This window comes from Massilia aurea, assembly GCF_024753205.1.
In the GTDB taxonomy this organism is placed as follows: domain Bacteria; phylum Pseudomonadota; class Gammaproteobacteria; order Burkholderiales; family Burkholderiaceae_D; genus Telluria; species Telluria aurea.
Window position 1 is genome coordinate 919,598 of the sequence record NZ_JANUGZ010000002.1, and the last position, 57,671, is coordinate 977,268.

The 57,671-nt window shown below is 62.1% G+C and carries 49 protein-coding genes (1 of these 49 cut by a window edge); 26 read left to right on the top strand and 23 right to left on the bottom strand.

Annotated features, from left to right (window positions below; translation table 11 throughout):
* Positions 1-12: 12 nt before the first annotated feature.
* Positions 13-891, bottom strand: coding sequence for a LysR family transcriptional regulator (locus NX775_RS09590; RefSeq protein ID WP_307732151.1), 879 nt, complete (start codon positions 889-891; stop codon positions 13-15).
* 111 nt (positions 892-1,002) lie between these two features.
* Between NX775_RS09590 and NX775_RS09595 the strand changes: the two genes are divergently transcribed.
* The 4 genes from NX775_RS09595 to NX775_RS09610 all read left to right on the top strand — a co-directional run bounded on the left by NX775_RS09595 (position 1,003) and on the right by NX775_RS09610 (position 5,730).
* Positions 1,003-1,962 (top strand): 3-hydroxyacyl-CoA dehydrogenase family protein, encoded by a 960-nt coding sequence (locus NX775_RS09595; RefSeq protein WP_258835793.1) that lies wholly within the window; start codon positions 1,003-1,005, stop codon positions 1,960-1,962.
* A gap of 2 nt (positions 1,963-1,964) precedes the next feature.
* Complete coding sequence (locus NX775_RS09600; RefSeq protein WP_258835794.1) at positions 1,965-2,657, top strand: aspartate/glutamate racemase family protein; 693 nt, start codon at positions 1,965-1,967, stop codon at positions 2,655-2,657.
* Positions 2,658-2,709: 52 nt separating this feature from the next.
* A complete protein-coding gene (locus NX775_RS09605; protein WP_258835795.1) occupies positions 2,710-3,675 on the top strand; it encodes a Bug family tripartite tricarboxylate transporter substrate binding protein in 966 nt (321 codons plus the stop codon).
* A 90-nt stretch (positions 3,676-3,765) separates the two neighbouring features.
* Entirely contained in the window at positions 3,766-5,730 is a 1,965-nt protein-coding gene (locus NX775_RS09610; protein WP_258835796.1) for a phosphatase PAP2 family protein, read from the top strand.
* 81 nt (positions 5,731-5,811) lie between these two features.
* On the opposite strand, the gene NX775_RS09615 is transcribed toward NX775_RS09610, so the two are convergent.
* Positions 5,812-6,159 (bottom strand): hypothetical protein, encoded by a 348-nt coding sequence (locus NX775_RS09615; protein WP_258835797.1) that lies wholly within the window; start codon positions 6,157-6,159, stop codon positions 5,812-5,814.
* A 245-nt stretch (positions 6,160-6,404) separates the two neighbouring features.
* Positions 6,405-8,681, bottom strand: coding sequence for a DOMON domain-containing protein (locus NX775_RS09620; RefSeq protein WP_258835798.1), 2,277 nt, complete (start codon positions 8,679-8,681; stop codon positions 6,405-6,407).
* Positions 8,682-8,954: 273 nt separating this feature from the next.
* Between NX775_RS09620 and NX775_RS09625 the strand changes: the two genes are divergently transcribed.
* The gene (locus NX775_RS09625; protein ID WP_258835799.1) at positions 8,955-11,054 is read left to right on the top strand and encodes a putative bifunctional diguanylate cyclase/phosphodiesterase; all 2,100 of its coding nucleotides are present in this window, start codon (positions 8,955-8,957) and stop codon (positions 11,052-11,054) included.
* A 46-nt stretch (positions 11,055-11,100) separates the two neighbouring features.
* On the opposite strand, the gene NX775_RS09630 is transcribed toward NX775_RS09625, so the two are convergent.
* From NX775_RS09630 to NX775_RS09680, 11 genes are all read right to left on the bottom strand, one after another.
* A complete protein-coding gene (locus tag NX775_RS09630; RefSeq protein WP_258835800.1) occupies positions 11,101-11,784 on the bottom strand; it encodes an OmpW/AlkL family protein in 684 nt (227 codons plus the stop codon).
* 69 nt (positions 11,785-11,853) lie between these two features.
* Positions 11,854-13,215: an SGNH/GDSL hydrolase family protein gene (locus NX775_RS09635; RefSeq protein WP_258835801.1), complete on the bottom strand. Its 1,362-nt coding sequence runs from the start codon at positions 13,213-13,215 to the stop codon at positions 11,854-11,856.
* Between the two features lie 260 nt (positions 13,216-13,475).
* Positions 13,476-14,507, bottom strand: coding sequence for an L-threonylcarbamoyladenylate synthase (locus tag NX775_RS09640; RefSeq protein WP_258835802.1), 1,032 nt, complete (start codon positions 14,505-14,507; stop codon positions 13,476-13,478).
* Positions 14,508-14,509: 2 nt separating this feature from the next.
* Positions 14,510-15,709: a 5-(carboxyamino)imidazole ribonucleotide synthase gene (locus NX775_RS09645; protein WP_258835803.1), complete on the bottom strand. Its 1,200-nt coding sequence runs from the start codon at positions 15,707-15,709 to the stop codon at positions 14,510-14,512.
* 4 nt (positions 15,710-15,713) lie between these two features.
* Positions 15,714-16,211 carry a 5-(carboxyamino)imidazole ribonucleotide mutase gene (gene purE / locus NX775_RS09650; RefSeq protein WP_258835804.1) on the bottom strand — a complete coding sequence of 166 codons (498 nt, stop codon included), beginning with the start codon at positions 16,209-16,211 and terminating at the stop codon, positions 15,714-15,716.
* A gap of 3 nt (positions 16,212-16,214) precedes the next feature.
* A complete protein-coding gene (locus tag NX775_RS09655) occupies positions 16,215-17,111 on the bottom strand; it encodes a phosphoribosylaminoimidazolesuccinocarboxamide synthase (protein ID WP_258835805.1) in 897 nt (298 codons plus the stop codon).
* Positions 17,112-17,260: 149 nt separating this feature from the next.
* On the bottom strand, positions 17,261-18,325 hold the full coding sequence (gene fba, locus NX775_RS09660) for a class II fructose-bisphosphate aldolase (RefSeq protein ID WP_183556144.1): 1,065 nt from the start codon (positions 18,323-18,325) through the stop codon (positions 17,261-17,263).
* A 109-nt stretch (positions 18,326-18,434) separates the two neighbouring features.
* Positions 18,435-19,883 carry a pyruvate kinase gene (gene pyk / locus NX775_RS09665; RefSeq protein ID WP_258835806.1) on the bottom strand — a complete coding sequence of 483 codons (1,449 nt, stop codon included), beginning with the start codon at positions 19,881-19,883 and terminating at the stop codon, positions 18,435-18,437.
* 52 nt (positions 19,884-19,935) lie between these two features.
* Positions 19,936-21,150, bottom strand: coding sequence for a phosphoglycerate kinase (locus NX775_RS09670; protein WP_183556142.1), 1,215 nt, complete (start codon positions 21,148-21,150; stop codon positions 19,936-19,938).
* A gap of 160 nt (positions 21,151-21,310) precedes the next feature.
* A complete protein-coding gene (locus tag NX775_RS09675; RefSeq protein ID WP_258835807.1) occupies positions 21,311-21,655 on the bottom strand; it encodes an AzlD domain-containing protein in 345 nt (114 codons plus the stop codon).
* Positions 21,648-22,406 carry an AzlC family ABC transporter permease gene (locus NX775_RS09680; protein WP_307732153.1) on the bottom strand — a complete coding sequence of 253 codons (759 nt, stop codon included), beginning with the start codon at positions 22,404-22,406 and terminating at the stop codon, positions 21,648-21,650. The genes NX775_RS09675 and NX775_RS09680 overlap by 8 nt, the downstream gene beginning before the upstream one ends.
* A 222-nt stretch (positions 22,407-22,628) precedes the next feature.
* On the opposite strand from NX775_RS09680, the gene NX775_RS09685 reads away from it, so the two are divergent.
* Genes NX775_RS09685 through NX775_RS09695 form a run of 3 tightly spaced genes read left to right on the top strand, consistent with a single transcriptional unit; the run spans position 22,629 to position 24,446 of the window.
* A complete protein-coding gene (locus NX775_RS09685; protein ID WP_183556139.1) occupies positions 22,629-22,823 on the top strand; it encodes a zinc-finger domain-containing protein in 195 nt (64 codons plus the stop codon).
* Between the two features lie 47 nt (positions 22,824-22,870).
* Positions 22,871-23,854 carry a YheT family hydrolase gene (locus NX775_RS09690; RefSeq protein ID WP_258835808.1) on the top strand — a complete coding sequence of 328 codons (984 nt, stop codon included), beginning with the start codon at positions 22,871-22,873 and terminating at the stop codon, positions 23,852-23,854.
* 4 nt (positions 23,855-23,858) lie between these two features.
* The gene (locus tag NX775_RS09695; protein WP_258835998.1) at positions 23,859-24,446 is read left to right on the top strand and encodes a DUF2946 family protein; all 588 of its coding nucleotides are present in this window, start codon (positions 23,859-23,861) and stop codon (positions 24,444-24,446) included.
* A gap of 9 nt (positions 24,447-24,455) precedes the next feature.
* Here NX775_RS09695 and NX775_RS09700 read toward each other — a convergent pair whose 3' ends face one another.
* Positions 24,456-26,042, bottom strand: coding sequence for a M48 family metalloprotease (locus NX775_RS09700; RefSeq protein WP_258835809.1), 1,587 nt, complete (start codon positions 26,040-26,042; stop codon positions 24,456-24,458).
* A gap of 75 nt (positions 26,043-26,117) precedes the next feature.
* On the opposite strand from NX775_RS09700, the gene moaC reads away from it, so the two are divergent.
* Positions 26,118-26,624 carry a cyclic pyranopterin monophosphate synthase MoaC gene (gene moaC, locus NX775_RS09705; protein WP_258835810.1) on the top strand — a complete coding sequence of 169 codons (507 nt, stop codon included), beginning with the start codon at positions 26,118-26,120 and terminating at the stop codon, positions 26,622-26,624.
* Between the two features lies 1 nt (position 26,625).
* Here moaC and NX775_RS09710 read toward each other — a convergent pair whose 3' ends face one another.
* Complete coding sequence (locus NX775_RS09710; protein ID WP_258835811.1) at positions 26,626-27,558, bottom strand: MerR family transcriptional regulator; 933 nt, start codon at positions 27,556-27,558, stop codon at positions 26,626-26,628.
* A gap of 167 nt (positions 27,559-27,725) precedes the next feature.
* On the opposite strand from NX775_RS09710, the gene NX775_RS09715 reads away from it, so the two are divergent.
* Together NX775_RS09715 and NX775_RS09720 are read left to right on the top strand one after the other, a co-directional pair.
* Complete coding sequence (locus NX775_RS09715; protein WP_183556134.1) at positions 27,726-28,181, top strand: fasciclin domain-containing protein; 456 nt, start codon at positions 27,726-27,728, stop codon at positions 28,179-28,181.
* Positions 28,182-28,337: 156 nt separating this feature from the next.
* A complete protein-coding gene (locus NX775_RS09720; protein ID WP_258835812.1) occupies positions 28,338-30,404 on the top strand; it encodes a S9 family peptidase in 2,067 nt (688 codons plus the stop codon).
* A 54-nt stretch (positions 30,405-30,458) separates the two neighbouring features.
* On the opposite strand, the gene NX775_RS09725 is transcribed toward NX775_RS09720, so the two are convergent.
* From NX775_RS09725 to recA, 6 genes are all read right to left on the bottom strand, one after another.
* The gene (locus NX775_RS09725; protein WP_307732154.1) at positions 30,459-30,929 is read right to left on the bottom strand and encodes a pilin; all 471 of its coding nucleotides are present in this window, start codon (positions 30,927-30,929) and stop codon (positions 30,459-30,461) included.
* Positions 30,930-31,235: 306 nt separating this feature from the next.
* Positions 31,236-32,117: a succinate--CoA ligase subunit alpha gene (gene sucD / locus NX775_RS09730; RefSeq protein WP_258835813.1), complete on the bottom strand. Its 882-nt coding sequence runs from the start codon at positions 32,115-32,117 to the stop codon at positions 31,236-31,238.
* Between the two features lie 18 nt (positions 32,118-32,135).
* Positions 32,136-33,305 carry an ADP-forming succinate--CoA ligase subunit beta gene (gene sucC, locus NX775_RS09735; RefSeq protein ID WP_258835814.1) on the bottom strand — a complete coding sequence of 390 codons (1,170 nt, stop codon included), beginning with the start codon at positions 33,303-33,305 and terminating at the stop codon, positions 32,136-32,138.
* Between the two features lie 66 nt (positions 33,306-33,371).
* Positions 33,372-33,935 carry a DUF2889 domain-containing protein gene (locus NX775_RS09740; RefSeq protein ID WP_258835815.1) on the bottom strand — a complete coding sequence of 188 codons (564 nt, stop codon included), beginning with the start codon at positions 33,933-33,935 and terminating at the stop codon, positions 33,372-33,374.
* A gap of 439 nt (positions 33,936-34,374) precedes the next feature.
* Positions 34,375-34,839 (bottom strand): recombination regulator RecX, encoded by a 465-nt coding sequence (recX, locus tag NX775_RS09745; protein ID WP_258835816.1) that lies wholly within the window; start codon positions 34,837-34,839, stop codon positions 34,375-34,377.
* Between the two features lie 75 nt (positions 34,840-34,914).
* A complete protein-coding gene (gene recA / locus NX775_RS09750; RefSeq protein ID WP_183556129.1) occupies positions 34,915-35,988 on the bottom strand; it encodes a recombinase RecA in 1,074 nt (357 codons plus the stop codon).
* A 221-nt stretch (positions 35,989-36,209) separates the two neighbouring features.
* Between recA and NX775_RS09755 the strand changes: the two genes are divergently transcribed.
* The 5 genes from NX775_RS09755 (at position 36,210) to NX775_RS09775 (ending at position 43,009) form a co-directional block, all read left to right on the top strand.
* Entirely contained in the window at positions 36,210-36,950 is a 741-nt protein-coding gene (locus NX775_RS09755) for a response regulator (protein ID WP_183556128.1), read from the top strand.
* 38 nt (positions 36,951-36,988) lie between these two features.
* Positions 36,989-38,506 (top strand): sensor histidine kinase, encoded by a 1,518-nt coding sequence (locus NX775_RS09760; RefSeq protein WP_258836000.1) that lies wholly within the window; start codon positions 36,989-36,991, stop codon positions 38,504-38,506.
* Positions 38,496-38,810, top strand: coding sequence for a DUF4212 domain-containing protein (locus NX775_RS09765; RefSeq protein WP_370660569.1), 315 nt, complete (start codon positions 38,496-38,498; stop codon positions 38,808-38,810). The genes NX775_RS09760 and NX775_RS09765 overlap by 11 nt, the downstream gene beginning before the upstream one ends.
* Complete coding sequence (locus tag NX775_RS09770; RefSeq protein WP_258835817.1) at positions 38,807-40,873, top strand: sodium:solute symporter family protein; 2,067 nt, start codon at positions 38,807-38,809, stop codon at positions 40,871-40,873. Before NX775_RS09765 ends, NX775_RS09770 begins: the two co-directional genes overlap by 4 nt.
* A gap of 120 nt (positions 40,874-40,993) precedes the next feature.
* Complete coding sequence (locus NX775_RS09775; RefSeq protein WP_258835818.1) at positions 40,994-43,009, top strand: alpha/beta hydrolase family protein; 2,016 nt, start codon at positions 40,994-40,996, stop codon at positions 43,007-43,009.
* A 15-nt stretch (positions 43,010-43,024) separates the two neighbouring features.
* Here the strand turns inward: NX775_RS09775 and tssK are convergent, their stop codons facing one another.
* Complete coding sequence (gene tssK / locus NX775_RS09780) at positions 43,025-44,356, bottom strand: type VI secretion system baseplate subunit TssK (RefSeq protein ID WP_258835819.1); 1,332 nt, start codon at positions 44,354-44,356, stop codon at positions 43,025-43,027.
* Between the two features lie 196 nt (positions 44,357-44,552).
* Between tssK and tssE the strand changes: the two genes are divergently transcribed.
* The 10 genes from tssE to NX775_RS09830 all read left to right on the top strand — a co-directional run.
* Positions 44,553-45,035: a type VI secretion system baseplate subunit TssE gene (tssE, locus tag NX775_RS09785; RefSeq protein WP_258835820.1), complete on the top strand. Its 483-nt coding sequence runs from the start codon at positions 44,553-44,555 to the stop codon at positions 45,033-45,035.
* Between the two features lie 20 nt (positions 45,036-45,055).
* Positions 45,056-46,897, top strand: coding sequence for a type VI secretion system baseplate subunit TssF (gene tssF, locus NX775_RS09790; protein ID WP_258835821.1), 1,842 nt, complete (start codon positions 45,056-45,058; stop codon positions 46,895-46,897).
* Positions 46,897-47,958 carry a type VI secretion system baseplate subunit TssG gene (gene tssG, locus NX775_RS09795; RefSeq protein ID WP_258835822.1) on the top strand — a complete coding sequence of 354 codons (1,062 nt, stop codon included), beginning with the start codon at positions 46,897-46,899 and terminating at the stop codon, positions 47,956-47,958. The genes tssF and tssG overlap by 1 nt, the downstream gene beginning before the upstream one ends.
* Before the next feature lie 122 nt (positions 47,959-48,080).
* A complete protein-coding gene (locus NX775_RS09800) occupies positions 48,081-50,702 on the top strand; it encodes a type VI secretion system Vgr family protein (RefSeq protein WP_258835823.1) in 2,622 nt (873 codons plus the stop codon).
* On the top strand, positions 50,699-52,528 hold the full coding sequence (locus tag NX775_RS09805; RefSeq protein ID WP_258835824.1) for an esterase/lipase family protein: 1,830 nt from the start codon (positions 50,699-50,701) through the stop codon (positions 52,526-52,528). The genes NX775_RS09800 and NX775_RS09805 overlap by 4 nt, the downstream gene beginning before the upstream one ends.
* 110 nt (positions 52,529-52,638) lie before the next feature.
* Positions 52,639-53,676 (top strand): T6SS immunity protein Tli4 family protein, encoded by a 1,038-nt coding sequence (locus NX775_RS09810; RefSeq protein WP_258835825.1) that lies wholly within the window; start codon positions 52,639-52,641, stop codon positions 53,674-53,676.
* Positions 53,677-53,707: 31 nt separating this feature from the next.
* Positions 53,708-53,965 (top strand): PAAR domain-containing protein, encoded by a 258-nt coding sequence (locus NX775_RS09815; RefSeq protein WP_258835826.1) that lies wholly within the window; start codon positions 53,708-53,710, stop codon positions 53,963-53,965.
* A gap of 99 nt (positions 53,966-54,064) precedes the next feature.
* On the top strand, positions 54,065-55,693 hold the full coding sequence (locus tag NX775_RS09820) for a tetratricopeptide repeat protein (RefSeq protein ID WP_258835827.1): 1,629 nt from the start codon (positions 54,065-54,067) through the stop codon (positions 55,691-55,693).
* A gap of 42 nt (positions 55,694-55,735) precedes the next feature.
* A complete protein-coding gene (locus tag NX775_RS09825; RefSeq protein ID WP_258835828.1) occupies positions 55,736-57,364 on the top strand; it encodes a tetratricopeptide repeat protein in 1,629 nt (542 codons plus the stop codon).
* A 42-nt stretch (positions 57,365-57,406) separates the two neighbouring features.
* Positions 57,407-57,671: the 5' portion of a tetratricopeptide repeat protein gene (locus NX775_RS09830; protein WP_258835829.1), read on the top strand. 1,079 nt of this gene lie beyond the right edge of the window; 265 of the gene's 1,344 nt are visible here — the first part of the coding sequence; it begins with the start codon at positions 57,407-57,409; its stop codon lies beyond the right edge, outside the window.

The following is a 57,671-nucleotide window of genomic DNA, read 5'->3' on the forward strand; positions in this document are numbered from 1 at the left end:
TCGCCGCGCCGTTCAAGAACCATCCGCAATCTGCGCCTGCAACAGCGCCAGCATCGCCTGCGCCGCTGGCGTGAGCGCACCTTCGCTGCGCCGGACCACGCCGATCGAACGTCGAATGACGGGCTCGACCAGCTCGCGCCGCACCAGCCCGGCGCTGGCAATTACATCGGCCGCCAGGCTTGGCAAGGCCGCCACACCCAGCTCCTCGACCACCATGGCACCAATCGTGGCCAGGTGATCGACTTCAAACGCCGGATAAAAATTGATGCCCGCCTGCAGCGCTGCCGCGTCTACATATTGCCGCACGCTGGTGTGGCGCGACATCGAAATATGCGGATATGGCAGCGTCTCGGGCAGGCGGATCGGGCTGCTGTCGCGACCCAGCGGATGCCCGGGCGCCGCCAGCAGCACGAATTCGTCGGTTGTCAGAGGGATGTATTCCAGATCCTGATAAGCCGGATTGGCGGCAGTGATGGCGAAGTCGACACGGCCCTGGCGGACCAGCTCGAATGCCGGTTCCGACAGGGTATCGGCCAGCGACAGCGCGATGTCGGGATGGCGCGCATGAAAGACGCGGAACAGGCGCGGCACGAGCCGCGCCGCTAGTGACGGCATCGCGGCCAGTGCCACCCGGCCCCGGTGCAGCGCCGTCACGTCGCGTACGGCGGCGGCCGAGCGCTCGATATCGGCCAGCAATTGCTGCGCGTGCAGGACCAGCACTTCGCCGGCAGCACTCAGGGCCACCGAGCGCGTGGTGCGCGAGAACAGGCGACTTCCAAAGCCCTCCTCCAGACGACCGATGAGTGTCGACAAGGCCGACTGCGACAGGCAGACCTGCTGCGCCGCCTTACTGAAGCTGAGCGTTTCCGCCAGGGCAAGGAAGGCCCGCAATTCGCGCGCGGATAGATTTATTTCCATAATCGATAAGTTTATAGAAAAAATGCGTTTCTCAGATAATTTGATGAAGCGCAAACTAAGTTCATTCTCTTTTTGAAAATGATCATGGAAAACTTGATACTTCCCAAGCCTGCGCAAGCGCTGGCCCTCGTCGCAGGCGGCGGCACAATGGGCGCCGACGTCGCCATCGTGCTGGCACGTGCCGGTTGCCGCGCGATCGTGCTCGAACCTGGCGCCACGCGCCGCGAAGCGCTGGATACCTATTTTGGTGACACCCTGGGCAAGCTGGGACTGGAACACAAGCGCGAGCGCATCACGACCTGCGCCAGCCTCGACGAACTCGACTGGCAGGCAATCGACCTGGTGATCGAGTGCATTCCAGAGAAGCTGGCGCTCAAGCAGGCACTGTTTGCCGAGCTGGTCCAGCGCGCGCGCCCCGATACTCTGCTGTGCAGCAACAGCTCGAGCTTTCCCATTTCGGCCATCGGCGAACACCTGGAGACGACCGGGCGCATGCTGGGCCTGCACTTCTTCATGCCGGCGCATCTGGTGCCGCTGGTCGAGGTGGTGCTTGGTGCGAACTCATCGGGCGAGCTGGCGGAGGCGTTGATGGCCTTCATGCGTGCCTGCGGCATGGTGCCGGTGCTGGTCCGCAAGGATCTGCCGGGTTTCCTGGCCAACCGCCTGCAGCATGCCCTCGCGCGCGAAGCGTTTGCGCTGATCGACGCCGGCATTGCCACGGCCGAGGACGTCGACGCTGCGGTGCGCTTCGGCTTCGGCTTTCGCTTTCTTGCGGCCGGCCCGGTGCTGCAGCGCGACCATGCCGGCATTGACGTGCACTGCCCGGCCGCGACCACCATGTACCCGTCGCTGGCAGCCAACACGACGCCGGCCCGGGTGCTGGCGCAGCGCTACGACGCCGGCCACTACGGGATGAAGACGGGCGAAGGCTTCTATCGCTGGACGCCGGACACCATTGCCGCCGAGCGCGCGCGTTACGATAGTTTGTTGATGGCCGGTTTGCGCCTGCTGGCGCCTGAACTGCCACGGATCGAGGAGCAATGACCATGTCTGTCACCCTATCGCCGGCTGCCCGCCCGGCGCCACGCATCGCCCTGATCCACGCACTGAGCCATTCAGTCGAGCCGATCAATGCCTTCATGGCAGAACAATGGCCCGAAGCCACACGCATGAATTTGCTCGACGATTCGCTGTCGGCCGACCTGGCCCGGTCAAGCCGCGGCCTGGACGATGCGATGCACAAGCGCTTCGCCGATCTGGCGGATTACGCGCTTGGCAGCGGGGCCGAAGCCATCCTGTTTACCTGTTCGGCCTTTGGCCCCTGCATCGAAGCGGTGGCGCAGCGCTATCCGCACATTCCCGTGCTCAAGCCGAACCAGGCCATGATTGCCGATGCCGATGCCGGTCAGGCAGCCGGCCCGGTGGGCCTGATCGCGACGTTCGGCCCCACGCTGGCCTCGATGCCGCCCGAATTTCCGGCGCGCGTGGCGCTGCGCTGCGCGCTGGCCGAAGGCGCGCTCGATGCGCTCAACCGGGGCGATGTCGACCTACATGACGAGCTCATCGCTGACAGCGCACGGCGGCTGATCGACGATGGCTGCGCGACGATCGCACTGGCGCAATTCAGCATGGCGCGCGCGCATGACGCCTGTGTCCGTGCAGCGGGTGCGCCCGTACTGACCACGGTGCACAGCGCCGTGCATGAACTGAAACGGCGCCTGGCGCAACAGGCGTCCTGAACAGCAACGTACCACCCCACCAAAACAAAACAAGACAACCCGGAGACAAAGCATGCTCAAGAAGGTACTTCTCGCAACGCTGTTCATGACCCAGGCGCTCGGCGCCGGCGCCGCCGACGTGTATCCGTCGAAGCCGATCCGCTTTGTCGTGCCCTACCCGCCAGGCGGGCCGACCGACGCGATGGCACGCCTGATCCAGGGGCCGCTACAGGCGAAGTTCAAGGTTCCCGTCATCATCGACAACCGGGGCGGCGCCGGCGGCAATATCGGCACGGGCATGGTGGCGAAATCGGCGCCGGACGGCTACACGATCCTGCTGGCGGCCAGCGGGCCGATGGCGGTCAACAAGACCCTGTACAAATCGATCCCGTTCGACCCGGACAAGGATTTCGCCCCGGTGATCCAGATCTCGGCGTTCCCGCTGGTGCTCGAGGTGCACCCGTCGGTCACGGTCAAGAACGTCAAGCAGTTCATTGCCATGGCAAAGGAGCAGCCCGACATGCTGAGCTTTGCCTCGGCCGGCAACGGCACCCCGCAGCACCTGGCGGGCGAATTGTTCAACACTGCGGTGGGCACCAAGCTGCAGCACGTTCCCTACAAGGGCGCCGGCCCGGCGCTGAACGACGTGCTGGGCGGGCACGTCAAGGTGATGTTCGACATCCTCGGCAGCTCGGTCCAGTACATCAAGACGGGCAAGCTGCATCCGATCGCCGTGACAACGGCCACGCGCGTGCCGTCCTTGCCGGACGTGCCGACCCTGGCCGAGTCGGGCCTCAGCGGCTACAACTTCACGGGCTGGCACGGCATCGTGGCGCCGGCCGCCACGCCCAAGCCGGTAGTGATGCGCCTGAACCAGGCGCTCAACGAGATCTTCGCCGATCCAGCCTTCCGCAAGAAATGGGAAGAGCTGGGCACGCCGGTCGTTGGCGGCACGCCGGAAGCGTTCGGCACCCTGATGCGCACCGAATCGGTCAAGCTGGGCAAAGTGGTCAAGGACGCGGGTGTGACGGTCGATTGATGCAGTGCGGAGCGTGGGCGTCATCATGACGTCACACGCACTTCTTATCATCCCTTCAATTTTTCGCCTCACCACCATTGAAGGGTTCACATGCATCAGGTCGTTCTCCGCCGTCTTCCGCTTGCCGTCGCCATCGGCGCGGCACTTGCCCTGTCCGCCTGCGGTGGTTCCGACCACCATGACGACGCCGCCGCCGCCGATGTCGCCATCGTCATCCCGGCAGCGCCAGCGGACCAGGGCGCGGCCGACACGGCGCCGGTGCCGGCAGTGCTTGCTTTTGTCGACACCGCCGCCACCAACCAGCGCGGCGATGCCCGCTACGCCACGCTGGCCACGAACGCCGGCGTGCGCGTGTTGGGCGGCATGCTCGCCATCTGGAAGCCGGTCACCGAACTCGTCGATGCAGGCCAGAGCGCGCCGGCCGTCGACGGCTTCCCGGCCGTGGCCGCATCGACCTGGACCGGCACGCCGAACGACGGCACCAATGGCGGCACGATCGTCAATGCCGCCGTGCACAATGCCAATATCGACTACGTCGTCAAAGCCACCGCCAGCCGCACCCCGGAGCAGGCGCTGCTGGCGTACCTGGACGACCGACGCGGCAAGGGCTACAGCGTCACCGGCGGCATGGGTCCGCTGACCGACGCATGGCGCAGCGCCTCGCGCGCAACCACCACCATCAACGACATGCCGGCGGATGCCACCAAGGTCAAGTACGAAGACGGCGGCAACAACAACGGCGTCGGCGGCGCCGCCAATGCCGAGTTCGGCAAGGTCGTCGACCTGGTCAATGCGATGGGCGGCAACGGTTCGACCGAGCCGGCCAAGCGCTTCTACAAGTACGCGCGCCCTTACCGCTGGAGCAGCGCGGTGCAGGTCGTGCCGCAGCTGGAACCAGCCAAGAGCGCGACGCCGAACACCGACGGCGGCTTCACCAGCGGCCACTCGGCCGAAGCCGTGCGCAACGCCGTCGCGATGGCCTACGTGCTGCCGGAGCGCTACCAGGAACTGGTGGGCCGTGGCCTCGAACTGGGCGAGAGCCGCATCTATGCCGGCATGCACTCGCCGCTGGACGTGATCAGTGGCCGCGTGCAGGCGCAAGCCGTCGCCGCCGCCAACCTGATCGCTGCAGGCGCCACGACGCGCGCCGCCGCCCGCGAGCAGGCGCAGAGCACGCTGATGAAGCTGACCGGCACGACCGCCAGCACCTTCCCGAGCTACGCCATCTCGGGCACGCCGGCGAACGACCGCTTTGCCGACTACGCGACCAGTAAAGCCAACTACCTGCGCCGCATGACCTTCGGCCTGCCGCTGATCGGCTCGACGACCGCACCGGCCGTCGTGCCAAAGGGCGCCGAAGTGCTGCTGGAAACGCGCCTGCCGTACCTGACCGACGCGCAGCGCCGCGTCGTGCTGAAAACCACCGCGATCGGTTCCGGCTATCCAATTCTGGACGATGCTGAAGGTTGGGGCCGCCTGAACCTGTTTGCTGCGGCCGAGGGTTATGCCGTCTTCACCGGCAACGTCGTGCTGAACATGGACGCGAGCAAGGGTGGCTTTAACGCAGCAGACCGCTGGCGCAACGACATCACCGGCAGCGGCAAGCTGGTCAAGCAAGGTTCGGGCGCATTGAAGCTGGGCGGCAAGAATGCCTGGACCGGCGGCACGCAGGTCGATGCCGGTAGCCTGGAAGCACTGTCGACGACCGCCTTCGGCACCGGTGACGTGTATGTCGCTGGCGGCGGTACCGTGATCAGCAACGCACCGGCCACGCTGGTCGTGGGCGGCAAGTACACGCAGCTGACCGGCGCGACGCTGGAACTGCGTTTGGGCGCGGCCCAGGGCGGGCGCATGAGCGTGACCGGCGCTGCCACCATCGGCGGCGGCACCTTGCGCATCAAGTTCCAGGATGGCGTCAAGCCGGCCGTGGGCGACACGCTCACCGTCATCAGCGCTGCAAGCCTGAAGGGCAAGTTCGAGACCATCACGGTCGACGGCTTTACCGTCACGCCGACCTATACCGACACCGGCCTGCAACTGCGCCTGGGTTCGTAAGCGCAGCGCAGGTTCCACGAAAATGGGGCCGGGTTCGATGACGAACCCGGCCCCATTATTTTGCCACGTTGCTGCTGCAGCTTATTCGTCGAACTCTTCGGCCAGATTCTTCCAGCCGCGGCTCTTGGCAAACGCGGAAAATTCTTCCGGCGCCTCGAGCACGATCAGGCGGCTCTCTTGCAGGCCCGGGTCGCTGTGGCCGAAGTCTGGCCCCTTGTACCCGAGCGTGCGCAGACGCTCAACGAGTTGACGCACCAGGACGGTATCCTTGTAGGCATCAGGATCGAGCTTGGCAGCAAACTCCACGTACACATCGATGATCCCGTAACCCTCGTCGAAAATGCGGATCTCTTTGACGTCGAGGGTACGGCCGTTGCTGTCCTTGGCCTGGAAGGCGCCGGACAGTTCAATATCGGTATCAGTAGTCATGGTGAAAGCATAGCACCGAGCCGCAGGTTGCGTAGCGCACGTCAAAATCGGAAAACAAAAGCGGGGTCAGGTCTGACATTCGGACACGGCCTCTGCACTGGCATCGGTTTTTTGATTTCCTAAGCGAGACAATTCCGGGTGGATCATTTAATACCACCCTCGAACTTCAGGGCGATTCATCAGTCAAGCGACTAAGGTTGAGGTCGTGTCCGAATGTCAGACCTGACCCCGGCTTTTGACAGCGGTTACACTTCCCATTGCAGCTTGAAGGTCAGCGAGCGGCTGCGCTCGTCCACCAGTGGGAGCTTGTCATCCACGATTCCCAGCGACACCGTGCGGCCGTGTCGCCATTGGTAGCGGTACAGCAGCGAGCGGTGTACCTGGCGGTCGTTCCATGCTTCGAGCTGCGTCACGCCATCGTCGCGGCGTGCGGCCCAGGTGTTCTGCGCCAGCAGCCGCACTGAATCGCGCGGGCTGAAATGGACGATGGCCAGCGCGCGCCAGGCCGTGTCGGAAAATGCCGGCTGGCCCAGCGTGCCCTGGACCCAGGCGCGATTAATATGTTGATCAAGCTCCAGAGACCACCCGCGCGGCAAGGGAAAGCGCAGGCCCACGTCGAGGATCACGTTCCCGCCCGGCCCCACGCGGTCGGCATCGGCGTCCAGCTGGCGGCCCAGCGCCGCTTCCAGTGCGATCTTCGATATCCATGGTGCGGGCGTCGTCTCGATGCCGACATTGATGACGCGCGTATCGTGCAGGCGCCCCAAGGGTCGCGCACGCTGGCGGTCGAAGCCCAGTTCGGCCCACACGCCCGTGCGCCGGGTCGCGGCCAGCCAGACGCCCGGGCGCAGCTTGCGCTCGACCGTTTCGCCCCCGGCCTGCCCCGTCACCCGGTCGGCCAGCGTGCGCATCTCGTGCAGCACCAGGTAAGTCTCGAACTCGTACAGCTCGATCCCTCCGAGGGATTGCGGCCCGAGGATGCGGTTGATCGAGCCGGTGGCGCGGGCGATGCCTGCTTGTGGCACGAAGCCGTTGTCGTTGACGAAGCCGGGCGCGATCGCTTCGACCTCGGCCTCGTACCACCAGCGTTCGGTCTTGTGCAGCGACTTGCCCCACAGGTAGCCGCCCGAGCGCCCTGCCACGCGCGCCGGCACGTCGTCGTCGACAAATCCCGCCGTCGTGCGCGACACCATCGCCACGCCGGACAGTTGCTGCTGCTCGCCATCCGCCCCTTCGCCGCGCCACTGGGCGTCGACGCCGACGACATCGTTGCCGCCGAAACGGTGGTAGTCGCGCTGCGAGGCGAACGCGCCCAGCAGCAAGCCTTCTCCGTGCCAGCGCGCACGCACGAGGCTCGCGACCGTGCGCTTGGTCTGCCCGTATTCCAGCGTTTCGTACGGCTTGCCGCGCAGGATCAGGCCACCCGGCTCGTCGCGCAGGCTCATCGCCGTGGCGTCGGCATGCGCCGCGCGCCAGGTTGCCCGCAGGCCGTATTCCGGATCGTTTACGGTGCGCGAATAAAAGGCCGGCAGCGGCAAGCCCAGCACGTCCGCACTCTCCAGAAAGAAGCCGCGCTTCTCGGGCAGCGACAGCGCGATATTGCCGGCGCCCTGCGACACCGGCTCGTCGATCTCGACCTGCGAGTAATCGGGATTGATGGTGGCATTGAACACCCAGTCGGCGCGCGGACGGACGTTGATCTCCAGGCCCAGTTCGGCCTGACTGCCGCGCGTGCGCGTCCCCGGCATGGCGGCGCGTTCGCTGCGCACCGTCAGTTCGGGCCGCAGCTCCAGAAAGCTGCGGTCGCGCACCGCTTCCACAGTGGCCTCCATGCCATCGATCTCCTGCAGGAAGCTCAGGTGGCTGAGCGCGTCGATCCTGAATGGCGCCGTCACCAGCAGCATGCCGTCGGCATGCGGAATGCTGCGCTCGACCATCAGGCGCCAGTTGCGGCCATCGGCGTACGGAAAGCGCAGGCTCGACAGCGGCCAGCGCACTTCCATGCTGTAGCCGTCGGGCAGGATGGTCACGGCCGTCTCGATCTGGAAATCCGGCCCCAGATCCGATTCGTCATCCTCGGCGCGGTGGATGCCGTCGCTGACCACGCCGGTGGTGTTGATGCGTACGAACTGGGCATTGCGGCCATGGCCGGCCGGGTCGATCCAGATGCCGATGAAGTCCTGGTCGACAGCGACCTTGTCGCGCCGCGCCAAGAGGCCCCGGCGCAGATGCGGCGCGTCGTCCCAGGCGCGGATGCCGAACACCAGCGCACCGTCGTCGACCAGCACTTGCACGCTGGTCTTCAAGCCACCGGGCGCAGGCGCGCCGTCGCGCGGCTGGTGCTTGTGGAAGTCCTGGTAGACAGGTGCGCGGCGCCATGCGGGGTCATCCAGGGCGCCGTCGATCGCCGGCGTGTCGTCCGCCGCGATGCGCAGCGCGCGCAAGCTGCTGCCATGCGCATCGCACGCGTGCAGGACAGCACAAAGCAACAAGCCGAGACAGGCAAACGAGGCGGGGGACATGCGTAGCACCATGAAAATCAGCCGCCCAGTCTAGCATGCGACTTGCCAAAGAGAACACTTTTTGGGGCCCGAGATACCGCGTTTGGATGACATGTGGCGCCGGTCAATTGTGACACCTTGCCAATGCCGCTTTACCTTGCGTGGCATACCGCATGCATCTGATGACGATTCGTCTGGTCACCCGTACTTGGGGCTTGCGAGCGGCCCGATTTGCGCTACCATCGAATGCATGTTGCATGGCCTGCACAGGCTGGCGCATTTCACGGCAGAGGCATGATGAGCTTGACCCAACCCGTATCCGATCCGTCCGCATCCAGCCGCAGCGATGCCTTGTCGCTCGACCTGCTGCTGAGTAATTTGCCGGGCGCTGCCTACCGCTGTCGCAATGACAGCGAATGGAGCATGGTGTTCATCAGCGACGGCGTCGAAAAAGTAACCGGCTACTCGGCGGCCGCGTTCACCGGCCGACCGGGCCTGTCGTTTGCGAGCATCATCCTGCCCGAAGACCGCGACCAGATGCATGCGGCAGTGGCGATCGCACTGGCCCAGAACCAGCCGTTCCAGGTCACATACCGGATTCGCACTGCCAACGGGCAAATCCGGTGGATCTGGGAACAAGGTGCGCTGAACCGGCAGGCTGGCACGCTCGAAGGTTTCCTGGCCGATTTCACACGGGTCAAGCACGCCGATCTGGTCATGCTCGAGCAGGCGTCATTCTTGCAGCAGGCGCGTGATGCGATCATCGCGATGGACATGGCCTCGCGCATCAGCTACTGGAACCATGGCGCCGAGCGCCTGTACGGCTGGAGTGCGCACGAAGCGATCGGCAAGCGCTTTTGCGAGCTGCTGTGCGACGAGCAGGCGCACTACGAAACCGCGTTCGCCCACACGCTGGCCGATGGCGAATGGTGCGGCGAACTGGCGCACATGCGGCGCGACGGCTCGAAGGTCGACACCGACACGCGCTGGACCTTGCTGGCGCCCGATGCCGTGCCGGGCGCGAGCCAGAAAATCCTGGTGATCGGCACCGACATCAGCGAGCGCAAATCGAGCGAAGCGCGGATCTTCCGGCTGGCGTTCTTCGACCATCTCACCGACCTGCCCAACCGCGCCAATCTGCTCGACCAGCTGCGCCGCGCCCTGCTTGGCAGCGCCCGCAGCGGCAAGTGCGGCGCGCTGATGTTCTGCGACCTCGACAACTTCAAGTACCTCAATGACAGCCAGGGCCACGCAGCCGGCGACCTGCTGCTGCAGGCCGTGGCGCGCCGGCTCGAAGGCTGCGTGCGCGAAGCGGACATGGTGGCGCGTCTGGGCGGCGACGAGTTCGTGGTGCTGATCCGGCCCGTCGAGGATTCGCGCGATGTGGCGGCGGCGCAGGCAGAGACGGTCGCCAAAAAGGTGGTTGCAGCGCTGGCGGCGCCGTTCCAGCTGGGCGAGCTGCATTACACGCTGTCGGTGAGCGTCGGCGTGGTCACGCTGTGCGGCCTGCACGACACGGTCGAATCGACCTTGCGCCAGGCCGACGCCGCGATGTACCAGGCCAAGGCGGCCGGGCGCAACACGTTTCGCTTCCACGACCCGGCGGTCCAGGCCGCGTGGCTCGCGCGCGCCGAACTCGAAAGCGGCTTGCGGCGCGCGCTGCAACGCCACGAATTCGTACTGCACTACCAGCCGCAACTCGACCGTTCGAACCGCGTGATCGGGGCCGAAGCGCTGCTGCGCTGGCGCCAGCCCGATGGCAAGGTCGTGCTGCCGTTTGACTTCATCCGCATCGCCGAAGAAAGCGGGCTCATCATCGAGATCGGCGCCTGGGTCATGCGCACCGCCTGCCTCGAGCTGGCGCGCTGGCAGCGCCAGCCGGCAACGGCCGGCCTGACGCTGTCCGTCAACGTCAGCGCGCGCCAGTTCACCGAACCGGATTTCGCCACGCTGCTGGCAACGATTTTTTCCGAAACCGGCGTACAGCCGTCGGGGCTGCGCCTGGAGCTGACCGAAAGCCTGGTCGTGACTGATTTCACATCGACCGCGCAGACGATGGCCACACTGAAACAGCAGGGTGTCTCGTTTTCGCTGGACGACTTCGGCACCGGCTACTCGTCGCTGGCCTACCTGCGCAAGCTGCCGCTGGACCAGCTCAAGATCGACCGCTCGTTCATGCGCGAGGTCCTCACCGACCAGAACGACGCCTCGATCGTGCGCTCGATCATCGGGCTGGGCGACAGCCTGGGCTTGCAGGTGATTGCCGAAGGCGTGGAAACGGCAGGCCAGCGCCAGTTTCTGGCCAATGCAGGCTGCCATCTCTACCAGGGCTTCCTGTACCAGCCGGCGATGAGTGCCGAACTGTTCGTGCAGTACGTGACCGGCACGCATTAAAAAAGCCCGCACGCGGCGGGCTTTCGTCATGCGGCTTGCGCCGTGCTTAAAACTTGTAACCCACCGCCAGCACGATCGCCACCGGATCCAGTTTCATGAACTGGGTCTGGCCGGTCGAGAAGTGCACGTCGGTGCGCAGACGCGTCTTGATGACCGTCGCGTCGGCGAACCAGCGCTCGTCGAAGTTCATCGCGATACCGACTTGCGCGCTGTAGGTCAGCTTGTTGTCGATCTTGAAGGTGGTTGGCACGTCGCTGCCAGGATTGGTGATCGAGGTCAGCTTGCCGTTACCGCGTTCCTTCATGAAATACGCGTAGGTCGGGCCCACGCCGATGAACGGACGGAAGGCCGCGGTCGGCGCGAAGAAGCGGTACTGGAAGAACGCGGTCGGCGGCAGCGCCTCGACCGTGCCCACCGAACCCACGCCGGTGATCGCGCCCGCACCATAGATCTGGTGCTTGTATGGCGTGCCGAGGGCGCCCTCGACCGACAGATTGTCGGTGAAGCTGTACGACAGAATCACGACCGGCTGCATGTCGTTGCCGACGTCGGCCTTGGTGCCTGGCAGTGCCGGCGCGCTGATGTCGCCGCTTTCGACCTTCGGCATCAGTCGGTTGAAACCGATTTTGGCGGTGATCTGACCGGCCGATTGCGCCGACGCGCCCGTGGCGAACGCCAGTGCGGCGGCGACACCCGCAACCTTGGCGATACTGCTAAAACGAACTTTCATGACTTCTCCTGATAGATGTGTGAGGGCCCGCCGCCAGGGCAGGCCCGCCGCTCGTTGCTGAGAACCTGCTTACAGCCAGCCCTTGATAGCCATGTCCTTGAAGACGTAGCGGGCGATAAGGTCGTTCTCGAATGGGGTCGGATGGATCCCGTCGGCGAACATGTAGCGGCTCACATCACCTGCCACCGTGTTGTTGGCGGTGCAGATCAGCGAGGTCCCACCCAGCGCGTTGTTGGCGCACGCCGGGGTACTGGTGTTGGTCAAGCCATACGGGCCAGGATTTTTCACCTGGTCGTTGCTGACCGAGTACAGATCGGAGTACAGCACGCGCGCATCGTCAGCGCCCAGGCCGGCCTTGAGCTGCGTGTTGAAGGCATTGACCATCGCGGCGACCAGCGACTGGATCGCAGCCGGACGCGACTTCGCGGTCGGCGTGCTGGCCACGTCAGGCAGGTTGGCAACGATCACGTACTTCGCGCCCTTGGCCAGCAGTTCGTTCCTGACCAGGCCAGCCATCTGCGCACCGGCAGTGCCCAGCGCTGTCACCATCGCGGTGGCGTTGGCAGTAGCGTAAGCGCCGGCAGCGGTGTTGCCGGCAGCAGTGCCGTCCGCTTGCGCGGCGGTCACGAGCGGACCGTACACGGCAGGTGCGGCAACAGCCGAATTGCCCGGCTGGGTGGCGGCAGCGCGCACGGCAGCAGCGACCAGGGTCGCATCGGTCTTGCCTGGACGGGCATTCTCGGTGGCGATCGCGGCCAGGATTGCCTGGGTGGCGGCTTGCGGGTTGGTGGCGGTGGCGCCGAGGCGGGTGGCCAGGGCGCCAGCGAAGGCTTGCGCACCGGCGGCGGTGCCGGCGCTGGTCACGGCTGCCAGTTGCATCAGCACGTCATTGCCGCCCGACAGGACCGTCACGAGCTCGGTGCCGGTGAATTTGTTGCCAGAACGGGCCAGGTGGTTGGCGATCTGGGTGACCATCGGGGTGGTCATTTCGCCGATCGGCGAGCCGGTCGCGGCATTGCCCGGGCCGATCGGATTGACCACGCGCGAGCCGCCCTGGGCGTAGTTGAAGCAATTTGGATTGTTGACGATCGGAACCGAGAAGCCAAGCGATGCGTCACCTTGCAGGCCGGTCTGCGCAGCGCATGGCGCCGGCAGTTTGAGCTGAGCAGCCATGAAGTCAAGCCAGATCTTGCCGTTCAGGTCTTCGCTCTTGGCGGTGCTGTCACCGTTGATGGTGAACTTGCCGCCGCCGGCTGCCGCCACGGCGCCAACACGGTAGGTGCCAACGTCCGACAGGCTGTCGCCGAACGAGACCTGGTTGGTGAACGTGACCCTGGTAGCCTGGTCGCCGCCCGCTGGGCTCGTGCCGCCGCCGCACGCGGACAGCAGCGCTGCCGTCAGCACGGCCAGCGCAAATTTGGTTTGACGCATTGTGTCTCCTGAGTTGAATTTTTTTCTAAACGAACGCTCGTGCTATTCGCTGCTTGCTTACTATGCCAGCGTTCATTACCCATGTATAGCAAAATCCATTGCTTAATGGCCGTTGCGATACGTACCTATCAGATGCGATGGGTCTGGCTGTCGGGGTCGGATTATAACCATCCTTTACTCGGCAGAAAGTGGGGAATTTGTAACGGGAGGCGGTAAGTCGCGGCGTACTTACGCCCCATCAATCGATTCGTTGATGTGAATTAAACGTTTGGTCGACTGTTGAGCAAACCGTGGACGATGCCCGTCGATCCATGCGCAGCGCGGCGCAGGCGATCGTTGACGCCCAACCACTCACCCTGCTGCGGCGGCGATTCGACCAGGATGACGTCGGCGCCCTGCCCGTCCATCGCGCGCAGCGCGGCGTACAGCGCATGGGCGAAGCCGGCAGGCCGCGGCGGCAGGCGCTGCGCGGCGTGGGTTTCCGGCATGGTGCTGACGTGGATCAGCGCGACCTTGCGTCCGGCCGCGTGCAGCTGCTCGATCGTCTCGAGCAGCACCGCGCGCTCCTGCATCGCCACTGGCGTGTGCGGTGCGTAATGCGATTCGAGCGTGCCCGAGGCGCGCGGCGCGGCCGCATCGGCGGCGGCCGGCATGCGGTCGATCACGGCCGCGATCGCCTCGGCGCTGATGTGGCCAGGGCGCAGCAGCACCGGGCCAAGCGTGTCCAGACGCGACAGGTCGACAATCGTCGATTCGATGCCAACCTGCGAGGGGCCGCCATCGAGCACCATCGCCACCGTGTCGTCCATGGCGAATTCGTCGATGACGTGATCGGCCAGCGTCGGGCTGACATGCCCGAACTTGTTGGCCGACGGCGCGGCGATGCCGCCCTTGCCGCCCTTGAACGCGCGCAGCAGCGCCAGCGCCACGGGGTGCGACGGGCAGCGCAGGCCGACCGTGTCCTGGCCGCCGCTGACGGCATCGGGAATGTTCGGCGCACGTTTCAGGATCATCGTCAGCGGACCGGGCCAGAAGGCCGCGGCCAGCGCGCCGGCCTCGGGCGGAATGTCGCAGGCCCAGTAGTCGAGCGGGGCTTCCGGCGCCAGGTGCACGATCACGGGATGGTCTTGCGGGCGGCCCTTGGCCGCGTAGATGGCGGCCACCGCAGCCGGATTCTCGGCATCGGCGCCCAGGCCGTACACGGTCTCGGTCGGGAACGCGACCAGCTCGCCCTCTTCGAGCAGGCGGGCGGCGGTGTCGATGACCGACTGGTCGATCTGCAGGTCGGTCATGGTCAGGCTTCGATGCCGAGGATGGCGCAGGCGGCGCGCAGACTGGCCTGCGCTTCGCCGAGGGTCGGCGCAACGAAGGTCACGTGGCCCATCTTGCGGGCGCGGCGCGGATCGTCCTTGCCGTACAGGTGCAGGTTGGCGCCCGGCAGCGCCAGCACGCGGTCCCAGGCCGGTTCGCGCGTGTTGTCAGTGTCACCGTCAAACCACACGTCGCCCAGGATGTTGAGCATGACGCTCGGCGAATGCTGGCGCACGTCGCCCAGCGGCAGGCGCGCCATCGCGCGCACCTGCTGCGCGAACTGGCTCGTGATACAGGCATCGATCGTGTAGTGGCCGCTGTTGTGCGGGCGTGGCGCCATTTCGTTGACGACCAGCGTGCCGTCGTCGAGCACGAAGAACTCGATGCACAGCACACCGACGTAACCCAGCTGGTCAACGATGGCGCGCGCCGCATCCTGGGCCTGGCGGGCGCATTCGGGCGACACGTTCGGGCCCGGCACGGTGGTGGTAAACAGGATGCCGTCGCGATGCACGTTTTCGGCGATCGGGTACACGACCGAGGCGCCATCAATGCCGCGCGCGGTCAGCACCGACACTTCATAGGCCAGCGGCAGCATCTTTTCAAGCATGCAGGTCACGCCGTCCATATCGTCGAAGGCTGCGCGCACATCGTCGCGCGTGCGCACGCGCACCTGGCCCTTGCCGTCGTAACCCAGGCGCACGGTTTTCAGAATACCCGGCAGCAGATCGTCACCGATGGCGTCGATGTCGGCGTGCGAGGCGATCGTCTTGTGCGGCGCCGGCATCACCTTCGAGGTTGGCGCGCACTCGACAAAGAAACGCTTTTCGGCGATGCGGTCCTGGGCGATCGACACGCACGATGCACCGGGTGCGACAAAACTGCCTTCGGCCAGCAGTTGCAGGCTGGCGGCCGGGACGTTCTCGAACTCGGTCGTCACGGCGGCGCACAGCGCGCGCAGTTCGGCCAGCGCCGCCGCATCGTCGTAGTTGCCTTCGATGGTGCGATCGGCAACCTGCCCGGCCGGACAATCGGCGCTCGGTTCGAGCACGGCAACCTGGTAGCCCATGCTTTGCGCGGCATGCGCGAACATGCGGCCAAGCTGGCCGCCGCCCATCACGCCAAGCCAGGTGGACGGATCGGCCGATGGAAGAATTGGAGAAGTCTGCTGCGCTTGGGTCATCGGATCAAACAGGTAAGGTCATGGCCTGGGCGGCGGCGGTCTGGTCTCGGCGGAACTGCTCCAGTTTTTCGGCCAGCGCCTCATCATTGGCAGCAAGGATCGCCACGGCGGTCAGGGCCGCGTTGGCGGCGCCTGCCTCACCGATGGCAAACGTTGCTACCGGCACGCCTTTGGGCATCTGCACGATCGACAGCAGCGAGTCTTCGCCACGCAGGTACTTCGATGGCACGGGCACGCCCAGCACCGGCACGATGGTCTTGGCGGCCACCATGCCAGGCAGGTGCGCCGCGCCGCCGGCGCCGGCGATGATCGCGCGTAGGCCGCGCGCGCGGGCTGTCTCGGCGTAGGTGAACATTTCGTCCGGCATGCGGTGGGCCGAAATCACCGAGGCTTCGAACGGCACGCCGAACTGCTTCAGGATCGCGACCGCGTTCTGCATCACGTCCCAGTCGGACGACGAGCCCATGATGACGCCGACGAGCGGCTTGGATTGCTCGGTCATCGCTTATGCCTTCAGCTTTTCGCCGGTCAGGCGTTCGATGGCCTCGAAATACTTGGCCTGGGTTTTGTCGATGACGTCCTGCGGCAGGTTCGGCGCCGGTGCGGTCTTTGGCCACTCGGTCAGCGTTTCGAGATAGTCGCGCACGAACTGCTTGTCGAACGATGGCGGCGACATGCCCGGCGCGTACGAATCGGCTGGCCAGAAGCGCGACGAATCGGCGGTCAGCACTTCGTCCATCAGGTGCAGCACGTTGTTGTCGTCCAGGCCGAATTCGAACTTGGTGTCGGCGATGATGATGCCGCGCGTGGCCGCGTATTCGGCAGCGGTCGTGTAGAGCTTGATGCTGATGTCGCGCATCTTGGCGGCCAGTTCGGCGCCGATTTTTTCTTCCATCTGGGCGAACGAGATGTTTTCGTCGTGCTCGCCCAGGTCGGCCTTGGCAGCCGGCGTGAAGATCGGCTCCGGCAGCTTTTCAGCTTGCTGAAGACCGGCCGGCAGCGAGATGCCGCAGATGGCGCCGCTTTGCTGATAATCCTTCCAGCCCGAACCGATGATGTAGCCGCGCACGACGGCTTCGACCATGATCGGTTTCAGGCGCTTGGCCACGACCGCGCGGCCGGTCACCTGCTCGACTTCGTTCGGCGCGACCACGCTTTCCGGCGCAACGCCGGTCAGGTGGTTCGGCACGATGTGACCGAGCTTCTCGAACCAGAAATCGCTCATCTGGTTCAGTACCTTGCCCTTGCCGGGAATCGGCTCGTTCATGACCACGTCGAAGGCCGACAGGCGGTCGGTGGTGACGATCAGGATCTTGTCGTCGCCAACGGCGTAGTTATCGCGCACCTTGCCGTGACCGAGCAGTGGCAGGAACTGAATGGAGGATTGGTAGAGGCTGTTCATAGATGGGGTATCAGGAAAGCGGAACCGGCGGAACGGGCCGCCGGTTGTGAAAGTCAGGCAGTAAAGCCTGGTCAATGCGATATTTTACGTCAATTTGCGACGCGGGCGATCGAACCCGGGGATGGCGGCGTTGCCGCCATCCGTGCAGTTTATTGAACGATCTGCGACAGCTCGCCGGCCTTGTAGCGCTCGGCCATCTTGTCGAGCGGGATCGGCTTGATCTTGTCAGCCTGGCCTTCGCAGCCAAACGACAGGAAGCGCGCCTTGCACACGTCCATTGCCGCTTCGCGCGCCGGCTTCAGGTAATCGCGTGGATCGAACTTCGACGGATTCTGGAACATGTACTTGCGAATCGCGGCCGTCATCGCCAGGCGAATGTCGGTGTCAATATTGATCTTGCGAACACCGTGCTTGATGCCTTCCTGGATCTCTTCGACCGGCACGCCGTAGGTCTCTTTCATGTCGCCGCCGAATTCGCGGATGATCGCCAGCAGTTCTTGTGGCACCGACGACGAACCGTGCATCACCAGGTGGGTGTTCGGGATGCGCGCGTGAATCTCTTTGATGCGGTCGATCGCCAGGATGTCGCCGGTTGGCTTGCGCGTGAACTTGTACGCCCCGTGCGAGGTGCCGATGGCAATTGCCAGCGCGTCGCACTGGGTGCGCTTGACGAAGTCGGCGGCCTGGTCGACGTCGGTCAGCAGCTGCTCGCGGGTCATGGCGCCGTCGGCGCCGTGACCGTCTTCCTTGTCGCCCATCATCGTTTCGAGCGAACCGAGCACGCCCAGTTCGGCTTCGACGGTCACGCCGATCGAGTGCGCGAACTTGACGACTTCTTGCGAGACAGCGACGTTGTATTCATAGCTGGCGACGCTCTTGCCATCGGCCTCGAGCGAACCGTCCATCATCACCGACGAGAAACCCGAACGGATCGCGGCCATGCAAACTGCCGGCGACTGGCCGTGATCCTGGTGCATGACGACCGGGATGTGCGGATAGGCTTCGACAGCAGCGTCGATCAGGTGACGCAGGAAGGCTTCGCCCGCGTACTTGCGCGCGCCGGCCGAGGCCTGCATGATCACCGGGCTGTTGACAGCGTCGGCGGCAGCCATGATGGCCTGCACCTGTTCGAGGTTGTTGACGTTAAATGCCGGCAAGCCGTAGCCGTTTTCGGCGGCGTGGTCCAGCAACTGACGCAGTGATACGAGTGCCATGGTAGTACTCCAAACAATAAAGAAACTTGTCGGGAAGCGGCGCGCGCCGAGCGCAGCATGCCGGACAACCAGCATGCCGTGAACGCATCAGGCGCGGCGCCGCGTCCCCTTAATCATATTCGCCCACACGCACGATCTTGAGCGCATTGGTGCCGCCGGCTTCGCCCATTGGCGAGCCCCACGTCACCACGATCAGGTCGCCCTTGCGTACGTAACCTTCGTTCATCAACAGCTCTTCGGCCTTGCGCAACACGGCGTGGCTGCCGCCTTCCTGCTCGAGGTGGAAGGCGCGCACATTGCGGTACAGCGAAGCCTTGCGCTCGGTCGTCTTGAGCGGGGTCAGTGCCAGGATCGGCGTATCGATGCTGTGACGGCTCATCCACAACGCGGTCGAGCCCGATTCGGTCAGCGCCACGATCGCTTTCACGCGCAGGTGATGCGCGGTAAACAGCGTACCGTACGCGATGGTCTGGTCGATACGGGTGAACTGTTTGTTGAGGAAGTCGACGTCGACCTTGTTGTATTCGGACATCTCGGCTTCGAGGCAGACCGCCGCCATCATCTCGACGGTTTCGATCGGGTACTTGCCCGATGCGGTCTCGGCTGAGGTCATGACGGCATCGGTGCCATCGAGCACGGCGTTGGCGACGTCCGAGACTTCGGCGCGGGTCGGCACCGCGTTGACGATCATCGACTCCATCATCTGGGTCGCCGTGATGGCCAGCTTGTTCGAATCGCGCGCCATGCGGATCATGCGCTTTTGCAGCGCCGGCACGGCAGCGTTACCGACTTCAACGGCCAGGTCGCCACGGGCAACCATGATGCCATCCGACGCATCCAGAATCTCTTGCAGCAGCGGAATCGCTTCGGCGCGCTCGATCTTGGCAATCATCATCGGCTTGTGGCCGTACGGCTCGCCGGCGATATTGGCCAGCTGGCGCGCCATTTCCATGTCGGTCGCGCTTTTCGGGAACGAAATGGCCAGGTAGTCGGCCTGGAAGCTCATCGCGGTCTTGATGTCTTCCATGTCCTTCGACGTCAGGGCCGGCGCAGTCAGGCCGCCGCCCTGGCGGTTGATGCCCTTGTTGTTCGACAGCTCGCCGCCCACTTTGACGGTGGTGCAGATTTCGTGGCCGGCAACGCGGTCGACGATCAGCACGATCAGGCCGTCGTTGAGCAGCAGCCTGTCGCCCGGCTTGACGTCACGCGGCAGCGCCTTGTAGTCCAGGCCCACGCGCTCCTGGTTGCCCAGTTCGCCGTTCTCGCCCCACTTGGCGTCCAGGATGAACCCGTCGCCATTGGTCAGGAAAATCTTGCCTTCTTCAAACTTGCCGACGCGGATCTTCGGACCCTGCATGTCGGCCATGATGGCCACTTCACGGCCGCACTCGGCGGCGGCGCGGCGTACCAAGGTGGCCCGGTCGATGTGATCCTGGGCCTTCCCGTGCGAAAAGTTCAGGCGTACGACGTCGACGCCGGCGCGGATCATTTTGACGAGAATATCGAAGTCGGTCGATGCTGGGCCGATGGTTGCGACGATCTTGGTGCCACGGTACATGAAGTGTCCTTGTAAAAAACAAAGCGCAGCCACGGCTGCGCTAGGGTCTCATTTATGCTGCAGACTGCGCGCTGCGTTGCAGCAGGATATCCACCGCCGGCAGCGTTTTTCCTTCCAGGAATTCCAGGAAGGCGCCACCACCGGTCGAAATGTAGCCGATCTGGTCGGCGATCTTGTATTTTGCAATCGCGGCCAGGGTGTCGCCGCCACCGGCGATCGAGAAGCCCTTGGAACCGGCGATGGCCAGCGCCAGGGTCTTGGTGCCCTCGGCGAACTGGTCGAATTCAAACACGCCGACCGGACCGTTCCAGACGATCGTGCCGGCCGTGGCGACCTGCTCTGCCAGCATGGCGGCGGTCTGCGGGCCGATGTCGAGGATCATGTCGTCGTCTTGTACGTCAGCCACCAGCTTGACGGTGGCAGCGGCCGTTGGCGCAAATTCCTTGGCGCACACGACGTCGACAGGGATCGGCACCTGCGCGCCGCGCGCGGCCATCTTGTCGATGATGGCTTTGGCTTCATTCACCAGGTCGTTTTCAACGAGCGACTTGCCGATGTTCAAGCCGACGGCCTTCATGAACGTGTTGGCGATGCCGCCGCCGACGATCAGGTTGTCGACCTTGTCGGCCAGGCTTTGCAGGATCGTGAGCTTGCTCGAGACTTTCGAGCCGGCGACGATCGCCAGCAGCGGGCGCTGCGGCTGGCCGAGGGCCTTGCCCAGTGCGTCGAGTTCGGCGGCGAGCAGCGGGCCTGCGGCGACGATCGGTGCAAACTTGGCGATGCCGTGCGTGGTGGCTTCAGCGCGGTGCGCGGTGCCGAACGCGTCGTTGACGTACACATCGCACAGCTTGGCCATTTTCTGGGCCAGTTCGTCGTTGTTTTTCTTTTCGCCCGCATTCACGCGGCAATTTTCCAGCAACACGACCGAACCCGGTGCGACATCGACGCCGTCGACCCAGTTTTGCTTGAGTTCGACTGGCTGGCCGAGCAGCTCGGACAGGCGCGCAGCGACCGGCGCCAGGCTGTCTTCCGGCTTGAACGCGCCTTCGGTCGGCCGACCGAGGTGCGACGTCACCATCACTGCCGCGCCCGCCTTGATGGCGGCCTGGATCGCTGGCACCGAAGCACGAATGCGCGTGTCTTCGGTGATATTGCCAGCGTCATCTTGTGGCACATTCAGGTCGGCGCGAATGAAGACGCGCTTGCCCTGCAGGGCGTTCTGATCGATCAGGTCTTGCAAACGGGTGAAACGGCGGGAAGCGTCCATTGGTCAGCGTGGCAATAGTGAAAAAACGTCATTGTACATTAGCGGAGTGCGAAAAATCCTCGCGAGCGGAAGGCGTGGCGGTCGAGAAGCGCAGCTGTACGGACGTACAGCGAGCATCGCAAACCGGCACGCCGACGCGCAGCAGATTTTGCGCGGTCTGCTAGGCGGCGGCGCCAAAAACGTGCAGAACGCGCAATGCCGTAAAGACAAGCATGCCGAATAAAATCGTCAGCAGCATGTTACGGCGCCACACATAGAACGCAAACGCGGCCAGCCCCGCCAGCAGCTTCGGATTGGCCAGCGTGAACTGCAGCCCGCCCTGCGGATCGATCAGAAAATCGGGCCCGATGATGGCTGCCAGCGCGCAGGCGGGTGCATAGCGCAGCATTTCCTGCACCCGTGGCGGAATCGATACGCGGTGGCCGATCAGCCAGAACGAACTGCGCGTGGCGGCCGTGGCCACGCACAGCACGCCAATCACCACCCAGATTTCCCAGTCAGCCACGGCGCGCCTTTATCTTGTCCATTGTTTCTTCGATCACCATCGCCGTCACCATCCCGACCAGCACCGCCAGCAGCAAGCCCAGCTTGTAAGGCAACTCATAGGCCAGCACCGAAACCGTGCCCGCCACCAGCACGCCGCACAAGGCCGCGCGGTTGATCATCAACGGCACCATGATGCAGAGGATGGCCAGCGTGCCGGCAAAGCCCAGGCCCCACTCGGCTGGCACGGTGCTGCCCAGGAACACCCCGATCACCGAACCAATCTGCCAGGCGCCCCAGTTCGGGAACATCAAGCCCTTCAGGTACGACAGCTTGCCCACGGCCGGCGTCGGAGTCGGATATTTCTGCAAGAACAAAGCGACGGAAATATCGCCCGAGATATAACCAAGATACAGGCGCTGACGCCACGGCAAGTGGGCAAAGTGCGGCGCGAGCAGCGCGGAAAAGATCACGAAGCGCAGATTGACGACCAGCGCTGTGGCGAAGATGACCCAGATCGGCGCCTGCGCCGCAATCAGCGGCAACGACGCCAGTTGCGCGGAGCCGGCGAACACCAGCAGCGTCATGCCCAGCGCCTGCGGTACGGACAGGCCACTCTTGACCATGGCGATGCCCACCACCAGGCCCCAGGCGGCGATGCCGAACAGCGTCGGCAGGCCGGTCTTGAAACCGTCACGGAATGCGTCGCGATCGGGCGCGTCGCCAATCGTGACTTGGAGCTGGCCAGCCGGCTCGCCCGCGTTCACGGACATGGTGGTGTGGCAGTCATGCAACTTGCCGACGGCGAAATGACGGCTGGGACGACAGCGGCGGTCTGGAAACAGAGGGGCATGAAACGCATGGAATGGGTCGTGGCCTCTTGCGAAAGGGCACTTGGGCTCAATATGTTGAGCGCATTATTTTACGGTCATTTCGACAATAGAGCGAATCCGTTAGAATCCTGTCTTTGCCCACCTGCCAGACGGAGACACCAGATGACCCAAAAGACGATGCCAATCGTGGAACTCACGGCGAAAGACCTGCCGGCGCACTGCCCGAACCCGGCCATGCCGCTGTGGTCGTCGCACCCGCGCGTCTTCCTCGATTTCGACCACCATGGCGAGGCGAAATGCCCGTACTGCGGTACCGGCTACCGCCTGGCGCCGGGCACGGTGCTCAAGAACCATTGATCTTTCGGGGCGTACGCGACTGCGCGCGCCCCTCTCCTCACTTCTTCATGCCCTACCGCGCACCACGCTGGCTGCCTGGCGGCCATCTCCAGACCATCTATCCGGCGACCTGCATCGCCAAGCCGCCCGTTGCCTACCGCCGCGAGCGCTGGACGAGTGCGGACGGCGACTTCGTCGACCTTGATTTTGTCGACGGCCAGCCGGGCCAGCCGCTGGTGGTGCTGTTTCACGGGCTGGAAGGCTCGTCGGACAGCCATTACGCACGGGCGCTGATGGCGGCGCTGGCTGCGCGCGGCTGGTCGGGCGTGGTGCCGCATTTCCGGGGCTGCTCGGGCGAGCCGAATCTGGCGCCCCGCTTCTATCACTCGGGCGACGCGGCAGAAGTCGAGTGGATCGTGCGCGCGCTGCGCACGCGCCATGACGGCGTGTTCTACGCGGCCGGCGTCTCGCTGGGCGGCAACGCGCTGCTGCGCTGGCTGGGCGAATCGGGCCATGGCGCATCGATCGTGGATGCGGCGTGCGCGGTCTCGGCCCCGCTCGATCTGGCGCGCGGCGGCGCGGCGCTGTCGTCGGGCTTCAACATGATTTACACGCGGATGTTCCTGCAGACGCTCAAGCCCAAGTGCCTGGCCAAGCTCGACCAGTTTCCGGGCCTGTTCGACCGCGCCGCGCTGCTCGCCGCGCGCGACCTGTACGCGTTCGACAATGTGGTGACCGCGCCGCTGCACGGCTACCGCGACACCGACGACTACTGGCACCGCGCCAGCGCGCGCCATGTATTGGACGCGATCACCGTGCCAACACTGGTGCTCAATGCGCGCAACGATCCGTTCCTCCCGGGGATGTACCTGCCGGCGACGGCATCGGCTGCGGTGACGCTCGAGTACCCGGCCACCGGCGGGCATGTGGGCTTTCCGACCGGGCCGTTTCCGGGACGGATCGACTGGCTGGCGCAGCGCATCCTGCAACATTTCGATGGCGTGGCGGGCACGCGCGCGCTGACCGGCGCCGAACTGTGCGATGCTGGCTGACACTATGGACGATATCGTAAAACAGGCAATGGCCAAGTGGCCAAACGTACCGCACTGCTACGGCTGGCTCGCGCTCGATGCGCGCGGCCACTGGCGCATGCGCGACGAAGCGACCCAGCAGGCCGGCTTGCCCGGCGACCGGCTCGAGAACGAGAAACTGGTGGGGTTCATCAACCGCAACTACCTGCACGACGAACGGGGCAACTGGTATTTCCAGAATGGCCCGCAACGCGTGTACGTGAATCTGGAGGCGGCACCGTTCATCGCACGCACCGATCCGCAGCAGGGCTTGTTGTTGCAGACGGAGCAGGCGCTGACGGCTGTCGAGCACGTGTTTCTGAGCAATGCCGGCGCCGTGCTGTTCGCGGCCGGCGAGGTCGTGGCGCAGCTCGATGACCGCGATGTGGCGCAGGTGCTGGGCCAGTTCACGCTGGATGGCCGCAGCGCATCGGACGACGCCGTGATGGCGTGGCTGGGCGGCGGTGCTGGCACGCTGACATTGCCTTGGCAGGGCAAGGTGTTCACTGTGGAACGGGTGGCGGACGCCGACCTGGCGCAGCGGTTCGGGTTCAACAGGATGCCGGCGCCCTGAACCGGGCCGTCAATCGTCCTTCTCTTCCTTGTCCTTCTTTTGCTGCGCCTCGAGTTCGCGGGCGCGCGCATCGATCACGGCCTGATCGTAGAACGATGCGTCGCGCGCCTTGCGTGCCAGTTCCAGCTGCGCCATCGCGGCCGGAGTAGCGCCGGCCAGCACATACGATTCGGCCAGCGCCATATGCTGCAGCGCGATCTTGCCCTGCTTTGCGTACGCCTTGGCCAATAGATCCTGCAGCTTGTATTCCTCGCGGTATTGCTGCGACTGGTCACGCAGAAAGCGCGTAGCCTCGTCGAGTTTGCCCGTGGCGATCATGGCGTCGGCGTACTGGTGCGCCAGCGAGCGCGACAGCGGGAAGCGCGCGTGCATCGTCTCGGCTTCCTTCACGGCCTCGGCCAGCACCGACGCCGGCTGGCCCGGCGCCATCTTGATCTCGATCGCCAGACCCGCGTACATGGTCGCGCCATCGCCGACATTCGACGCCACCGACAGCACGCCTTCGCGCGGTTTCATGGTTTCGCGTGATTTGTCGAGCCAGCTCTGCGCGTCAGCCAGGTTGCCCTGCTTGAGCGCGAGGTAGGCCAGGCCATACTGCGCGCCGGCCTGCTGATGGCGGTGCGTTTCCCTGAGCTGCGTGTTGAACGCGCTGCGCGTGTTGCGCTGACCCTGCTCGCTTGGTTCCTGCAGCACGCGGATGCGCGCGCGCACCAGGTGAAAGTCGAGGCTGTCGACGCGCTGCTTCTTGGGCATCTCGCGGATGCGCGCCTGCATGTCGCTGATGCGCTCCTGGGTCAGCGGGTGGCTGCTCAGGTTGCTCAAGCCTGTCGGCAGTTCGCCATACAGCTTTGACGCATTTTGCAGGCGCCGGAAAAACGCGACGATGCCGGTGGTGTCGTAGCCGCCTGCCTCCATGATCTGGAAGCCCACGCGGTCGGCTTCCCGCTCGGCGTCGCGGCTGAAGTTGAGCTGGCGCTGGACCACCAGGCCCTGGCCGCCCATCAGCACGCCCATTGCCGCATCCGAGCCGGCCTTGGCGGCCAGCGCCGCCAGGATCATCGACGCCAGCGGTAGCAGGATATCCTGGCGCTGCTGGCCCAGCATGCGCGCGATGTGGCGCTGCGTGACGTGGCCGATCTCGTGCGCCACGACGCCGGCCAGTTCGGATTCGGTCTGGGCTGCGATCACGAGGCCCGAGTGCGCACCGATGAAACCGCCCGGCAGCGCGAACGCATTCAGCGCCGCATCGCGCACGGCAAAGAAATGAAAATCGGCATTGGTTTCGCCGCGCGCGCCGGGCGCCGCAGCCACGAGGCCATTGCCGAAGTTGTTCAGGTATTCGGAGATCGGTTCGTCGTCGAGGTAATCGCGGTCGCGCCGGATGTCGCGCATGATCTCTTCGCCCAGCTTGCGCTCGACGACTGGCGACAAATCGACGCGCGCGGTGTCGCCCAGTGTCGGCAGATGAATGTGATCGGCGCGCTTGAGCGGGTCGGACTGGGCGGCCACGGCAAATGCTGCCGTCGTGCATAGGGCAACGGCGGTCAGGACGGGGCGCCAGCGGCGCACGGATGCTGGTCGGACGACAGATTTCACGGTGCTATCATAACCGTATCCGCACGCACCCTGCTGCTCCCAGAACACTTTGTTACCCAACGATACCGACCCTTCATGACGCCTTCCACCCCGACCGCAGACCATCTGACCCACTTCGACGCCACCGGCCAGGCCCATATGGTCGATGTCGGCGCCAAAGAGGACACGCACCGCATCGCGGTGGCCGCCGGCACCATCCGCATGCAGCCGGCCACGCTGGCCCTGATCACGTCGGGCAGCGCAAAAAAAGGGGACGTGATTGGCATCGCGCGTATCGCCGCGATCATGGCCTCCAAGCGCACGAGCGACCTGGTGCCGCTGTGTCACCCATTGCCGATCACGCGCGTGGCGGTTGATTTCGAGATTGATGAGGCTGCCAACAGCGTCCATTGCCGGGCGCAGGTGGAAACCATCGGCAAGACCGGGGTCGAGATGGAAGCGCTCACTGCGGTGCAGGTGGGTTTACTGACCGTGTATGACATGTGCAAGGCGGTTGACCGCGGCATGGTCATGACCAACGTACGGGTGCTGGAAAAGCATGGCGGCAAGAGCGGTGACTGGACTGCCGCCATCGACGCCTGACTCAGTTAAGGACTTTCGGCAACGGCAACCCTTCCGTGATGGCCAGATGCTCCATCGCATCTTCCATCACGACGCGCGCGCGGCCTGCCGCCATCTTCAGCCGCGCATGCAGTGCCTCGTCACCCGGATTGCGGTGGGCGCACTGGTCGCTGTAGCGCTCGAAGCTGGAAATCATCATCAGGATCTCGGACAAGTGCCGGGGACATTCGCAATCGAGACGGATGCCGGCCGCCGTCATGATGTTGCCCAGCGCTTCCTCGTCGAAGCGGGGCGGCGCCACGGGCGGCAGCGGCTGCTCCTGCAGCGGCGGACGGTGGCCGGTCAGCGCCGACTGGCACAGCAGCGCCAGTTCGGACAGGTCCGCCGGAATGCGCGCCACCAGGCAGCCTTGCGCGCGCAGGGCGCGAATCGTGGCACTGGAACAAAAGCGGTACAGCACCACGACGGCAGCGACACCGCTGGCCTCGCGCGCGGCGGCAATCGGCGCCAGGCCGGTATCGTCGAGTTCGGACTGCTCGATCACCAGCACATCCGCCCCGACATCGCGCGGCAACGCCAGCGCTTGTGCCAGCGTGGCGCAATGACCGCGCACGTCCAACCCCAGCGCAGCCTGGCCGGTAGCGGCAATCCGCCGCGACAGCATGGCGCCGACCAGCAGCACGCGCGCCGGAGAGGTGGCAATCGCCCTCGCCTGGCCATCCAGGCCCAGCATCGATTGCAGCTGCTCACGGTTCAAGCCGGCCAGCACGCCGATCGAATGGCCCTGGTCGACCAGTTGCTTGAGCAGGCCCAGGCGCGCGACCTGTTCAGCTGAATACAGGCGCTGGCCGCGCTCCGAGCGCTGCGCATCCGACAGACTGTAGCGGCGCTCCCAGACGCGCAGCGTCTCTACCGGCAAACCCGCCAGACGCGCAGCTGCGCCGGTTCGGTACATGATCGGTTCATGATGTGATCTTAGCGAGTTTTCCATAATATCGTCCCTTGATTGAACCTTTATTATGCTACATAAACGGTGCACACGTTAGACACGGGAACAAAATAAGCCTACATTGGTCTTAACGCGGTTCACACCGAACTGTAAAAACCACATGGAGTCATACGATGAAAAAATTTCTGATCGCACTGCCACTCGCCTTCGCCTTCGGCGCCGCCAACGCAGCAGATATCGTTGATACCGCCAAATCGGCCGGCACGTTCAATACGCTGGTCACGGCTGTCCAGGCTGCCGGCCTGACCGACACCCTGAAGGGTCCGGGCCCGTTCACCGTGTTCGCACCAACCGATGCCGCCTTTGCCAAGATTCCAAAAGCCAAACTCGACGCACTGCTGAAAGACAAGGCCGCACTGACCAAAGTGCTGACCTACCACGTGGTGCCAGGCACCGTGAAAGCAGCCGACGTCAAGCCAGGCGACGTCAAGACCGTCGAAGGCAGCGCCTTCAAGGTCAAGGTCGCGGGCGGCAAAGTCATGGTAGACAAGGCCACTGTCACCAAGACCGACATCGTCGCCGACAACGGCGTGATCCACGTCATCGACACGGTCATCATGCCAAAATAATCACAAACTTCCTGTGCGTTAGGGAACGTTAAAGCGCCCCTGCTACCCGGCATTGCCGGATAGCGGGGGCGTTGTCGTATCGGCTGGCCTGGCGCGCGTGGTACATTCCCGGCTTGCCTGCGGCACCCGGCCGCGGGACTGATCGACGAGGATGGCATGAAATTTCGTTTGATGACGGTGGCAGCGGCGACCCTGGCCGCCACCACCGCAATGGCCGCGCCGCGCGGCTTCACCGTGGAAGACCTGGTCAATATGGAACGGGTCGGTAGCCCGGCCGTATCGCCCGACGCCACGCGAGTGATTTACACCGTGCGCAGCACCGACATGGAAAAGAACCGCGGCAACACCCAACTCTGGATGATCGACCTGCGTGCCGCCAAGCCGACGCCGCAGCGCCTGACCGACCATGCGTCGAGCAGCGCCGATCCGGAATGGTCGCCGTCGGGCGACGCTGTGTACTTCCTGTCCGCGCGCTCGGGCTCGTCGCAGGTATGGCGCCAGCCGGTGGCCGGCGGCGCACCCGTCAAGGTCACCGACCTGCCGCTGGACGTCGACAACTTCCGCGTCGCACCCACGGGCGATCGCCTGGCGTTCAGCCTGGCGGTATTCCGCGACTGCGCCGACCTGGCCTGCACCAAGGCCCGGCTCGACGCAAAAGAAAAAGAAAAGGCCACCGGCAAGGTCTACGACCGCCTGTTCGCGCGCCACTGGGATACCTGGAACGACCACCGCAATGCGGTGCTGTTCTCGGCGCCAATTGGCGCAGCAGGCGCGATCACCGGCGAGCCGGTCAGCCTGTCGGGTTCGCTCGACGGCGACGTGCCCTCGAAGCCTTTTGGTGACCGTGAGGAATACCGCTTCAGTCCGGACGGCAAAACCGTCGTGTTCTCGGCCCGCATCGCTGGCAAGACCGAAGCCTGGTCGACCAACTTCGACCTGTACAGCGTACCCGCTACAGGCGGCGCTGCCCCACGCAACCTGACGGCGGACAATCCGGCCTGGGACACCAAGGGCACGTTCTCCCCCGATGGCCGCACATTGGCTTACCTGGCGATGGCGCGCCCCGGCTTCGAGGCCGACCGCTACCAGATCATGCTGATGGATGTGGCGACTGGCCAGAAACGCGCGCTGGCAGCGAACTGGGACCGCTCGGCTGGCAGCCTGGTCTGGCGCGCCGACGGCAAGGCGCTGATCGTCGATGCAGAAGACATCGGCCAGCATCGCCTGTTCTCCATCGACGTGGCAGGCGGCAAGGTCACCCCGTTGACGGACACCGGCGCCGTGGGCGCCTTCGATCTGCGCCGCGATACGCTGGTCTATACCCATGCGAATCTGTCCGCTGGTGCGCAATTGTTCTCGATGAAGCTGGGCGCCAAGCCGAAGCAGCTGACCACATTGAACACCGAATTGCTGAAAGATGTGCGCTGGGGCGAAGCCGAGCAGTTTTCGTTTGCCGGCGCCAATGGTGACACCGTGTACGGTTACGTGATGAAGCCATGGAATGCGCAGCCGGGCCAGAAATACCCAGTCGCGTTCATCGTCCACGGCGGGCCGCAAGGCAGCTTCGGCAACAGCTGGAGCTACCGCTGGAATCCGCAGACCTATGCCGGCGCCGGCTATGCGGCCGTGTTCATCGACTTCCACGGTTCGACCGGCTACGGCCAGAAATTCACAGACTCGATCAGCAACGACTGGGGCGGCAAGCCACTGGTCGACCTGCAAAAGGGCTACGACGCGGCAGTGAAGAAGTTCCCATGGCTGGACCGCTCACGCGACTGCGCACTGGGCGCGTCGTACGGCGGCTACATGATGAACTGGATCGCCGGCAACTGGTCGGATGAGTTCAAGTGCATCGTCAATCACGACGGCGTGTTCGACACGCGCGGCATGGCCTACTCGACCGAGGAGCAGTGGTTCACGGATTGGGAGAATGGCGGGCCGTACTACAAGGTGCCGGAGAACCATGAGCGCTTCAATCCGGTTCATCACGTGGCGAAGTGGAAGACACCGATGCTGGTGATCCAGGGCGATCTGGACTTCCGGATTCCGACAGCGCAGGGGCTGGGGACGTTCACGGCGCTGCAGCGTCAGGGTGTCGAGAGCAAGCTGCTGGTGTTCCCGGATGAGAATCACTGGGTACTCAAGCCGGCTAATTCGGTGCAGTGGCATCACACCGTGAATGGGTGGTTGGATCGGTTCTTGAAGACGCAGCCAGCGAAGTAAATCCGCAATGCAAAAAGCCCGCTGGGAAGCGGGCTTTTTTGTGAAAAACTAGAATTACGGAGTCGTCGTAGCGACGTTATTTTTCTTGATCGCATCCAGAGCTGCTGCGTTGGTAGCAGTCGTCTCGTTAGCCCACGCCAGTGCTGCATCACCGATCGTTGGGGTCATCGTGATAGTCGAGCCATCAACACCAGTGCCGATGCCGTTATTCAAAGTAATGACGATCTTGCCATCAGTGGTCGCAACTTTTTGGATTTCTTTGGTTGCCAGCGTGGTAGGAATACCGTTGCTGCCACCATCGCAAGCATCCAGCGTGCCACCGTTTTCTTGAGCACACACGCCAACTGCAGTCTTGATTGCAGACGTGGAGCCCAGCACTGCAGCGATCTTCGACTTGATGGTGTAGTTGCTGTACTGTGGAATCGCGACAGCAGCCAGAATACCGATAATTGCAACGACGATCATCAGTTCGATCAGGGTGAAGCCGCCTTCGGCTTTTTTGCTTGGCATTTGCTTGAAGTTCATTTTAAATCTCCGGGTTGGGTATTTCAAAAAAGTGGACCTACGTATCTTGTGCTGCTCACTGCTACGCTTTCCTATATGCAAGCGCTGTGCCAGCCCAAAAATGGCGTAAAACGGTCGATTTTATGAATAACAAGCCAACATTTTCCTGTTCCAGAACAAAAAACGGCACCCTGAATGACAAAATTTGTCAGTGCCGCACAGCAATTTTTGTCACGCACGATGCGTATCAACAAAAAGTGGCGCACTAAACGAAAAACGGGGAGCTCGCGCTCCCCGTTTTAGCTTTCGATCAATAGATCGTCAGATTTACAGCATGGCCTTCAGCAGACGCGCCATTTCCGACGGGTTCTTGGTGACGGTAATGCCGCAGGCTTCCATGATTTCCAGCTTGGCTTGCGCAGTATCTGCACCGCCCGAGATCAGCGCGCCGGCGTGGCCCATGCGCTTGCCTGGTGGCGCGGTGACGCCAGCGATGAAGCCGACGACTGGCTTCTTCATGTTGTCCTTGATCCAGTAAGCCGCGTTGGCTTCGTCCGGACCACCGATTTCGCCGATCATGATGACCGCGTCGGTATCAGGATCGTCGTTGAACATCTGCATGATGTCGATGTGCTTCAGACCGTTGATCGGATCACCGCCGATGCCGACTGCCGACGACTGGCCCAGGCCCAGTGCGGTCAGCTGTGCAACTGCTTCATACGTCAGGGTACCCGAACGCGAGACGACGCCGATGCGGCCCTTGCGGTGGATGTGACCTGGCATGATGCCGATCTTGATTTCGTCAGGGGTGATCAGGCCTGGGCAGTTAGGGCCCAGCAGCAGGGTCTTCGAACCCGACTTGGCCATGCGGTCCTTGAGTTCCATCATGTCGCGGACTGGAATGCCTTCGGTGATGCAAATTGCCAGGTCCAGCTCGGCTTCGACAGCTTCCCAAATGGCAGCGGCTGCGCCTGCAGGTGGGACGTAGATCACCGACACGTTGGCGCCGGTTTCTTTTTTCGCTTCTGCGACGTTCGCGAAAATCGGGATGCCTTCGAAATCTTCGCCGGCTTTCTTCGGGTTCACGCCAGCAACGAAGGCTTCTTTGCCGTTTGCGTACTCACGGCACATACGGGTGTGGAACTGGCCGGTCTTGCCGGTGATGCCCTGGGTGACTACTTTGGTATCTTTGTTGATCAGAATCGACATTTTTTATTTCCTTAGCAATTAGGCTTGACCGGCAGCAGCGGCGACGACCGACTTGGCTGCGTCTTCCATCGTGTCTGCGGCGATGATTGGCAGGCCCGATTCGGCCAGCATCTTCTTGCCCAGGTCTTCGTTGGTGCCCTTCATGCGCACGACCAGCGGCACTTGCAGCGAAACGGCTTTCGATGCAGCGATCACGCCTTCGGCGATGACGTCGCAACGCATGATGCCGCCGAAGATGTTGACCAGGATGGCTTTCAGGTCAGGGTTCTTCAGCATGATCTTGAACGCTTCGGTCACTTTCTCGGCCGTGGCGCCACCGCCGACGTCGAGGAAGTTGGCTGGCTCGCCGCCGAACAGCTTGATGGTGTCCATGGTGGCCATGGCCAGGCCGGCGCCGTTCACCAGGCAGCCGATGTTGCCGTCGAGCGAGATGTAGGCCAGATCGAATTTCGATGCTTCGACTTCGGCTGCGTCTTCTTCGTCCAGATCGCGGTAAGCGACGATTTCAGGACGACGATACAGGGCGTTCGCGTCGAAGTTGAATTTGGCGTCCAGGGCGATGATCTTGCCGCTGCCGGTGACGATCAGCGGGTTGATTTCGGCCAGCGATGCATCGGTTTCCCAGTAGGCTTTGTACAGGCCCTGCAGGTTCGCACGTGCGTCGGCGATCGAGCCGGCTGGCACACCGATCTTGGCGGCGACGTCGTCAGCCTGCTCATCGGTCAGGCCGACTTTCGGGTCGATGATGACGTTATGGATTTTTTCCGGGTTGCTGTGCGCGACTTCTTCGATGTCCATGCCGCCTTCCGACGAGGCCATCAGCACGACTTTCTGGCTGACGCGGTCGGTAACGAGCGAGACATACAGTTCTTGTTTGATGTCGGCGCCTTCTTCGACCATCAGGCGACGGACTTTCTGGCCTTCCGGGCTGGTCTGGTGCGTGATCAGCTGCATGCCCATGATCTGGTCAGCGTATTCCTTGACCTGCTCGAGCGATTTGGCGACCTTGACGCCGCCGCCCTTGCCGCGGCCACCAGCGTGGATCTGCGCCTTGACGACCCAGACCGGACCACCCAGTTCTTCAGCAGCTTTGACAGCCTCTTCGACCGACATGCACGGAATGCCGCGCGGAACGGTCACCCCGAATTTTCGGAGGATTTCTTTGCCCTGATACTCATGGATCTTCATGCTGGCTTCCCTTCTATCTATTACTGAATTAGAAACGGTTGAACTACAAAAAAAACAAACGACGACTTAACCCGACACGGCCTTGATGGACCAGCGCGGGTAATATTTGGCCACGGCGGGGCCGTCGCTGCGCAGGGCATGGCAACGGTCGAGCTCAAATGGACGGTCGGATGACGCGACGCCTTGCCCGCCTGGGGCATCGACGGTGTCGTCAGCAAAGGCTTGCAGCGCTGCAGTGGGCAGCACCTGGGCCAGTTCGGTCAGGTGGGTGCAGCCGAGCACGCCGGACAGGCGGTCTTTCAGATGCAACCGGAAATGGTTCACGAGCGAGAGCCCGATCAACTTCTTGTAGGCAGGGCCGATGGTATCGCAAAAGCCCGGATACGGGACGGCATCGGATGCGGCTTCGGCATCAACGATGTTCATGTCACGGTCGATCGTGACGCGCAGCTTCAGGTCGTGCACTGGCGTGCCGCCGGGCCGTTCGCCGGAAGCAAGTTCAACAGTACGCGTTTTCACATCGCGGATGCTGGCATCAAGATCCCACATGCCATCGTCGCGCGCATAGGCGTCGACTGTGATGGCGCGCGTATGCCGGAGCGAGCGCGATACGGGAAGAGACAAAGGCATAAATACCAGTGCCGTCGAGACGGCGGTTAGTGATGCAGCCGGTGTGCTAGTGCACGTCACCGCAGCTTCTGCGGCAACAACCGCTCATGCGGCGCTGCTTAAACCCGTAAAGTTTATCACAGCGTCCCGCCCGGCGCATCGCTAAAAGGGGACATCACGGCCAACGTCGACGGAGATGACCGGACTTGGCAGGCGCTTGACAGCGCGTTTGACGCATATGGTATGCGCATGAAGAACAACCGCCGGAGCTGCCATTCATGCCATGAATGAGAGATATGGATTTTCGTTGTGGACATTGCCGACGTAGAAAAGCGCCAGCGTGCAGCGCCATCGCCCGTTGAGGAATATGCGTTGGCATATCGGGGATGACGCTCCACGCTGGCGCCTGGGGCAGCATCGAGTCGGAACGCGTGACTGCAAGCGATCACGAGAACGTTAATTAGTCGGGAAACTCGTCGTCGTCAGGCGCACCCTGCATCGCCGCACGTGCCGCGCGCTGGGAAAAACCGCGCTGCAGCAAGAAGCGCATCTGCTTGGCGCGCGCTGCGGCATCTTCGGCAACCGTACCAAACTTGCGTTGCCAGACTTCGATCGCACGCGCGGTCTCGCTGTCGGACAGCCCGGCCTTGATCTCGACCAGGGCGTCGCTTGTTAAACCATGATTTTTCAATTCGGCCATCACGCGACTGTCGCCATAACGGCTCGCTTTACGGTTGACCAGGGATTCGGCAAAGCGCTCCTGCGACAACCAGTTATTTTTTTCAAGAAAATCGAGCAGGGCATCGACGTCATCGCCCTCTTCCGCGTACTTGGACAGCTTGCGGCGCAATTCGAAGCGGCTGTGCTCGCGCTGCGACAGATAGCGCAGCGCGCGGCCCTTGAGACTAAGTACGGGTGCTCGCATGGGTAACGTCAGCCCATCAACATGGCGCCGGGCGCCAGTGGCAGGCTGCTGCCACCGCGCCCTGCGCCCGGCTGATTATTCACCAACCGCCTGCAGCTTCGGCTTGTCGTCACCACCGATCGTCGGTGGCAGCTCACGCACACCCAAGGCGGTACGGACCTTGTTTTCGATCTCGCGTGCCAGGGCTGGACGGTCACGCAGGAACTGACGCGCGTTGTCTTTACCCTGACCAATACGCTCGCCGTTATAGCTGTACCACGAGCCCGACTTCTCGACGATTTTGTTATCTGCGCCGAGATCCAGAATTTCGCCTTCACGGGACGTGCCTTCTCCATAAAGAATGTCGAAGTGCGCTTCCTTGAATGGCGGGGCGATCTTGTTCTTGACGACCTTGACCTTGGTTTCGTTACCGATCACTTCGTCACCCGACTTGATCGAGCCGGTACGACGGATGTCCAGGCGCACCGATGCGTAGAACTTCAGCGCGTTACCACCGGTGGTGGTTTCAGGGCTGCCGAACATGACGCCGATCTTCATGCGGATCTGGTTGATGAAGATGACCAGCGTGTTGGTGCGGTTGATCGAGCCGGTGAGCTTGCGCAGCGCTTGCGACATCAGGCGCGCCTGCAGGCCGGGCAGCGAGTCACCCATGTCGCCTTCGATTTCGGCGCGTGGCGTCAGGGCCGCGACCGAGTCGATGACGACCAGGTCGACACTGCCCGAGCGTACCAGCGCGTCGGTGATTTCAAGCGCCTGTTCGCCGGTATCCGGCTGCGAGATCAGCAGCTCGCTCAGGTTGATGCCCAGCTTTTGCGCGTAGGTGACGTCGAGTGCGTGCTCGGCGTCGATGAACGCGCAGGTGCCACCCAGCTTTTGCATCTGGGCGATAGTTTGCAGCGTCAGGGTGGTTTTACCCGACGATTCAGGACCGTAGATCTCGACGATACGGCCGCGCGGCAGGCCACCGACGCCCAGCGCAATGTCCAGGCCCAGCGAGCCGGTGGAAACCGTTTGTACTTCTTCGACCGGCGTGTTCGCATCCATGCGCATCACCGAGCCCTTGCCGAACTGCTTTTCAATCTGCGCCAGGGCGGCAGCCAGCGCCTTGCCCTTATCAGCGGCGTTCAATGCGGTTTTTTTGTCGTCCATGGTGTACTTTCTGTCGTGGAGTAGGCAAGGTGTGGGCGGTCACGCGCACTTCAAGAGCCAGTACTGTATAAAAATCCAGTGGTTTTTGCAAGCGAAAAGACGTGGTTATCTTACCAACAATCGCTCGGGACTCGCATTGTGACGGTAAATCCAACACAATGAGAACCGGTTCGATCACGCGTGTTCGATGAACAAGCCACAACGTCAATAAGAGGTGCCCCATGCGAATTCTGCTTGCCGAAGATGATAGCGTACTTGCCGATGGCCTGACGCGCTCCCTGCGCCAGTCCGGCTATGCCATCGATTGTGTCAAGAACGGCCAGGATGCCGATACCGCCCTGTCCACGCAGGAGTTCGATCTGCTCATTCTCGACCTGGGCCTGCCGAAGATGTCCGGGCTCGAAGTGCTGCGCCGCCTGCGCGCGCGCGCCTCGCTGCTGCCGGTCTTGATCCTGACTGCGGCCGATTCCGTCGAGCAGCGCGTCGAGGGCCTCGACCTGGGCGCCGACGACTACATGGCCAAGCCGTTTGCGCTGTCCGAGCTCGAAGCGCGCGTGCGGGCGCTGACCCGGCGCGGCGCCGGCGGCGGCGCAGCCGTCGTGCGCCATGGCCCGCTGGTCTATGACCAGGTCGGCCGCAGCGCCTACATCAACGACCAGATGCTCGACCTGTCGGCGCGCGAGCTGGGCCTGCTTGAAGTGCTGCTGGCGCGCACCGGGCGCCTCGTCTCCAAGGAGCAACTGGTCGACCACCTGTGCGAATGGGGCGAAGAAGTTTCCAACAACGCCATCGAGGTGTATGTGCACCGCCTGCGCAAGAAGATCGAGGTCGGCGGCGTGCGCATTGCCACCGTGCGCGGCCTGGGCTATTGCCTCGAGAAATTCTCCGAGGCCAGCGCGGCCGCCGCAGCTGCTGCCGCCGCGAACGACGCCCGCATCGCCGCCACCGCCGCTGACAAGTGAACGCCGGCTTCACGCCCGAGCCCGCGCAGCAGCCGCAGCTGCCGCAGCAGCAGTTCGAGCCGCTCTACGTTCCACCCAACCCCGAGCCGGACGAAAACATCCGTCACTCGCTGTTCGGGGAAATTCTCGACTGGATGCTCGCACCGCTGCTGCTGCTGTGGCCGATGAGCATCGCGATCACCTACCTGGTCGCGAAATCGATCGCCAACCAGCCGTTCGACGATGCGCTCGAAGACCGGGTTACGGTGCTGGGCCAGCAGATCCGCACCGTGGACGGCAAGACGGTCGGCCAGCTGCGCACGGCCGGGCGCGACATCCTGCGCGCCGACGACGTCGACAGCGTGTATTACCTGCTGGCCGGGCCGGCTGGCGAACACCTGGACGGCGACCGCGACCTGCCGCGCCCGCGTGCTAACCGCGCCGGCGAGCCGGCCCGCAGCGGCACGGTCGAATTTCGCAACGACACCATCCACGGCACGCCGATCCGCGTGGCTTACGCGTATGTAAATCTCGATCCGCTGCACGAACGCACGGCCTCGCCGACGCCGCCGCTGGCACTGGTGCAGGTGGCCGAAACGCTCGACAAGCGCGCCCACCTGGCCAATGAAATCATCAAGGGCGTGATCCTGCCCCAGTTCATCATCCTGCCCGTGATCCTGGCGCTGGTCTGGTTCGCGCTCTCGCGCGGCCTGAGCCCGCTGGCCGAGCTGCAGCAACGCATCCGCGCGCGGCCGCAGGACGATCTGTCGCCGATCGATCCGCGCCAGGTGCCCGAAGAAATCTCGCCGCTGGTCGGCTCGTTCAACGACATGCTCGAGCGCCTGGGCAAAACGGTGGAGATGCAGAAGCGCTTCATCGCCGACGCCGCGCACCAGATGAAAACGCCGCTGGCCGGCATGCGCATGCAGTCCGAACTGGCCCTGCGCGAAGTCGATCCGGCCGAGATCCACCGCTCGCTCGAACAGCTGGCCAAGAGCTCCGAATCGGCCACGCGCCTGATCAACCAGTTGCTGGCCCTGGCGCGCGCCGAGAACCAGCCGCAGGCGGGCCTGGCGTTCGACGAGATCGACCTGGCTGCGGTGGCGCGCGAGACCGTGCAGGATTGGGTGCAGGCGTCGTTCGCCCACCAGATCGACCTGGGTTTCGAGTCGCCCGCCAATGACGACGAGCGGGTGATGATCGCTGGCCAGCCCCTGATGCTGCGCGAGATGCTGTCGAACCTGATCGACAATGCGCTGCGCTATACGCCCGCTGGCGGCAGCGTGACGGTGCGCGTGCGCAGCAGCGGCGAACACGCGCTGCTCGAAGTCGAAGACACCGGCCCCGGCATCGCGCCGGCCGAACGCCTGCAGGTGTTCGAACGCTTCTACCGCATCCTGGGCAGCAATACCCAGGGCAGCGGCCTGGGGCTGGCGATCGTGCGCGAAATCGTGCAGCAACACGGCGCCGACATCGACATCTTCAATAATCCACGCAGCGTGTCTCCGCGCTTTCCGGGCAGCCTGTTTCGCCTGACCTTCCCACCGCCTGTGGGCGAACCCGACCATGCCGACTGATTCCATCCCCGACCCAACCTCCGACACGATGGCGCGTGCGCGCCTGGAACACGCCCGCGCGATCCACTGGCACCGCACGCGGCGCATGTCGCTGCTGCTGCTGGCCGTCTGGCTGGTCACGGGCTTTGGCACCGTGTTCTTCGCGCGCGAGCTGGCGCGCTTCGAGGTGTTCGGCTGGCCGCTGTCGTTCTACATGGCCGCGCAGGGCGCCGCGCTGGTGTCGCTGGCGATCATCGCCATCTACGCGTGGCGCATGCGCCGGCTCGACCGCGATTACCACGCCGCGCTGGCGCCGCGCGCATGAGCACGAACCCCACGCCTGGTGTGAAGCACGGCTATTTCAAGAAGCTCTCGCGCTACTACCTGTCGTACACCGGCGCCTTCGCGGTGTTCCTGGCGGCCCTCGCCCTGCTCGAGCAGGAAGGCATGCCGCGCCTGTGGATCGGCTACCTGTTCATGTTCGCCACGATCGCGCTGTACGCGATCATCGGCGTGATCTGCCGCACCTCGAACGTCACCGAATACTACGTCGCCGGCCGGCGCGTGCCGGCCATGTTCAACGGCATGGCAACGGCGGCCGACTGGATCTCGGCGGCCAGCTTCATCAGCCTGGCCGGCGGCCTGTATCTGCAGGGTTTCGACGGCCTGGCTTTCATCATGGGCTGGACCGGCGGCTTCGTGCTGGTGGCGCTGTTGATCGCCCCCTACCTGCGCAAGTTTGCGCAGTACACGGTGCCCGACTTCCTGGCGGCGCGCTACGGCGGCGGCGCGGGCGGGCGCGGTGGCCCGGTGCGGGCGCTGGCCGTGAGCGCGACCATCCTCGTCTCGTTCACGTATGTGGTGGCGCAGATCTATGCGGTCGGCCTGATCGCGTCGCGCTTTACCGGTGTCGATTTTTCAGTCGGAATTTTCCTGGGCCTGGCCAGCATCCTGGTCTGCTCGTTTCTGGGCGGGATGCGCGCCATCACCTGGACCCAGGTGGCGCAGTACATCATCCTGCTGGTCGCGTTTCTGATTCCCACCATGTGGCTGTCGGTGAAACATGCTGACAATCCGATCCCGCAGGTGGCGTACGGATCGCTCCTGCCCAAGCTCACCGCGCGCGAAGCCGAACTGGCAAAGGACCCGCGCGAAGCCCAGGTGCGCGCCGAATTCCTGCGCCGCGCCGACGGCTACGCCGCGCGCGTGGCGGCCCTGCCCGAATCGTGGGAAGCCGGCAAGCTCGATGCCCAGCGCCAGCTGGCCGCAGCCCGCGCGCGCAACGCGTCGCTGACCGAAGTGCGCCAGGCCGAGCGCGCGCTGACCACGTATCCCAACTCGGTCGACGATGCCCGTGCGCTGTGGCTCGAACGGCGTGACGCTAACCTGGCACGGGCACGCCCGCCCGAACCGCATGCGCAGCCGTTTCCCGGCGCGACGCCGGAAGAATCTGACGCACGCCGCAACAATTTTCTGGCGGTGGTGTTCTGCCTGATGTTCGGCACCGCCGCCCTGCCCCACATCCTGATGCGGGCCTACACGACGCCCTCGGTGCACGAGACGCGCGTGTCGGTGTTCTGGACGCTGTTCTTCATCCTGCTGGTGTACCTGACGATTCCCGCACTGGCCGTGCTGGCCAAGTACGACATCTATACGTCGCTCGTGGGCAGCGATTTCTCGTCGCTGCCGACCTGGATTTCGTACTGGGCCAATGTCGACAAGGCCAATCCCCTGATCAGCGTGGCCGACATCAATGGCGACGGCATCGTGCAGCTGGCCGAATTTGCCATCGATGCCGATGTGCTGGTGCTGGCCACGCCCGAAATCGGCGGCCTGCCGTACGTGATCTCGGGCTTGGTCGCGGCCGGCGGCCTGGCGGCGGCGCTGTCCACGGCTGATGGCCTGCTGCTGGCCATTTCCAATGCGCTGTCGCACGATGTGTATTACAAGATGGTGGAACCGGGCGCGTCGACCCAGAAACGGGTGACGATCTCGAAGCTGCTATTGCTCGCGGTGGCCTTCATCGCGGCGTACGCGGCCTCGCAAAAGCCGGCCGACATCCTGTCGCTGGTGGCGGCGGCGTTCTCGCTGGCCGGCTCCACGCTGTTCCCGGTGCTGGTGTTGGGGGTATTCTGGAAGCGCGCCAACCACATCGGCGCCCTCACCGGCATGGTCACGGGATTTGCCGTGTGCCTGTACTACATGCTGCGCGCCAGCCCGGTCCTGGGCGGCAATGCGCTGGAGACCTGGTTCGGCATCCTGCCGATGGCGGCCGGCGTGTTCGGGGTGCCGGCAGGCCTGTTCACGGTGATCGTGGTAAGCCTGCTCACGCCGCGCCCGAGCCGCGCCAGTGCGGGCATGGTCGACTATATCCGGGCGCCCGAATGACCCTGCAGGTGGCAACTGAGGTGGGAATTGAAGAGATTTTCCCGGTGACACAAATGCTATTCTGGACCGCGCCAACATAGGCCGAACCATACCAATACCAAGCATTTCACGGAAAACTTCATGCCAGCATTTCACCGCGCGCTGGGAAGGGCCATCTTCGCTGCGCTCGTCCTTTTCGCTTCGCCACTGACCCTCGCACAAACCCCGCCAGCACCGCCGCCCGTCGCGGCCTTCTTCGGCAACGCCCCGTTCGGCGACGCCAGGCTGTCCCCCAGCGGACGTCATCTGGCCGTGCGCGCCAGCGCGCCGGGCAAGCGCGACTTTTTGACGGTCATCGACCTGGACACCAACAGCGCGAAGATCGTCGCCCATTACAACGACGCCGATGTCCGCAAGTTTTACTGGATCAACGAACGGCGCCTGGTGTTCGACACCCATGACAAAGGCGTCGGCCCGGGCGACCAGCGTTTCATGCCCGGCATGTACGCGGTCGACTTCGACGGCGGCCGTTTCGTCGAGCTGGCCAGCCGTAACATCGTCAGTAGCACCGGCACGCGCATCGCGCGCCGGTTGCTGCCACCGTGGAGCCAGATGGCCGGCAATACCCCGTGGATCGATTCGGATGAGACCTACGCGCTGGCGGCGGTCGGCGACACCCGTAGTGAACTGAGCCATGTCGACCTGCTGCAGGTGAACACCGTGTCAGGCCAGTTCAAAACGGTGCCGCGCCCCGGCGCCACACGCGGCTGGCTGCTCGACCACAAGGGCGAACCGCGCCTGGCGATCACCTACAAGGACCTGACCACGACGCTGCAGTATCTGGACCCGGCCACCGGCAAGTGGCGCGAACTGACCAGTTTCCCGACCTTCAAGGAAACCGCCGCGACGATCGAACCGGTGGCCTTCGGGCCGACCGGCACGCTGTTCGTAACGGCGCGCGGCAAGGCCGGAACGACCGCCATGCACACGTTCGATGTGAACACCGGCAAGCTCGATCCGCAACCGCTGCTGTCGGCGCCCGGCTACGATTTCGACGGTGAGCTGGTGATCAACCGCGACAAGGTGCTGGGCATGCAGTTTCGCACCGATGCGGTATCGAATGAATGGTTCGACGCCGGCATGAAAGCGATCCAGCAGGACGTCGACAAGCTGCTGCCGACGACGGTCAACCTGATGTCGGTGCCGGCCCGGGGCGACTCGCCCCTGCTCGTGGTCACCGCCTATTCGGATGTGGTGGCGCCGGTATTCTTCTTGTACAACAGCAAAACCAAATCGCTGAACAAGGTCGGCGAAGCGCGGCCGGGCATCGATCCGACGCAGATGGGACGCCAGCAGTTTTTGCGCTACAAGGCGCGCGATGGGCTGGACATCCCTGCCCTGCTCACCCTGCCACCGGGTGCCAGGCGCACCGGCCTGCCGCTGGTGGTGATGGTCCATGGCGGCCCCTGGGTGCGCGGAAAATCCTGGGGCTGGGCCCCCGACTCGCAATTTCTGGCCACGCGCGGCTACGCCGTGCTCGAACCAGAATTTCGTGGCAGCACGGGTTTCGGGTCCAACCATGAACGCGCCGGCTACAAGCAATGGGGCCTGGCCATGCAGAACGACATCGCCGACGGTGTACGCTGGGCCGTCGACAAGGGGCTGGTCGACCCCAAGCGCGTCTGCATTGTCGGCGCCAGTTACGGCGGCTATTCGGCGCTGATGGGACTCGTCAACGACCCGGACATGTTCCGCTGCGGGATCAGCTTTGTCGGCGTGACCGACATTGGCCTGCTGTTCGACAATGGCGCGCACTTCAGCAGCGACACGTCACGCGACGTCAAGCAGCACAGCCTGCCGGAACGGATCGGCGACCCGCTCAAGGATGCCGACCAGTTCAAGGCCACGTCACCGCTGCAGCAGGCGGCGCGCATTACCCAGCCGCTGCTGCTGGCCTACGGCGGCGTCGACCGGCGCGTGCCAATCAACCATGGCACCGCGCTGCGCAACGCCGTCATGCGCACCAACAAGCAGGTGGAATGGGTCGAGTACCCGGAAGAAGGTCACGGCTGGGCGCTGGAAAAGAACCGCATCGATTTCTGGGGACGGGTTGAGAAGTTCCTCGACAAGAATATCGGTAGCGGGGCGGTGCGCTGACATCGCGGTGGTTGATCAGAGCACGACAACCAGGTCGATTTTCAGTCCCGGGATCCCGTCCGGCGCATACACCGCCAGCACGCCTGCCTCCAGTGCCTTGTCGTACAAGGGATTTTTGGTGGACAGCGAAAAATAGTAGGTGTTGGGCCGCACCGGGATCGCCGGGGGCACTTGCGGCATGTGCGCGATCGGTATGCCTGGCAATGCGGACCCGACGATACTTTCCATATTCTCGGGCGCAGCGACCTTGAGCCGGATCGGCACCGTCGCCACCAGGTCAAGGCCCGCCATATCGGCAGTAATCGCCAGATAAAGCTGGCTTTGTTTCGTGACCTTGGCCGGATCCAGGATCGCCTGCGAGAACGTGCGCCGGCTCTTGTCGGCCACAAATGGAATGATGACATAGTTGGTGCCGATCGCCGTATCGACCAAGTCGCGCAGCAACGCGTCGAGCTCGGCGAATGCCTCGCCCATTACCTCGTGGCGGTAGGCGGGCAGGTCGGCTGTTTTATAGCGATCTGAAAAGGTCATCAGTCCGCCCGCGGCGGCAAGCATTTGCCGGAACATCACCTCGGGATGAAACCCGGGCGACCTGGCGCAGTGCATCAGCAGCGCATTGGCCGTGCTCAGGATGTTGAGCATCCACCACGACGAGATATCGCCCGCGCCGGCTTCATACATGCTGTTGTTCGTCATGCGGTGCGTGCGCTGGAGCGATTCGATCTTCGTCGTGATCACGCTGCTCAAGCCATCGAGCATGCGCACCAGGCCTGGCGCTGCGCCCACCGTGACGCTCGGCGGGATGAACTCCTGCACCAGCTCGAAGCCCCCTTCCGCTACCCGCCGCAGCCGCACCACCGGAATGCTGGCACGCGCCCCATGCGGCTCGGCCTGCAGCAACAGCCGCACCTGCTTTTTAAGGAAAGGCACCTCGATCGCCAGCGCATCGCTGAACAGGTCAGTGGTATCCAGGTCGCAGCGCACATAGCGGCTGTTGTCGTCGGCATTGCCCCCATGCGGCTTGACCAGGGCAAGGGCTGCGTAGAACGTGAATGATTCTGCCTCTGGCGGCAGGCGCGTGAGATCGACCGGCTCGGGCAGCAGGTCGGCGCCGGGCGCCTCGACGATGTCCCCGTCGGGATAGATCAGCGACATCGTGTTCGCGCTCAGGCGGTTGTGTCCCAATCCGTCCACATTCCACGTCACCTTGCACACACCCCAACAGTACGGATTGAGAGCCGAAGCGATGCGCTGGAGGCGGGTTTCGTGATAAAGATCCTGACGCTGAAAGTGCTGCGGCCCCAGCGTCAAGCCTTCCGACCACAGGACCTTCGATGTTGCGCTCATGGTTTCTCCCGTTGAAGTTTCGCTGGACACATTCTCGGAAGGATGGCGTTGCGCCTGAAGCGCGATATTGATTTCGCGCAGCCAGGCATCGTATCGATCAACCAGTGCATTCCCTTGTGGCGGCGCAACATTGCTGAGATTCACGACCCGACAATGGCTGCCGTAGGTGTTGTCCCGCTTTGACAAGAGGAGCGCGATGCGCGGCTTTACTTCCGGTCTGTTCGACCGCCTGGACGACACTGGTGAGCCCCCATCGGGTAACCGGCGCGACGCCCGTGCGCGCTCTGTCGAGCATGCGCTGCGCAGCGTCACGCGTGACCTGCAGGCGCTGCTTAATACCCGCTGCGGCGTGCACCAGGCGTCGTTCAGCCCGCTCCCGGCGGTATCGGGCTCCATCCTGAACTATGGCCTGATCGACTTCGCCGGCATGTGCATGAACAGCGATACGGACCAGCAGGAAATCTGCAAGGCCGTCCAGCTGGCCATCCAGCGCCATGAACCCCGGCTGCACAAGGTCCTCGTGTCACTCCGGGGCGCCAAGAGCGCCAGGGGCACCATCAACCGCGTGGAATTCGTGATCACTGCGCAGCTGAAACATGCGTCGATGCCCGAGGCGATGTCGTTCAATGCGGTATTTCGCCCCTCGCTCCAGCAGTATTCGATCGAAGGTGCCAACTAGAGGGCGCAATCGCTGATCCCATGGACGAATTGTTGACAAAGTACGAGCGCGAACTCGTCATTCTCAGGTCGCTGTGCAGGGAATATGCCCAGCGCTATCCCAAGGTTGCTGCCAGGCTGCAAATGGGTGGCGATACTTGCGACGATCCGCATGTCGAACGCCTGATCCAGAGCACGGCACTTCTCAGCGCGCGCGTGTCGAAGCGACTGGACGATTCGTACCCCGAATTTACTGAAGCCCTGCTCAACCTGCTCTATCCCCACTACCTGCGCCCGTTTCCGTCGTGCGCAATCGTGCGCGTTTCCAGCACACTCGATCGCCCGGACACGATCCCCGCCATGCCGCGCGGGACGTTGCTGGAATCGAAGCCAGTACACGGCGTGGCATGCCGCTTCAAGACCATCCACGACGTCAAACCGTCGCCTGTCGCACTGCGCGCCGCAAGTTTCGAGACCGTCATTCAGGCGCCGGTCGCAACGCGCCTGCCAGACGACGTCACATCGTCACTGACGCTGACATTCGGCGCTGCCGGATGGGGCCCGCTGCCAGCGCCGGATGCGGCGACCGTGCTGCGCGTGTATGCCGATGGCGATGCCTCGTTCTGCGCCACGCTGCGCGATGCCCTCTTCATGCACACCGCGGCGGCGTACGTGCAGATTGACGAGGACGGCCCGTGGGAACGGTTACCTTGCATACCGATCGCACCGGCTGGATTTGCCCCTGACGACGCCCTTATTCCGTTCGACGCCCGCTCGCATGGGGCTTACCGCATACTTGCCGAATATTTTGCCTTCCCCGAGAAGTTCAATTTTTTCGATATCGATATTCCCTTGCTGCTGGCACGTGTACCTGCCGGCTGCGCCAGTGTCACGTTACGCCTGGGCCTTGCCGGCATCCGGCCCGATGCCGACAAGGCGCGCATGCTCGCCAGCCTGTCGACACAGCAACTCGTGCAAGGTTGCACGCCCGTCGTCAATCTGTTCCAGCAGCCTGGCGTGCCGATCATGTACGACCAGCGAGCGGCCGACTACACCCTTCTGGCGCACGCCAATTTTCCGCAGGCGTATGAAGTGTATTCGGTCGATGCGGTACACCTGGTGCGCCAGTGCGGCAACGACACATCGATCACGGCATTCCAGCCGTTCTATGCGCTTCGGCACGGCGCACAATACGCCAGCGAGCAAGGACGCTACTGGTTCCTGCGGCACGACGAGACGCTCGCCTTGTGCAGTCCGGGCCATGAAAAATCGATCACGCTCGTCGGCGCCGATTGCGACCCGTTCGAGATCGAACGAAATATCCTGTCGGTTGAACTGAGCTGCACGAACCGCGACCTGCCCTGCTCACTGGCCATCGGTGCGCCTGAAGGCGACCTGTTCATTCCCGGCGCAACACGCAACGCAGCGATCCGCATGGTGCGCAGGCCAACCCGCCATGCGCGCTTGACGAATGACGCAGGCATGCACTGGCGCCTGATCTCGCATCTGGCGCTGAACCATCATTCCCTGATGGACGACGGCGTGCATGGCCTGCGCGAAATGCTGTCCCTGTACGACCTGGCCTCGTCGTCCGTCTCGCGGCGGCAAATCCGCGGCATCATCGCCCTCGACCAGCAGGACACCACGGCCTGGATCAGGCACAGGAACGGCACATCGCTGGTGCACGGCCTTGAAGTGCGCGTCACGCTCGACGAAGAAGCGTATGCCGGCGCCGGCCTGCACCTGTTCGTCCAGGTGCTGCACCAGTTCTTTGCGCTGTACGTTCACCTGAACAGCTTCGTCGAACTCGTTGCCCTCTCGTATCAAAGCGGAAAGGAGCTGATCCGATGCGCCCCACGAAGCGGAAGCATGAGCCTGCTGTAATGGCCCTGCTCCTGGCTGAACCATACCGGTTCAGCTTTACCCAGCTGGTCAGCATCCTGCTACGCGCGCTGCAGCACCAGGGCATCGGCCGCGAACGCGCCTTGCGCACCGTGCTGTCGTTTCGCAACAGCCTGTCGCTGTCGTTTCCTGCCAGCGAAGTCGAAGCGCTCGACATCGAGCCGGCAACACAAGACCCACTTGGCGCGCTGCGCTCGGGAACATTGCGCCGCGTCCGGATCACACCCGCATTTATCGGCCTGCTCGGCGCCAGTGGCACCCTGCCGGTGCACGATACCGAACGGATCGCAGCGCGCAAGTCGCTTGGGGACGATGCCAGCCAGCGCGAACTGCTCGATGTCATGTCGACCCGGTTGATCGGCCTGTTTTATGAGGCATCGGTCAAGTACCGGGTCGAGCACGATTTGTCGATTGGCGATGGGGACCGCTTGCTGCCGATGATGACTGCCTTGGCAGGCACGTGCCCGCCACGGGCCGCAAGCGCCAGGCAACCAGACAGGCACGTCAGACCGGACACTGCAGCCTGTTTCGCTGGACTGCTTCGCACCCGCCCGGTCGCGGCCGGCACGGTCGAACAGGTGTTGAGCAGCTATTTCGACGTGCCGGTCAGACTCGAACAATTCGTTGGCTGCTGGGATCCGATTCCCGAACACCGGCGCAGCACATTGGGCGTCACCAGGCCCGTGCTCGGCATCAGTACGGCGCTGGGCACGCGTCTGTGGCGGCATGACATCTGTGCGCGTCTGCATGTCGGGCCACTGGACGAAGCGCAAGCACGCAGTTTTCTTCCCGGTGGCACGGCGCTGGCGGCACTGCGGGAAATGACAAGGATGTTTGCGGTGCCGACCTTGCACTACGAACTACGGTTGCTGCTTGCACCGCCTGCCATCAAGCCGCTCACGCTGAGCACGAAGACGCCGTCGCGTCAGCTTGGCTGGAATACGTTTCTTACCGCGACACCAGGCGTTACGGATCGTCCCGACGTCCGGTTAATGCTGGGACGCTCCGATGACTCGAAAGAGAGACAGACAGGAAGACGGTGACGTGGCTTAAAAAACGGCGTTGATGCCAGTCAATTGAGGCTGCGTGACGGCGGGCTAACGTGGTCGCTGACCATGTCGATTATTTCAACTGCGGCCGTGCAGCGGCCATCGGGAGCAACGCAATGGGCGAGAGCCAGACCATCGCAGCCGGCGCCGCACTATCGGCATTTCGCGGCAACTCGCAGCACAACCGGCTGATGCGACTGGATTTTCCTTTCGAGGACGGCCCGCCCGCGATTTTGCTGCCAAACAAGCTGGTCGCGCGCGAGGAGATCTCGCGCGGATTCCGGTTCGAGGTCGACGTCCTGTCGGACGACCCGCGCATTCCGCTCAAGATGCTGATGGGCCGGATGGTCACGATTTCGCTGGTACGCCAGGACGGCTCGCTGCGTTACTTCAACGGGTACATCACGCAACTGTCGTTCTTGCGTGCCGATGGCGGCTTTGCCTTTTACCGGATGGTGCTCGAGCCCTGGCTTGCCTTCGCGCGACTGCGCAAGGACAACGTGTCGTTCCACGGCAAGAGCGTGCAGCAGATCACCGAAGCAACGCTCAAGCACTACCGCCAGGCCGACTGGCACATGCATGTCTTTGAAGAAGATCCGCCACTGACCGTTGCCAATCAATATAACGAGACCGACTACAACCACCTGCACCGCCGTTGGGAAGCGCGGGGCATGCATTACTGGTACGAACACCGCTTTGATGGTCACAAGCTCATGCTCTCCGACAAGAGCTTCCACAACGAGCCAATCGATGCCACCAGCTACGACGACGTGGACGTCATTGCATTCCACGACAAGAGCGGCTCGCTCGAAGATGACGGCATTCACCTGTGGAGTGCGAGCCGGCGCCTCGGCTCCGGCACGACCACGCTGGCCAGCGTCGACTACAAGAATCCCGGCGCACAGCACGCCACTGGTTACTCCGCCAACCGGCAAGGCGACATATTCGCCTACGAGGTGTACGAAGACAGCGGCGCCTACGGCTTTCGCATGCGCAGCGATGGCGAACGGCTCGCAACGCAGCGCATGGTGGAGCAGGACAAGGATACGCAGACGTTCGATGCCACCAGCAATGCCCGCAGCGTCCAGCCCGGGCGTACCTTCAAACTCGGCGGGCATTTCAGCGCCGAGCCGCGCTCGATGGACTACGACCCCGAACCGCGCCGCAGCATTGGCGACCGCAGCTACCTGATCCTGTCTGTAGAGCACGAAGCGACCAACAACTACCAGGCCGGCGCGGGTGCCCCGTCGCACTACGAGAACCGGTTCACCTGCATCAACAGGGACATCCGCTGGCGGCCGGGTCGCGACTTCAACAGCGAACCGGGCGCCTACATGGGCTTGCACACGGCGACGGTCGTCGGTCCGGCTGGCGCCGACATCCACACCGATGGTTTCGGCCGGGTCAAGCTGCAATTTCACTGGGACCGGCTGGGCCAGGACGACGAGAACAGCTCGCCATGGATTCGGGTACTGAGCCCGGCTGCGGGGAAGGAGTTTGGCCACATCCGCCTGCCGCGCGTCGGCGAAGAAGTCGCCGTTGTCTATCCGAACGGGAACATCGACCATCCACTGATACTGGGCGCGCTGTACAACGGCACACACATGCCGCCATGGGCGCTGCCGGCGCAATCGGCCCTGGCAGGCTTGCGCAGCCGCGAACTCGGCGGTGGTGCACGCGGCAACCACCTGGTGCTGGATGACACGAAGGAGATGATCCAGGCGCAGCTGAAGAGCGATCACCAGTGCAGTCAGCTATCACTCGGGCATATCACGCGAATCGAGGACAACGCCGGGCGCAAGGATGCGCGCGGGGAAGGCTGGGAACTGACGACCAATGCATGGGGCGTTGCCCGCGCTGCCAACGGTATGCTTATCACAACCGAAGCCAGGATGAACGCAGTAGCACATGCCAAGGACTTGGGCGAGACTGCTCAGCGGCTAGCATCAGCGGCACAAATTCAGAAACAACTGGCCTCTATGGCGCTCGAACAGGAGGCACAAGAGAGTGGCCAGCAGGACGAAGCAGCCACCGACATCGAGGCTCAAAATTCGGCGATTCGCGGGGAGACCAGAGGTTCTATGCCCGAGCTCTCGGAGCCGCACTTGATCTTAGCGAGCCCCGCCGGCATCGAGCTTACGAGCGCCCAATCGACTCACATCGCCAGCGAACGTCACACCATGATCACAAGTGGCAAGAGCCTCTCGATCGCTAGCGCCAATGGTGTATTCGCCAGCGTCGGCAAGACCTTCAGGCTGTTCGTTCATAAAGCTGGAATGAAACTGATAGCAGCTGCTGGCCAAGTGTCAGTGCAAGCGCGAAGTGACGACGTGGAAATCATCGCCAACAAGGTGCTTGAACTGCTCAGCGAGACTGAGTGGGTGAATATTCGCGGCAAGAAAGGCGTGCGGCTGCATGGCGTCAACAATATGGTCGAGATCGGCGAAAAAGTTCAATTTTTTACCTCTGCGCCGGTGCTGTTTCACGGAAATCTGGAAACGCTGGCAGCGAAAAGCGTTTCTCAGGCTTTCAACGAACGCTCGTCCGACTACCAGTTCGACCAAGAGGTTAATTTCGTCGACGGCAACATGAAACCTGAAAAGAATATCTCTTACGAACTCCTACGCGACGATGGCACGGTTACGAACGGCAAAACCCCAGCCAATGGGAGCACCGAATTGCAGAAAGCAGGTAGCTTCGATTTCTACACCATCCGCTACAAAGGTGAACTACCATGAGCGACCAATCAGCACTCAACGAGCGCGGCAATCATCAAGGCGAATTTACGCAGGGCATTGGCGGATGGGCCGAATATACAGTCCACATGACACCAACGTCGGACACTGCCCGTCATGACGTGAAGCTTCCACCGCGCAAAGTAATACCAGTGATTTTTTTACCAGGTGTGATGGGAAGCAATCTTCGGCTAAGTAAAGCCAGACAGAGCGCGTTAAACCGACCAGATAACCGCTCCTGGCGCCCTGATGACATGGTAGGTACAAAAGGGGCTAGCACCGCGTTAAGTGGCACTGGTGTGGCTGGATGGTACAAGAATGCTACCCCGGCACAGCGCCAGCTGATGTTAGATCAGAACGAAACCGAGGTCGAATATTACCGTTATACCGAAAGCAAGGATCGCTTCGATCCAGATGGGGCGGAAACGCTCGCAGCGGACCAACGACATCAGAACGTTCCCGACGATCTTGAAGCTATCCCGCCCCTCATAGGTGCGCGCAGGGTCGCAGGCTGGAGGCCTGGACGCCAATCATCAGGGAAAAGGCGTGAATCGGCGGCACAGGTCGCAAGATGGCGCGGCTGGAGTGAAGTGTTGTTCGCTGGCGCCTACGGTCAGATGCTGAAAACGGTTGAGCGCCACCTTAACAATATGGTCAGAGATGAAGCTGCCAATCCGATGTGGAAGCCATTCTTTGCTAATCCAACTACTTTCGGGGCAATGGAAGCTAGCGTCCCATTGACCGAACACGATCTGAAGAAAATTTCAGCCTGTTGGTATCCGGTTCATGCAATGGGCTACAACTATTTGAAAAGCAATGGGGTATCCGCACGCGAAATTGCGGAGCGCATACGTGGATTAACCAAGGGATATCAAAAACGAGGCTTCAAGTGTGATGAAGTGATCATCGTAACGCACAGCATGGGAGGGCTTCTCGCGCGTGCGCTCATTCATCCAAAATATGGGAATCTAATGAATGATGCATCGGTCAAGGTACTGGGCATGTACCACAATGTCATGCCGACCATGGGGGCTGCTGCGTCTTACAAACGAATGCGATTCGGCTTCTTAGAGGGAGCAGGCATGGTCGCGGAGACCTCGGCAAAGGTTCTAGGCATCAACGGTGAAAATGCTACTGCCATACTTGCAAATGCACCTGCAGCTCTGGAGCTATTTCCCGGGTCTGTTTACGGAAAAGGCTGGCTGAAGATATTAGATGGATCAGGACGCGAGTTATGGAGCTTACCCGATAGCGGAGAAAGCCCTTTGGAAAGCATTTATATGCAGCCGCCGGATAAGTGGTGGCGGCTACTGAATCCAGACTGGGTCAATCCTGCCCGTTTGAATGAAAAGCAGGGAGGCGGCATTAATTCTGTCGTTGATCGTGTCAAAAAAGCTGCCGAATTTATTGAAGACATCAGAGCCACTTTTCACCCAAGTAATTGTTACGGCAGTTTCTGTTCATCGTCAGAACGTCCATCTTATGGTGAGATTGTCTTTAAGATAATGGAGCGTGAAGTGTGGAATTCGCGAAATATTGCATTGCCCCCTCCCCAAAGTTGGACTCTACTAAGCGACGATGGGACAGGAACACTCAAAGTGCAGGCCGGTACACGCATCCTTACACTCGTCTTGCAGCCTCCGATAGCGCCAGGAGATGAGACGGTCCCAGCCACTCGCTCAGCTAAAAAGATAGCCGGGAAACTGTTTGTACATGGTGAGAGTAAGGGCAAGAGCTATGAACACCAGAATAGCTTTGCAGACAATAACGTTCTCTCGTCTTTATTGTACTCAATCGCTCAGATCGCCAAGACCGCAAAATGGGAGTGAATGTGAAAATCATGCGGCACTCGAAGTTCCTCGCTACTGCGACTACCATAATGATTGTGCTGGGATCTTCGTCTGGAGAATCACGAACCTATTCCTACAAGGAGACCGCCGTGCCCGAACGAGTAAAGCTCACTCCACGCCTGCAATCCATTTTTAATAAAACAAAAATCTTGTGTTTCGGCCGCTACGCGATTGAGGTGCCGTACGAAGCACAGTTTGTTGCAGGAAACTTTGCCTTACCATCTGATATCGTTACAGTTACGGGTGGACTGGATGAGGCGAAAATTCGTGTTGCAGAAAGAATAAGGAAGCTGAAGTCAGAAGAGCCAACCTCAGAAATTACCTATAACGGACCAGGCCCGACAGAAAATAGCTGGCAAATACGCTATTTCGAAGACAAATATAAGAAGGAGCGCAACGCACTTTTTTTCGACACATATGTGAGTAAAGATAAGGTAACATTCATTCTTGGAGACTCAGTATCACAAAATGATTCTGAAAGCACCGTAATAAACCGACAACTCATGCGGGCGAAATATTTACAGCTACGAGCAATCGATGAAGTACCGACCGAATCCGGCTTTTGTGTCGATCAAGGATTCATACCCAATAATATTTATGACCTTCAGGAAATAGTTAGTATTGGAATTTATCTGCCAAGCCTCCCAGATGTGGCGTTCTCGGTCGGGTCTAACAAAGATGCTTACGCTGATTATGAAAAATCCAGATTTGAGCAAATGAAGCGAGATGAATTGCCCCTACTTGCCCGCATCACGCATGCACAAAATATTCAAGGTGCTTCTTACCCTCATCGTGATGTTCTACGTGAAGGAAAACGAGACGTACAACATTGGAAAGGCGAAGAATCATTAATTCGCAGGTCTGATGGTACCCACGATTTCGAGTGGGCATTCGTTGGTACGCCGGGAGATGTGGCAAACCCATCAGAATTCCATGCTGCCATGTTCACGAAAGTCGAAAATAGTATGGTAGGGGCGGCAAAAAAGGCTTCAGTCACCGATGACGAAGCTATAGCAATTTGGGACAAGTTTCTCTTTGCACTGAAATTCAGGGTCAAAGTGCCTGGCGCGCCCGAAGACTCCTATTATTTTCCCAAACGGCAAGCGGATACAACGGATCAAGAATAACGACACCACCAAACCATCTCCAGGAGTAAATATGAAACACGAAGGCCGTGGCGTCATTCGCCTGAGTGATAAGACAGATCATGGCGGCAAAGTCACCAGTGCATCATCGAAGACTAAGGTAATGGGCATTGCCGCAGCTATCGAGGGCGACATGACGTTTTGTCCGGCATGCAAAGGAAACTTTCCAATCAAGCCGGATGGCGCAGGCGCGAAGCACGAGAGCAAATCATATGCTTACGAGGGCGACGTCACTGAATGCGGCGCGCACTTGATCAGCACATTGAAGTGATCAGGTTAACCTTGAGAAAAAAAGAATTTTCAAGCCTATAAAAGGGTTTCTATTACCACCCCAAGATAATCGTAGCGCCACACTAAGACTGAGCTAATAATGAAATTGCCTATTGCTCGTAAGCTGCTCTACTACCTACTGACGGGACTCTTCATACTTTTCTCTTTCAAGGCATATACCATGATGAACAACCAATATAAAACTAACCAAGACCTCCCCCGCAATGAAGAATTATCCCTTTTTAATCCCCATCGTCCAAGTTTCACTTGTGTAATTGAAGCAGATAAAGTCCCGCCTATTGATGCACAAGCCGAAAAATGGTTCCTCGAAGCGCAGACACTAGACGATCCAGACGCATGGGAAGAAGACCGCGACTACAAGAAGATAGTCCAATTGACACGTAATGCTGCGGACAGGCACCATTGGAAAGCCATGCTCAACTTGGCTACGCTTTACCTAGAGAATCGTGATCCGCCGCATGGAGAAATGGACGCGATTGCTCTGGTAGAGAAAGCGATGCGTCTTGGTATTCCAGCTGCATATGACCTGATGGGCACCTACTACATGACTGGCGTCGGTGTTCCTGGCGACGCCACCAGAGCTTACGCATTCTGGCAAAGAGCAGCAGAGATGGGAAGTCCGCACGCGATGGCTTACCTCGGCGATAAACTGGCCGCGACATGGGACAGCCCCCGCGATGGATTTTGGGCGAACCTACCCGTCGCAACTAAAATGCTGGAATGTGCATTCGCTCAGGGTTATGGCCCGGCAGCCTATACGTTGGCTTTTCTTCAATCCTGGCCGTTAAAAACTGATGGAACAATTGCCGAATCTAGAACTGCGGCAACAAGATCACATGCATTACGCACTCTACACGAAGGTGTTAAATTCGGTTGCTCCAACTGCGCGCGAGACATATCAGGAGAGTTCCGCAAGCCACAGGACTTGTCCGACATGCTCGTTCCACATCTCGATCAAGCCCGATCCGAGCGCTATGCTGCACTTTACAACGCTCTCGAGCTTAATCCACTGCTGCGCTTCCCCAACCTTGACAAGGTGCTTCCATTACCGCCCGCACCACTCTTGCCGTGGAATGGCGATAAACAAACGCTTATTGATGCCGCGAAAGGCGTGACAAGTCGACCATCGGAAATAAAATCAAGCGCTGCCTCTCAACGGCAAGGCCGGTACTACCTTGATGCCACATATGATTTGATCCAGAGCGAAAACAAGGCAAGGGGAACCGAAGCGCCATTCGCAGGATACTGGCAAGCCACCGCGCCATCCGAGTCGGCGCAGGTGCAGACCTGGCTCAAAGACATTCCGCCAGGCCTGTACCAGCCGGGAGAAGCGTTCGACCTGCCGCGATATCCGAAAGGAATGGGGAGCGGAGCCATCCCGGAGCTAACGTGGCAGCGTTTCCTCACAGTCCGCCACGACAATGGCGTAGTCAACCCAGTCGCCGCTACCGGCATGACGCGCGAAGTCATAAGCACACAACCGCAACGGTCCTGCAATGCGCTCAAGACGTGTCCGGTCACTGGCACCTGGCAACCTTGGCTTTCAACAGAACACCCACTGCATCAAGTCGTCAACCAACCGTGGCGCCAGGCCTGGGTGGTCGCCGAGCAACCGTTTCCGCAGCTTCTAAATAGCGGCTATCTTCCCTTCGATCCAGATGAGCTGACATGGCATCTGATGGACAGCGCTGCACCGAACCTGGGTTGACCGGGAAAAGCTCCCACCTCTCAACGAGACATCGAGCTGCCAATGAGATTACCTCTGCTTCGCAAAATCGCATACGGCCTGCTGACGGTGGTTTTCCTGGTTTGCTCTTTCAACGCGTTAAGCATCGTACGAGACCAATACAAGGCAACCCAAGCCCTGCCCCGCAACGAAAAACTGCCCCTCTTTAATCCGCACCGCTCTAGCTTCACTTGCCAGATTGAAGCAACCAAGGTGCCGCCCGTCGATGCACGAGCTGATAGCTCGTTCCTCGAAGCGCAAGCTCTCGACGACCCTAGCGTTTGGGAAGAAGACCGCGACTATGGGAGGATCGTACAGTTGACACGCCAAGCAGCCGACAGACACCACTGGAAAGCCATGCTTAACCTTGCCACCCTATACCTAGAGAACCGCGATCCGCCCCGTGGGCAAGTCGAGGCGCTAGTGCTCGTGGAGGAAGCGATGAGGCTCGGTGTTCCCGCTGCTTATGATCGCATGGGAACTTACTACATGCATGGCGTTGGCATGCCGGGAGACGCGACGAAAGCGTTCGCATTCTGGCAACGAGCAGCCGAGATGGGAAATCCGCACGCAATGGGCTACCTAGGCGACAAGTTGGCGGCAACATGGGACAGTCCGCGAGACGGATTTTGGGCTAACATACCTGTCGCGACAAAAATGCTTGAGTGCTCTTTGGCCCAAGGATATGGCCCTGCGGCATATAGTTTATATTACCTCCAGGCATGGCCACGTACCAGCGACGGAACTCGTTCCGGTCCCCAAAAAACTGAAACCAAAGCACTGGCACTTAGAACGTTACATCAGGGTGTAAAACACGGCTGTTCCGATTGCGCAAGAACGTTAACTATAGAATTCGGAGACCCGGACGACTTGGCAGACATGCTTGCCCCACATCTCGATAATGCACGTTCAAAGCGCTATCTAGTACTCCATAACGCCCTCAATCTTAATCCACTACTGCGTTTCCCCAACCTCGACAAGGTGCTTCCCTTACCACCTGAACCACTTCCCCCGTGGGATGGCGATAAACAGACGCTCATCGATGCCGCAAAAGGCGTGACAAGTCGACCATCGGAAATAAAATCAAGCGCTGCCTCTCAACGGCAAGGCCGGTACTACCTTGATGCCACATATGATTTGATCCTGAGCGAAGACAAGGCAAGGGGAACCGAAGCGCCATTCGCAGGATACTGGCAAGCCACCGCGCCATCCGAGTCGGCGCAGGTGCAGACTTGGCTCAAAGACATTCCGCCAGGCCTGTATCAGCCGGGAGAGGCGTTCGACCTGCCGCGATATCCGCAAGGAATGGGGAGCAGAGCCATCCCGGAGCTAACGTGGCAGCGTTTCCTCACAGTCCGCCACGACAATGGCGTAGTCAACCCAGTCGCCGCTACCGGCATGACGCGCGAAGTCATACGCACACAACCGCAACGGTCTTGCAATGCGCTCAAGACGTGTCCGGTCACTGGCACCTGGCAACCTTGGCTTTCAACAGAACACCCACTGCATCAAGTCGTCAACCAACCGTGGCGCCAGGCCTGGGTGGTCGCCGAGCAACCATTTCCGCAGTTTGTAGATGGCAGCTACCTTCCCTTCGATCCGGATGAGCTGACATGGCATCTGATGGACAGCGCTGCACCGAACCTGGGTTGACCGGGAAAAGCTCCCACCTCGCAACGAGACATCGAGCTGCCAATGAGATTACCTCTGCTTCGCAAGATCGCATACGGCCTGCTGACGGTGGTTTTCCTGGTTTGCTCTTTCAACGCATTAAGCATTGTACGAGACCAATACAAAGCAACCCAAGCCCTGCCCCGCAACGAAAAACTGCTCCTCTTCAATCCGCACCGCTCTAGTTTCACTTGCCAGATCGAGACAACCAAGGTGCCGCCCATCGATGCACAAGCCGAATTATGGTTCCAGGAAGCCAAGTCGCTGGACGATCCAGATGCATGGGAAG

Bases quoted from the DNA above. Each gene is read 5' to 3' on its own strand.
- NX775_RS09595 (WP_258835793.1), top strand. From the start codon at position 1,003: ATGGAAAACTTGATACTTCCCAAGCCTGCGCAAGCGCTGGCCCTCGTC.
- NX775_RS09600 (WP_258835794.1), top strand. From the start codon at position 1,965: ATGTCTGTCACCCTATCGCCGGCTGCCCGCCCGGCGCCACGCATCGCC.
- NX775_RS09605 (WP_258835795.1), top strand. From the start codon at position 2,710: ATGCTCAAGAAGGTACTTCTCGCAACGCTGTTCATGACCCAGGCGCTC.
- NX775_RS09610 (WP_258835796.1), top strand. From the start codon at position 3,766: ATGCATCAGGTCGTTCTCCGCCGTCTTCCGCTTGCCGTCGCCATCGGC.
- NX775_RS09615 (WP_258835797.1), bottom strand. From the start codon at position 6,159: ATGACTACTGATACCGATATTGAACTGTCCGGCGCCTTCCAGGCCAAG.
- NX775_RS09620 (WP_258835798.1), bottom strand. From the start codon at position 8,681: ATGTCCCCCGCCTCGTTTGCCTGTCTCGGCTTGTTGCTTTGTGCTGTC.
- NX775_RS09625 (WP_258835799.1), top strand. From the start codon at position 8,955: ATGATGAGCTTGACCCAACCCGTATCCGATCCGTCCGCATCCAGCCGC.
- NX775_RS09630 (WP_258835800.1), bottom strand. From the start codon at position 11,784: ATGAAAGTTCGTTTTAGCAGTATCGCCAAGGTTGCGGGTGTCGCCGCC.
- NX775_RS09635 (WP_258835801.1), bottom strand. From the start codon at position 13,215: ATGCGTCAAACCAAATTTGCGCTGGCCGTGCTGACGGCAGCGCTGCTG.
- NX775_RS09640 (WP_258835802.1), bottom strand. From the start codon at position 14,507: ATGACCGACCTGCAGATCGACCAGTCGGTCATCGACACCGCCGCCCGC.
- NX775_RS09645 (WP_258835803.1), bottom strand. From the start codon at position 15,709: ATGACCCAAGCGCAGCAGACTTCTCCAATTCTTCCATCGGCCGATCCG.
- purE (WP_258835804.1), bottom strand. From the start codon at position 16,211: ATGACCGAGCAATCCAAGCCGCTCGTCGGCGTCATCATGGGCTCGTCG.
- NX775_RS09655 (WP_258835805.1), bottom strand. From the start codon at position 17,111: ATGAACAGCCTCTACCAATCCTCCATTCAGTTCCTGCCACTGCTCGGT.
- fba (WP_183556144.1), bottom strand. From the start codon at position 18,325: ATGGCACTCGTATCACTGCGTCAGTTGCTGGACCACGCCGCCGAAAAC.
- pyk (WP_258835806.1), bottom strand. From the start codon at position 19,883: ATGTACCGTGGCACCAAGATCGTCGCAACCATCGGCCCAGCATCGACC.
- NX775_RS09670 (WP_183556142.1), bottom strand. From the start codon at position 21,150: ATGGACGCTTCCCGCCGTTTCACCCGTTTGCAAGACCTGATCGATCAG.
- NX775_RS09680 (WP_307732153.1), bottom strand. From the start codon at position 22,406: ATGTCCGTGAACGCGGGCGAGCCGGCTGGCCAGCTCCAAGTCACGATT.
- NX775_RS09685 (WP_183556139.1), top strand. From the start codon at position 22,629: ATGACCCAAAAGACGATGCCAATCGTGGAACTCACGGCGAAAGACCTG.
- NX775_RS09690 (WP_258835808.1), top strand. From the start codon at position 22,871: ATGCCCTACCGCGCACCACGCTGGCTGCCTGGCGGCCATCTCCAGACC.
- NX775_RS09695 (WP_258835998.1), top strand. From the start codon at position 23,859: ATGGACGATATCGTAAAACAGGCAATGGCCAAGTGGCCAAACGTACCG.
- moaC (WP_258835810.1), top strand. From the start codon at position 26,118: ATGACGCCTTCCACCCCGACCGCAGACCATCTGACCCACTTCGACGCC.
- NX775_RS09710 (WP_258835811.1), bottom strand. From the start codon at position 27,558: ATGTACCGAACCGGCGCAGCTGCGCGTCTGGCGGGTTTGCCGGTAGAG.
- NX775_RS09715 (WP_183556134.1), top strand. From the start codon at position 27,726: ATGAAAAAATTTCTGATCGCACTGCCACTCGCCTTCGCCTTCGGCGCC.
- NX775_RS09720 (WP_258835812.1), top strand. From the start codon at position 28,338: ATGAAATTTCGTTTGATGACGGTGGCAGCGGCGACCCTGGCCGCCACC.
- NX775_RS09725 (WP_307732154.1), bottom strand. From the start codon at position 30,929: ATGAACTTCAAGCAAATGCCAAGCAAAAAAGCCGAAGGCGGCTTCACC.
- sucD (WP_258835813.1), bottom strand. From the start codon at position 32,117: ATGTCGATTCTGATCAACAAAGATACCAAAGTAGTCACCCAGGGCATC.
- sucC (WP_258835814.1), bottom strand. From the start codon at position 33,305: ATGAAGATCCATGAGTATCAGGGCAAAGAAATCCTCCGAAAATTCGGG.
- NX775_RS09740 (WP_258835815.1), bottom strand. From the start codon at position 33,935: ATGCCTTTGTCTCTTCCCGTATCGCGCTCGCTCCGGCATACGCGCGCC.
- recX (WP_258835816.1), bottom strand. From the start codon at position 34,839: ATGCGAGCACCCGTACTTAGTCTCAAGGGCCGCGCGCTGCGCTATCTG.
- recA (WP_183556129.1), bottom strand. From the start codon at position 35,988: ATGGACGACAAAAAAACCGCATTGAACGCCGCTGATAAGGGCAAGGCG.
- NX775_RS09755 (WP_183556128.1), top strand. From the start codon at position 36,210: ATGCGAATTCTGCTTGCCGAAGATGATAGCGTACTTGCCGATGGCCTG.
- NX775_RS09765 (WP_370660569.1), top strand. From the start codon at position 38,496: ATGCCGACTGATTCCATCCCCGACCCAACCTCCGACACGATGGCGCGT.
- NX775_RS09770 (WP_258835817.1), top strand. From the start codon at position 38,807: ATGAGCACGAACCCCACGCCTGGTGTGAAGCACGGCTATTTCAAGAAG.
- NX775_RS09775 (WP_258835818.1), top strand. From the start codon at position 40,994: ATGCCAGCATTTCACCGCGCGCTGGGAAGGGCCATCTTCGCTGCGCTC.
- tssK (WP_258835819.1), bottom strand. From the start codon at position 44,356: ATGAGCGCAACATCGAAGGTCCTGTGGTCGGAAGGCTTGACGCTGGGG.
- tssE (WP_258835820.1), top strand. From the start codon at position 44,553: ATGCGCGGCTTTACTTCCGGTCTGTTCGACCGCCTGGACGACACTGGT.
- tssF (WP_258835821.1), top strand. From the start codon at position 45,056: ATGGACGAATTGTTGACAAAGTACGAGCGCGAACTCGTCATTCTCAGG.
- tssG (WP_258835822.1), top strand. From the start codon at position 46,897: ATGGCCCTGCTCCTGGCTGAACCATACCGGTTCAGCTTTACCCAGCTG.
- NX775_RS09800 (WP_258835823.1), top strand. From the start codon at position 48,081: ATGGGCGAGAGCCAGACCATCGCAGCCGGCGCCGCACTATCGGCATTT.
- NX775_RS09805 (WP_258835824.1), top strand. From the start codon at position 50,699: ATGAGCGACCAATCAGCACTCAACGAGCGCGGCAATCATCAAGGCGAA.
- NX775_RS09815 (WP_258835826.1), top strand. From the start codon at position 53,708: ATGAAACACGAAGGCCGTGGCGTCATTCGCCTGAGTGATAAGACAGAT.
- NX775_RS09820 (WP_258835827.1), top strand. From the start codon at position 54,065: ATGAAATTGCCTATTGCTCGTAAGCTGCTCTACTACCTACTGACGGGA.
- NX775_RS09825 (WP_258835828.1), top strand. From the start codon at position 55,736: ATGAGATTACCTCTGCTTCGCAAAATCGCATACGGCCTGCTGACGGTG.